Source organism: Christiangramia sp. OXR-203 (genome assembly GCF_034372165.1).
In the GTDB taxonomy this organism is placed as follows: domain Bacteria; phylum Bacteroidota; class Bacteroidia; order Flavobacteriales; family Flavobacteriaceae; genus Christiangramia.
In genome coordinates, this window is sequence record NZ_CP139698.1 from 2,998,187 (window position 1) to 3,055,857 (window position 57,671).

The window sequence follows — 57,671 nt, forward strand, 5'->3', positions numbered from 1 at the left end:
ACGCTATATTTGTAGTGTAATATTTAGAAAAAATGTTTTTAAAGGTCGGTGTAAAAGTTTTATTTGTAATGGTCGAGTTATTTCTCGGGTTTTACAGTCTTGTAATCAGTGAAAGTTTACTGGTTAAATTTATATTTTTTGTAGTAACTGCTGCGATCGTCGCCTTTGGAATTTTGAAAACGATTAACAAAGTCTTACCAGCTAATGGAGAAATGCTCCAGTTAGGATCGGAAGATGAAGAATAATAATTGAGAAAGAAGAATTAAATCCGTTGATTTGCATCAACGGATTTTTTTTGTCTAAAACTCAACCAATTTAATTAGCATGAGGCTCGTTTGTCTTGCAGACACTCATAATCTACATCACCATTTACCCATTCCCGATGGTGATGTGCTTATACATGCCGGGGATTGTACAGATGGTGGCACCCGGAACGAAACCAATAATTTTCTGAAATGGATGGATGAACAACCTCATCCTTACAAGATCCTTATACCCGGGAATCATGATTTCTATTTTGAAAAGAAGGAATTATTGAAAACAATTCCTGGAGGTATTGAAGTACTCCTTGACCAGGAATTGATCATTAAGGGAAAGAAATTCTGGGGATCTCCGGTAACTCCCGGAATGGAGAACTGGGCATTTAATAGAGAAAGAGGTTTGGCGATGCAAAGGCACTGGGATAAAATCCCGGAAGATACAGATGTTCTAATCACCCACACCCCTCCATACGGGATCATGGATCAAATTGCTTCGGGTGAAAGGCTGGGTTGCGAAGCATTGTTGAAAACATTAGACTTCGTGGAGCCTGAAATCCATTTGTTTGGACATATTCATTACTCTTCAGGCTACCTAAAAAGAAGCAAAACTTCATTTTACAATCTCTCGATTCTCGATGAAGCTGGTAGTATCATGCGTTCTCCAATGGTGTTAGATATTTAATCTAAAATTTTTGTAAACAAATTTACAGTTAGGTTAAAAATTTATTAATAAGCTAAGTATTAGATTTTTATTAACAGCTTTTAGCCTGTCTAGTAGTAATTTAGCCATTGTAAATCATACAACAATACACCTAACACCAATTTATAATGAACAATTTTACTACCCCGGAGTTAATTGACGAGGTTAAAAATCTCATTTCTTACAGTATTTCCAACAAAAATCTGGAGTCCTCGAATTTTCAGTTAATGCATAGAGCCATCGTAAAGAAGTATTTTGAAGCTAAGAATGTGCAGATTAACTATGACGAGCAAACTATCGAATTACAATTACCTGTTGGTCAGAAGAAATACACGAACATCACATTTGAATGTATGGACCTGGAAAGATTTTTACAATCCTGTCTTAAGAAGGATGAGAAGAGCATTTTCTTTTATGAAACTATTCTTTCTCACTATAATATTACTTCAGCAGCTTAGTTAACAATCTTCAAGCATTATAAAGTTTCGGTCCCTACACCGAACTTTTTTATTTTATCTCCCTCCTATTTCTTTTAGCTTGTCTACATTCAAAGGTTTCGATAGAAAACCTGCCAATCCAGGAAAATTATCAAATCGTTCTTTATCTGAAAATGCGATAGACGAGGTCACGATGTAAATTTTTGTATGATCGTAAACTTCTGGATATTTAGATTGCAACGCCTCCAGAAATTGCCAGCCATCCATTAATGGCATATTTATATCCAGCAACATCACTGAAGGTAAATTCTCTTTATTGTCACTATAATACTTCAGCGCCTCTTTAGGAAACTGGTAAAATTCCGCCAGTTTGAACATCCCAGATTTTTCTATATATCGGCTAATAATCATTTGATAGGCCTCATCATCGTCTATCACTGCTATCTTATCTATCATTTAAAAAAAACTTTAAAAGTTGTCCCTTCTCCCGGAGTACTTTCCACATCAACTGAACCTCCCATAGCCTCTACCTGGTTTTTTGTAATAAAGAGACCTACACCACGACCGTCTTTTCTACTGGAAAATGTTTTATAGAGTCCGAAAATCTTCTCACCGTAAGCCTCCATATCAATCCCAATACCGTTATCCTGAACTTCAAGTACCCACCGTTCATTTTGCTGATAGCCAGTAATAATAATTTCAGGAGTTCTGGATTTTTCAGTGTAACGAAGTGCGTTGGTTAGAAAATTTAATAGTACACTTTCCATATAGGCCGCGTTAAAAGAAACCACCATCTCAGCTGGAACTTTATTTCGAATCCTAGCCTCCTTCCTGTTGATCTGCGGAATAAGGATCTCCAAAGTACTTTCCAGTGTTTTCCTAACATTAATGCTTTGAACGCCAATATCCATATTGGTACTAATGGAGACCACTTCGTTCAAATCATGCAGAGACTGGTCGAGATTCCCGGATACCTTCTGAAGCAATTCTATATACTGATCCTTTTCCTCTACTGAATCCTCTTCGGTATACAATTCCAGAATAGATTGCATATTGCTGGCATGAGATCGCAAATTGTGTGAAACTATATAGGCAAAGTTCAGCAGACGTTTATTCTGCTCCATCACCAATTCATAAGATTTCACAAGGTTGAGCTCCGCCTCACGCTTTTCTGTAATATCCCGAAGGTTCACCACGAATCCATTCACATTTTGAACATCCAGCATATTGGTTAGCGTCGCATTTACCCAGAACCAGTGGTCTTCCGCATTTTTTACCCGAAGGATGATATCTGCAATTGGCAGGTTTGGCTTCGTATAGGAGTACTCGATCTTTTGTCTTAATAAGTCATGATCATCTGGATGAATATAATGCAATACTCCATAAGCGGTAAAATCGATCTCTTCATATTTGGAGACCTTAGCCAGTGAAGGAGAATAATAACGAACGCTATTTTCTGTATCCACGATAAGTATGATCTCATCGCTATTTTCCACGAGGGCCCGGAAGCGGTTTTCATTATCGATCAATAACTGCTTTGCTTCCATCCTGGCAGAAATATCTTCGATAAGGGCAATCTGTGAAGTTGCCTGCTCACCTTCAGCCCATAACGGGGAAACACTTAAATTTATCCATATGATTTCCCCATCGCTTCTAATGAGTCGTTTCTGCAGACTGTATTGATTGATCTCATTATTCCTGAGTTTTTCAATGAGTTCAATATTCCTTTGGTTATCATCGGGATGGGTGATATCAATATGAGATTTACCAACAAGGTAGTCTTCAGGATAACCTAGTAATTGCTGAAATTTCTTATTAGTCTCCAGGATGAGCCCGGTGTTAGTATCAAGTCGGGCCATCCCGATCGCTGCCTGATTAAAAATGGTTCTAAAACGCTGCTCACTTTCAGCCAGTTCTCCTGCCTGCGACTTCATACGCTGCTGCATGATAACAGGACGTTCCAAAACCTGGTAGAGAATATAAGCTATCGCTCCTCCCAGGAAGAGGATTAGTAAGGCAACCGGGATAAGTCTTAGAAATGGCTGGTGTAATGACTGCGGAATAATATATAGACGCCATTCTCCATCTGGCAGAGTAATCACTTCAGAATAGCTTTCGTGAAGATCTGGTCTTGACTGCAGGAAAAATTCTTCCTTTTCTGAAACCGGGTTTAACTTCGAAAACTGAAACTGATAATCATCACCTGATAATTCGTGTATTCCCGATTGGTGCATCAAATTATCGAACTTTATGATCACCGCAACGAAGCCCCAGAAGTCATTTTTTATAAAAACAGGTAATCGTCCAACTACAGCAAGACCACCCTGTTTCAGTTCGAACGGACCAGCGAAAAACATACGTTTACGTTCGATCGCTTCAAGGGCTTCCTGATTACGGGTAGGATCCTCAAGAATATTATAATTGATCGCATCCTTGTTCTCCTCAAATGGATATACTTTGGTGATGACACCATCGGGTACGATCTGGATTGCATCAATATTTGGATTGTTATCTACCAACTGAGATGCAATGAGCTCAAAATTATCAATTTCACCCTTTTCGTCGATCTGCAAGGCTAATGAAAGGGCTGCGGAATAACTCTATTTTAGAGATTGGTCAATATTCTGACCTACTACATCGATTATATGAGACATTTCAGTCTGCCTATCGTCTAACAGCATCTGGTAACGCTGCCAAAGCATAAAAAATCCCAGGATCACAAGCAACAGCGCACTCGCCAGGGAGATCAGCAAAAGTTTCAGGTTCAAACCTGGTGAATTAGGGTGTTGGTTATTTTTTGACATTCACTGGATTCAGGCCTGTTGAACGAGACTTTGAAATGTTAAGATTCAAATATAGCTAAATATGTATAACTTATTCAGGAAAGAAAAAGAGGTAGTAGTGATATTAAAAAACCCGGCGAATAGCCGGGTTTGTATTAGGTGATCTATAAGCTTACCAGAACATAGCCTTACCTCTTAACTTATTCCAGAAGCTTTTTTCCTCCTGACCGTAGACGTAGCCATATTTGTTCCCATAACCAAAGTTTGATAATTCTACATCGTTCAGCACAAAGCCAACATCATGTAATTTTCCATCACGTTTCGCGTCCAGTGCAAATTCCTGTAATTTTTTCTCGGTGTATCCAGCTCTTACCATGTATAAAGTGAGGTCCGCATATTTATTGATCAGGAACGTATCTGCCACCAGCATAGAAGGTGCTGTATCCACGATTACATAATCGAATCCTGTTTCCAGCTCTGCAAACATCTGTGCAGATTTGTCCAGTCTCCATAGTTCAGCCGGGTTCGGAGGAATACTTCCTGAAGAAAGAAGACTTAAATTAGAGTGTAAAGCAGACTGCTTAATAAGATTCTCCAGACTATGCGAGTTGTTGATCAGGTAATCACTAACTCCAAGCATACTTTTGGTCTCAGCTTCATATCGCTGTAGCTGAGGGTTTCTAAGATCGGCTCCTACAATTACTACTTTTTTACCAGTGTTCGCTAGGGTCACCGCCAGATTGAATGCAGCAAACGTCTTACCTTCACCTTTTACAGTAGAAGTAATAAAGATCTTTATACCTGTTTTCTTATCACCTTTATTAGCAAGAAGATATTGCAAATTGGTATGAAGTATTCTAAAGGCTTCTGCAAGAATAGACCTGTCGATTTTACTATCTACAAGGTCTTTATCTCCACGTTTCACTTTAGGTATCTCTCCCACAACAGGAATCTCCTTTGCAACTTTGTCCAGATCTGCGCGATTCTGAATTTTATTGTTTAGCAGTTGACTTATATATATGATCAGGAAAGGAATCAACATTCCCAGGATCAATGCCGCGAGCAATATGATCTTTGGTTTTGGGGATACCGGCTGATCTGAGCTATAGGCACTATCAACGATCTTTGCTTTCGGTGCTGTTACCGCAAGACTTAAAGAGTTTTCTTCTCTCTTCTGAAGTAGAAAAAGATAAAGAGATTCCTTTATGTTTTGTTGTCTCTCTATGCCTCTGTATAATCTTTCTTTACCAGGAACTGCTGAAATTTTTGAACCTATCACTGCACTTTGCCGGTTAAGATCTTCCTGTGCAATTTTCATATTGTCACGCATACGCTGCAAACTCTGCAGAACATTGGCTTTGATCTGGTCGATCTGGTTATTAAGACTAATCACAATCGGGTTTTTTGCGGTAGATCCACTAAGTATACGATTACGCTCCAGCACAAGATCATTATACTCCTGGATACGCTGATTAACAGATTGCTCAGAAATCCCAAGATTAGCAGGTAAAAGATCACCTTCAGAACCGTTACGCAGATACTCGATCATGGCATTGGCCAGTTCTACCTGAGTACCCATTTCCTGTTGCCGCTTATTAAATTCGCTGGCATTTTCTATAAACAAACTGGACTCCGCCTGAATATCGGTCAGGTTATTATCCTGTTTAAATTCTTCTTTTCCGGTTTCCACACTATCAAGCTCTTCATTGATGATGGATAAACGCTCATCGATGAACTTCGCAGTATTACGGGCAACCAGATTTTTATCTTCGATCGCCTCACGGTTATATTCCAGGATCAATTGATTAAGAATATCCCTTGCTTTAGCTTTAACGGGGTCTTCAAGTGAGAGTTCGATAAGACTCGAATTCTTATCGGTTAGATTCACCATCACTTTACTACGATAAACTGAAGCTACTCCTTCAATAGTACTAAACTGGATCTTAAGATCTGAAACTTCAGAAGCTCCTTCATCCTGAGGATTCAGTACAATAGTTGCGAAACCAACATCTACCGGTACACCTGGTTTGGCCTTTAAGGTTTTTCCACTTCCAGAATTTGTAAGTAGAAATTCATTAGCACTCCTGCTAACATGAAATTGGCTATATTCAGATTCCGGAAGATCTTTTAATTTTTGCTCGTCCAGTTTAAGGATTTGAACAAGGACAGGAGAATTCAGATATACTTCCTTCGCCGGGATTCCAGACTCATCTATGTACTGAACATTTAATTGTAATGCCTTGACAACTTCCGTCATCATACGGCGTGACTTCAGGATCCCGATCTCATTTTCGATGCTGTTGGTACCCATTCCAGAGAGAAGTCCAAGATCTACGAAAGCCGACATTTCCGAAGATGCTCCTTTGCTGTCTTCATCTTTAATGATGATACTGGCAGTCGTATTATAACTGGCAGTCGTAAATTTAAGGTAGGTAAAAGCGAGGGCAACGCACACGATCACTGCCAGAAGAAACCATGGCCAGTATTTTAAATACTTTTCCAGTTCTTCTCTTAAATTGATCTCTTCCTCCTGAGGTCTGGGCGTATATTGGGGTGTTTGTGACATTTTCTAATTTGTTATTAATACCACGAGTGAAATAAGGACAGACGCGATGGAAATATAAACTCCTGCATTACGATTATAACTGGCACTTTGCAGCTGTGCACCATTTGGTTCCACATAAACCACATCATTTTGCTGAAGTGTATAAAATGGAGAATCCACTACTTCTGGATTGGTAAGATCCAGGTATTCATAGGTCTTTTTACCACCATCTTCACGCATGACCAGTACATTCTTTCTTTTTCCATAGATATTTAGATCTCCGGCCAGTCCAAGTGCTTTTGGAAGCGTAAGATATTCATCCCGAACATCAAAAGTTCCCGGACGGTTCACTTCTCCCAGCACGCTAACCTGGAAGTTTACCAATCTGATATTTACGATAGGACTCTGTACATATTCGCTAATAGAATCTTTTAATTTATTCTGAAGCTCCTGCCTGGTAAGACCAGCTACGTTGACAGTTCCAAGTACTGGAAATTCTATATTCCCATCTCCATCTACCAGATACGTTTGTAACTGTTGTCTTCCTATAACCATCAATCCATTGGTAGCACCCTGCTCTGGCATCCCCATTACCGGGAGATTAAAAGGCATCGCTGCAGCCTGCTCCGGAGCAGATACAACAACGGTCAAAAGATCGTTAGATTTTAATTTGAGACTTTTATCTATATTTTCTTCCAGTCGCTCTCCGGCCTGTTCCAGTCCCTGGAAATAAACTATTTCCTTTCTGGAAACACAGGATGAAAGCAATAGAAGGCAGGTGAAAATCTGAATGAATTTAAAGATCTGGGGATACTTCATAGGTTCAAAACTTTGGCGCGAATATACTATTCTTTAATTTTTCTTTCACAATTATTTAACATCAGACTAGGTGTTCGCTTATCTTAACTCTCCAAGGAAACGAACCCAGTCCTGGTGATAATTTCTCAGGACATTAGACAACCTGGGCATTCCAATTCTGTAAGAAGCCGCAACCGGTTGTTCATTGTTATAGGTATACTCATACCTATATTCTTCAGTAGTTCTAAGCTCCATCTTCTTCCCGCGAAGAATAGAGCCGGGAAATAAGCTAAATGCAAACTGAAAACCTCCGGTAGTTCCTATATCTGTTCTGGAGGCATACAATCCTACCTCAGCCTGCGCAAATTGTTTGATGAGATCCAGCCGAACTCCTTTATCCTCATACAGGAACTGTCCCGCACTTAATTTCAAGCTGGTATTCTGAATTCCTGTTCGCCACTCGGTATCGGCTACCAGGTAGAGTTCATTCATAGAAGTACTATATTTCTCAAAACCATTGAGCCAGTAGAATCCGGTTAATCCTGCACCAAGACCAAAACTCCAGTTAGATCTTAGATCAGCATAACGATATTCGAGATCCAGACCATACCGGTCATTGTAAAAACCACCAACACTGGCTGCTATAAAATGATCATTCCACGGCTGGTTGAAATAGTGCAGCATCGTAGGAGCAGCTCGTAACTTCATCCCCTGGTTATCATAATTATTGTTTACCGGAATGCTCAGTCCAGTTTGAAGACTAAGACCTCTGGCGAAATAAATCCTTGTATCTAAAATGATATTGAACTTCGTCTGGAAAGGATCTGTATAAAAACCAAAGCGATTAGCCAGCCTGGGTTGAATACGAAACTGCCAGCGATAGTTTTTAAATGGCTTATTAGCCTCTTGATAAAAACTACGCAACTCTTGCTCGACCTCCAGAATTTGAAAGTCTTCTGAATAACCAGCCACAAGATTATTGTGATGAAGTGGAAAATATTCATATTTTTCTTCTGAAGCTTTAGGATTCATGGCTTGGATCAAACTGAAGCCAGGATTTCTATAAATGCGATTTTCAAAGATCACTTGCTCACCTTCTACGGAAGGATACAGCAAAACATTTTCAAAACCAGACTGTCGCAGACTATCCTTAAGTTGTTGAGAGGAGGCTTCCGCAGCAAAAACTAACAGCACGATAAAAGCCAGTATCCTATTCATCAGTTCTAAGCTTTTGCGGTAACAAATCCAGTTTAAAATTCACAGAAGCCGAATAGCTGAATTCTTTAAGTTCATAACTGGTTAATTGCAGGCTCAACCAATTTAAAGGAGTTACAAATAAACCTGCATTTATAGTATTAGAGTCGTGCTCGAGCATAAGTCCGCTCCAGGCAACCGGCTTGTATATAATAGATCCAAAAAATCCTGATAAGTAATTAGTATCCAGAAAATCTGATTTCTTTTCCACAAAAACATCGAAGTAGCTGTCGGAGTCTTTTTCTCTACGGAATACGTAGGGAGAACCATATCCAGCTGATACTTGGAGATCTCCCAAAGAGTGTTCGAAGTTTTTAGTTAATACAATATAATCATGGGAGAGATAGGGAGCAGCAGAACCTGGTGGTGAGATACCAAAAACGATAGCTGGTACCCATCTTTTTTCATTCAGTAACTTAATTCGAAGATCAAACTGGCGATCGCCAATTCCTAGCCTGTTTTGCTCAGCTATTTCTCTTCTATAGGCAATGCTCAGGTTAGCGGCCAGGAAAGTAGTAAAATTAACCCGGGCGTTGTAGAAGTAAACCTCATCCCCTATTTCTCGTGTAAACATGCTGTATTCCCCTGGCAATCTTGCTACGGAGAGACCCAAAGGTTGTTCCTCCAGCCACAATGCTGTAGGAGTATTTACAGTACCAGGCTTTCCCATGATGTTCACCTGGGAAAATACTGAAGTAGATAACAATAAAAATATATACCTTAAGCTTAGCAATTTATAGATATAAAAACTGCCCTAATCATCAATAATCATTGTGAAAGGGCAGTTATAGATTGATCATTAAATATTAGTTACCACCACCCTGGTTATGACAGGTATTCAAGGCTGTATTTAATACGGTTAAAGCTCTGGTTCTTATCTGTTCAAAATTACCATTTGCAGTATTTTCAAGACTTAAGATCTGGGCAGTGATTCTCGCCAGGTTCTCGGTCAATCTTTGTGCTACTAAAGCGTTGGCTGCAGAATTCCATTTAGAAACATCAGATTTTCCTTTGATCAGGTAAAGTACCGCATACTTTCTAAGTGCAGCAGCACGAGCATCATCATCGGTCGCCTGTGCATAAGCCAATAGTGCTTTGGAAGCAGTCGCAATCTCAGCAAGGTAAGTTTGAGTTCCAGCAGTAATATTAGTCTCAGCAGATTCCTTTATAGTATTAGCATTGGAAACCTTATCATTTTCATAATTGGTGATTTCTTCCAATTGTGAAGCAAGTGTTGCTGTAGGCTCTTCAAGGGCAGCATCAAATGCCTCATTCGCAGCATCATAACAAGGTCCTTCCTGAAAAGTTTCACTAAATTCATTTTTTGAATCCAGGTCAAGTCCGTTTCTGGATAGTGCAGAAGCTGTATCAAAATCTGCACTAAAATTGATCGTTGGCAATAATGCCAGAACATCTGCCGGAGCATTCTCCAGTGCTGTTGCTGCTTCAGCAAGATCACCATCCAATGAACTCATAGCAAGGATCTCATCTATACGAGCATCGGTTAAATTTGCTGCCTCATCCTGAACTCCGGCGGGTAAGGTAGCCGCAAAATTATCTGCTGTATTTAAATTCGCCTGGGTTTCTGCGCTAAGATCTCCACCGGCTTCCAAGTCACTAAGTACATTTGCTGTAGCTTCTGATTGTTCTACTCCTCCAAGATCTACTTCTTCTAAAGTGATCTCTTCGATATCAAGTTCAGGCATTTCACCTATATCTTCGAATTGTTCTTCGAATTCAAATTCTTCCGGAGTGTTGTCATCGTCGTTGCTACAGTTAGTTAGCATAAGACCTGCAAATGCAAGACTTACATAAAGCGCAGGACGCGCAAGTACATTGGTAAAGCTATGTTTCATAAAATTGGTTTTAAAAAAAGATTAATTGAAATTGAAGTTGAGTATAGTTAGAATTAGTAGTTAAGATTTAATAGATCGACGCTGCACGCAATACTTTTCGAAGTTTAATTCGTACCCCATTTGGCCGCAGTGTAATATGTTCTTTGTAGTATTCAGCTCTTTTTTTAAGGGTTTCAAAAACCAGAGCCATAAAAACAAAACCGACAAGCATTAGTCCCGATAATAACATACTATTAAGGTATGGTCCCGCTAGTATATAAACGCCCACTACCCCAAGATTTATAAAACCAAGACTCATGCTTGCCTGCACATGGCTCATTTTATTATCTAGCATGACATGATGTAAATGATTACGATCTGCTTCAAAAGGACTTTTCCCATTTCTAAGCCTGATGATCATCACCCTAAGAGTATCAAACACTGGTAAAAAGAGAACAGATAATAAAAAAAGAGGTCTGTTTTCAGGCATAAATCCTTCCGCCATCATTTCAGGAGAATGTTTCATTACCAGGATCTTTAAACTAAGAAAGGCAATAATAAACCCTATGATAAGCGATCCACCATCTCCCATAAAGATCTTTCTACGGGAATTTGAAAAATTAAAGCGTAGGAAGGCCGCCAGAATTCCCACAACGCTTATACTTATCAAAACATAGTAAGGCTCTTTTACCGTAAAAAATACGAAAGAAAAAACACTGCATATGACGATCCCTGCAATACTTGCCAGACCATCGATACCGTCAATAAGATTGTAAGCATTGATGAGAGCAACAACTATAAAGAGTTTTAAAATATAGCCTGCTATAAGTGGCAAGTTACCAATCCCTAGAAATCCATTAAGACTTTCCAGATGCAACTCGGGTGAGAATATGATAAATCCTGCAGCAAAGACCTGGCTAACCAGCTTCAGTTTTGCGGTAGATATTACCAGATCGTCTTTAAGTCCAGCCATAAAGAGTAAAGTAAGCCCAATGATCAAATGATTCCCGGTAAAGGAAGTTCTTAAGCTTTGGAGCAAACAAATGATGAGAATCAAGACTACAAAGAAAGCCACCCCTCCAAAAGCGGGAACTTTAAGTGTATGTGAACTACGATGATTGATCTCGGTTACCAGTCTTTTTTCCTGGCTAACCCATAAAACCTTCGGTATAAAATACCAGGTAAGGATAAAGGCTAACAGGAAGGTAGAAGCAGTAAAGAAACCGAAATTGCTATGGAAAAGATCCAGAAGCACCTGATGGTCTAAAATATTCATTCTAAATAGATTATAGGGTTAAATACAATTTAACCTGCATCTTGTAGGGAGATATGGTTTTTGGTCGATTAATTTGAATACAAAGTTAAAAATTTTAACGTAGATAAAACTGCTTTACCTTCGTTAAATTTTTAGAAATCAATATTCTATAAGGATTACCAATCTTGTTTGCAGAAATCGCAGAAAAGTCTTCTTTTGATTTCATAATTATGTTTTTTATACTACGATTGCTTGCCCCACCTACTCTCATTTTTGTAATTACTTTAGGTAAGTATTTAAATTTTAAATTGGAATCAGAAAATATACGCAACATTAGATCATAATCTGCAGCAATGTTGTAATTTAAATTGAAGTTGCCATGTTTCTCATATACTTCTTTTCTAAGAAATAAAGTAGGGTGCGCCGGCATCCAACCTTTTTTCAATAAATCTGAAGCAAATTGCTTACTTTTCCAATATCGAATTATCTTAGAAGTGTCCTCTTTATTCACATACTGAAGATCTCCATACACTCCGTCTACACCATTTTCCTGAAAAGCAAGTGCCACTTCTGAAATGATATTTGAAGTAGCTAAAAAATCATCGGAATGTACCAAGCCAATAATTTCGCCTGTAGCCAAGTTGACACCTTTATTTAGAGCATCATAGATACCATTATCCTTTTCAGATATGATATTTTTTTGACCCTGATATCTTTCTACCTTTAATAAGGTATCATCTTTAGATTTTCCATCTATAACCAGCCACTCAATGTTTGGATAATCTTGTTCTTCAAGGCTTGAGATAACCGAAGCAATATTTGCGGCACTATTAAAAGTTGCTGTTATAATTGAGATTTTCATTATTTAGAATAATTTTCGGAAAGCTCCTTTAATTTTAGATCTATCATCCATTCATAAGTTTTTCTAAGCTTACAAAAAGTATATCCTGCCTTACCATTCAGAAAACCGCCCCTAAACACATATAGTCCTATAAATACTATCCATGGTTTAAAGGGCAATTTATATATAAGTCTCTTCTGTGTTTTTCTTCTAAGAACAGGATCTTTAGAAAGCAGATCCCTTATTTCAACCTCTTCATTTAATTCTTCCTTTAGCTTTTCAGCTTCCATAAGAGAATAACGGTTGTGTTTATCGAACCACCAGCTCAAACCCTTATTAAATGGAAAGTGAATCAAATGTTCCATTAGCTTTCCTTCTTTACCTTCTGTGAAATATTCCTCATTGATTTCACGTTCAACCCTTACCTCTCCATTCTTAAATAATCTTGGAAACCAAGTAGGATATCCGCTACTTTGTTTAATCCATTTGCCCTGAAACATATCCTTTCTACGTACTCTATATAAGAATGCAGGATTGGATTCAGAAATAGTACTTAAAATTTCAGTTTTCAGTTCCTGAGGAACAATTTCGTCCGCATCAACCATTAATACCCAATCTGATTTTGGGCTTATTTCTTTTAAAGCGGCATTTCTCTGATTTGCATAATTATCAAACTTTCTTTGAATTACAGTCGCTCCAAAATCACGAGCTATATCCAAAGTCTTATCGGTGCTGAAAGAATCAAACACAATTATTTCATCGACAAAATTTAATGCTGATAAACATTTTGCAAGAATATTTTCTTCATTGTAAGTAAGAATAATAGCTGACATGAAACTATCTCCCATCCAAAACGATTTTATACACATCCAAAGTCTCGTTAGCACATTTTTCCCAGCTAAACATTTGAGCACGAAACTTTCCTTCTTCTATTAATTTATCTCTTTCTTTGACATCCAATATTTTACTGAATTTTTTCTCAGCGTCTTTCCAGTTATGCGGATTAAAATAATTATAGTTAGGCCCCAGTATCTCCGGAATAGAAGAACTGTTGGAAGCCCAGACAGGACACCCAGCCTTTGCCGCTTCTAGAGCCGGAATTCCAAATCCTTCATAGAAGGATGGAAAAAGAAGTGCAAGAGCATTATTGTACAGTATATTTAAATCCTGATTATTAATCTTTTCTAATTTGATAATATTCCCACATTTAAGATTAGAAACTTCAAACTTCCTTAGTTCATCTTTTGACAAATCTCCTCCACCAACTAATACTAATTTAAACCCTTTATCTATAAATCGTTTACTTTTAAACAAGGAAACTACAAAATCGAAATTCTTACAATAGCCTCTGTTTCCGACATATAAAAGAAATTTTTTTGATTCTATGCTCGTCCCTTTCACCTCAATTTTAGTTATCTCTTCAATTGATCTAAATTCTTCATCAACTCCATTAGAGACTATAAATATTCGTTTCTTTTTGAGCTCTGGATAATATTGTAATAAATCCATTTTTGTATTATTGGAAATACAAATAATTGCATCTGCCTGATAAAGTGCGCGCTTCATTAAAAAAATATGAAGTTTCCTTTTCACCCAATTTATTTCATATTTATCATAAATAAAGTCGTGCACGGTTACAACCACTTTAGTTTTAGTATTATTCTTTCTGGAAAGTGGCCTATAATAACTCGAATGATAAATATCTACTTCATTTTTTAGATATACGGGCAGAAATTTTTTTATTGAATTAGGTATTCGATTAGATTTTTTGCTAGGCAGATCAGCAAAATCTAGGGTAGAACTAAAAATATTGTTTCTATAATTATTTTCAACGAAATAAAAAGACAGATCCTCTTTATTCAAAAATATCTCCAAGATTTTTGTCCAAACTTTACTAATGCCACCTGATTTCTGCAGACTATAAATAATATTATCCAATGCTATTTTCATACTTCGAAATCAGTAATTAAAAATTCTGCTAAATTGAAGTTAGTGCCTAAATAAAAAGACAAACCCAATAAAAATTCTGGAAAGGAAAACAATTCACTATCAATAAATTGACTATAAAATTTGCAAAGACTTCCAGGTGATTTTTTTAAATTTTTATCCCTAATAATTGAATGATGATGATTACCCAATTGTATACCCAAATAATCAGTAATTTTTGGGGCATGAGTATGAGACTTCTCCCAATCAATTATTCGCAATTCTCCATCAACATCAATTAAATTATCTGAACCCAAATCGCCATGGGCAAACATTACATAAAACTTGTCTTCGTCGGAAACTACTTGCATAAAATAATCCTGAAAATTTTTATGCCTGGTTGAATGAAATGAAAGCCACCAATCAAATTCATTAAAATCCTTAATAGAAACTTGATGCAATAAGCCTCTATCCAGATTATTCTCTAAAAAATCAGAATAAAGAGACAACGGTCTTTGATTAAGAATTTTGGATGTCTTAGGAAGTAAATCATAAAGTAAAACTATATTTTCATCAGAACGAAATACCTGCTTTGGTAAATGAGATTTTTCCAATAAAGCTCGCCCAAAATATTTTTCCACTTCTAATTCCTTAATTGCAAATTCCTTTTCAGCACCCCAAATAACTTTTGTAAAAAAAGCTTTATTCTCATAATCAATACCAATTGCATAAAGCCTTTTCCTTAAAGTAACGTCTTGACTAAAGACAAAATATTGTTTTGCTAAAATGTCAATTTTTCTAAGCTTGCTTTTTATTTGATTATTTTGAAAGGTCGGAAAGATTTTATATAACCTTGTAAAGAACAAAGTTTGCAAATAAAAATATATTATTCTTTTTTTCAAAGAGTTTATCGGATAGTAATTCACTAAGTCTTTTAAAACTGTAGTTTCAAACTTTCCACAAATTAAATTAAAATAATTACCTAAAAAAGGGGTGAGATTTTTCACGCTACTCTAGCCTTTTTGATTAAATATATAATTAAATAAAGAAAAACGAAGGAATAAATCCAGCCAGGGCTTAGATCCCTCAATGATTGGCATAAGAATGCTAGAAAACTGAAATGTAGGATAAGTGAATAGGCATTCTCAGATTTATTAATTTTATTTTCTAATACCCTTAAAATCCAACCTGTTACCAAGGATAGATAAATGATACCAACAAAACCATATAATAAATAAAATCTACCAAATATGGTCGGTGTTATATTAAATGTTTCATCCAGCCCTGTATACCCTATCCTCTTCATATTAAAAACCGCAAAACTAGGATCTAAATATTTATCTGGATAAATAATTCTGGGAATTGGATTAGTAATAAATTTAAAAACTTGCTCTGGAATAGGTAATAGAATTGTTTCGAAAAGTGAGCGACCGTTGACCGGATCTTGAAAATTATCTACTATATATACAAATTCGTTGTTAAGGTCTAATCCGTCAAACTTAGGCTGAGAAATTTCTGAGGTAGTTAGTGTATCAAATCCAACATTACGAAACTCCACCATTAGCGATAGTAACACTATTCCTGCTATACAGAAGAACAGAATCTTTCTGTTTGAAATATCTATAATTAAATTTTTCTTCAAAAATAAAATGTAGGATATTAAAGGTACTAATAGAAGAATTACCCTAGTTCTTGTTCCACTACTACCAATAATTAAAAGCGATATCGCAAAAATTGTCCATAATATGTATTTATGAATTCTCCCTTTTAGACTATGAATTAAATAAAATGCGCTTAGCGTACCTACACTAATTAGAATAGTACTTAGATGTATCAAAAGGTTTGAGTTACCAATCCCGGTGTTTTCAAATTGGCTATTTCCATTAGCCCTAGAACTAAGAATCAGATTTAAAAAACCCTGCAACCCATCTTTTAAGTACGGGATTAGACCAAGAATAAAAAGAAAAAAGAAGAAAAAAAATAATTTTGAACTAACCTTAGGTGGCGGAATTACTGTTAGTGAATTTTTTTCATTAGAAAGTTTTAAATTAAATATGAGTATGCTTAATAAAAACAGCGAATGTGAAATTCCAACTATTATAAAGGAATCGTTATTATAATATCCAAACTTGTGCTCATAACTGATATCACCTGATGAAATAATTGAATATAAAGGTTCCGCAATAACTAAGATTAAATAGAATGTAAGGAAAATTAATAATGTTAAATTTCCTTTATTAAAGTAAAATAATCGCACAAATTCTTTCGTAATAATTGAAAAAATTATAAATCCTAAAGCTACCCACGTTTCTAAAAATATTGGAATATCGAAGAGTAAACAACTAAAAAATGAAACAAACACTAGAAAGGTTCCAATTAAGAAATAAATGTAGTCTCTCAAAATAATTTTGTGATTGTTTCTTTAATCTTCTTCTTGGAAACAGACAAACCACCATTGCAATTAAGAAATATCGGTTTCGTAAAAACGTTTTTCATAACGTAAAAACATTTTTCGTTTTGAATCAAATGCTCTTCAATAGTTAACTCCTTTTTTCTTTCAACCACTTGATATGGATTAGCATATAAGAAAATTCCAACATTCGGCTTAGGAAGAAACCAATAGAAAAATTTATATATCCAATTGGGTAAGGAAGAGTAATGATTTTGAATGAAGAAATCGTAATAATACCGGTCAAATATTATAAACTCGTTTCTCAACTTTGCCTTTATTACTATTACCCAACCTAGGAAAAAGTCTAAACTGTAATATGTTAGATAAATTAAATTTTTCCAAACTGGGTGTGCCTTACCGATTGTCTTACTTTCATCAATTACTTTATTTTCATTCTCATTGTTAATATTTAGAATACTATTTAAAGCTGGAAGAATTTCATATCGATGGTGATATACTGTAGATTTTGAAAAAAGATTGGCGCCGGTGACAGTATTGGACAAAGCATTGGACATTGTACTTTTACCAACACCATCAGGCCCTATCAAACAAACAACAGGGTTTACCCCCAATAAATTAATAATTTTTCCTTTTACAAAATTACAACTGTATTGAAATACATTTAGAAAAGACTCTTTTCCTTTTAGTGATAGATTTATTGAATCGGGACTATTATCTTTTTGAAAATCTATCAAATATTCAATTAATATTTGGACTTCTGCATCACTTAAAATTTTAATTGCAAGATGTCTGATCTTTTCAAAATCTATATCTATTTCCTGAAAGCGCCCTTTGTATTTATCACGGATGTAGCCATAGGTTAGTATTTCCTTTAAAGCAATTGAAAATATTTCGTGTAGGGGATCTATTACGTAAAAACCATTGAACTTCATTCTGTTTTCTAAAACTAAAGAAGAATCAATATATTTCCTCCATCTTTTTTGAAGGCTAGAAAATAAATCAATTAATATAACCTCTGAAACGTTTAAGTCAAAAAAATACAAGCCTTTATAACCAAATCGGGATACACTTTTTAAAAAATGTAAATTATTCAATTTTGCCTTAGCCTTAAATACTTCTTCTATCTGTTTCAGATTCTGAGGCTCTATAAGAATATCCACATCATTCCCAGCAAATTCAGGTAATCCTTCATAGTTTCGAAGGACGCAATAATTATAGGTCTGGTTTAACTCTTCAAAAGATTCCTGTAAAAAATTTTTAAGCATTACGTTTAAAATCGAAAATAAAAATGGATAACTGAAATAGAGCGCTTAGTATCATGGTCAATATACCTCCCAAAGCACCAAAATAATGCATCAACGGATAGGTTAAAAGCATTGTAAAAATCAATATATATAAAGATGATATAAATAAAAATTTCGTTCGCTCAAAAACACGAATAACAATTAAAAAAGGACGAGAGAATGAATATAAAAGACCAACCACTATAAAACCCCAAAGAAAATTTTCACCTTGAGCATATTTTGCCCCAAACAATATTTGAATTATAAAGTCTTGTATGGTTATTAAAAATATGCAACCAATAACTAGAATTATATAAAATATTTTGATATCTCTAAAAATTTTAAAAACTTCATGCGAGATATCTCTCTTATTTCCATTAATTCTTTCTGCAATTTTCGGTGTATAAAAGTTATCCATACTTAATAGGAAAATAGAGCTAACCCCTAATATGATTTTTGGAGCATTTAGTCTGGCAATTGAATCAGTTGAAAGCAAAAAAACACTTATGTATAAAAATAAATTAGCACTAATGTTTTGTACAACATTTGACAAGAAAATAAACTTTCCAAATTGAAAGGACTCCTTATATATTTTAGCAAAAGCCAATTTCTCAAAATTAAATTCATGCTTTTTGGAGAAACATACTGGTATTAATAAACTAGTTATAAGAACTAAAACTAAAGTGATTAAAAAAAAATTTAAAGTGAACATATTCATATAATTCAATATTATTAACCCAACAAGTAATAGTGTCACCCGGGATAGTTCAGTAATATTGAGCAATAAAATATTCGATATGGTTAAATTCACTTTTCTCTGAAAATCATAAATCTGATAAAGAAAAAAATAAGTGAAAATTAAAGGAAGATATTCCTTGAGAGTATTAGTAAGAATAAGAATCCCAATGAGAAACAAAGAGATAATGAAGATTAAAACCGTAGCTATTATTAAATTTCCAGTATAAAATTCATTCTTCTTTTTTCCCCATTTCGAATAAAAATTCATAAAAGGAAAATGAATAAAAGATAGGGGCACTATACCCAATAATGGAAATAAAGATATTGCATAAGAAAATTCACCGAATAGACCTACAGTTAATAACCTTGCTGCAATAAAGGACACTCCAAATGAGAATGCACTATATAGTATTTGATTAATTAGGTGTCCAAATTTGGTAGAAATTAGGAAACCTTTATTAATATTGGAAAGAGCAGCCTTCACCTTCAATTATAATTTGACTTCTTTAAATTTATCCTGGTTACTTAAAAACCATTCATAAGTTCTTTGAATGCCCTGTTCCAGGTTTACCGAGTATTTCCATCCGGCACCCTTCAATTTGTCTACATTCATCAATTTACGTGGCGTACCATCTGGCTTGGAACTATCCCAAACTATTTCCCCGGTATGACCTACAATTTTCTGAATGGTTTCTGCCAGTTCCTTTATGGTTAGGTCCTTTCCAGTCCCAATGTTATAAAGATTCTCTGGAAGTTTATTTTCTAAAGCGAAACAAACTGCATCAGCAAGATCATCTACAAATAAGAATTCTCGCATGGGAGATCCGCTACCCCATAGTTCGACAGGCTCACTGTCGCCAGTCTCTTCCATTTTCAGCTTAGCTTCATGGAACTTCCGGATCATGGCCGGTAACACATGAGAGGTTTGCAGATCAAAATTATCATGGGTACCGTAGAGATTCGTTGGCATCAGGCTTACGTAATCCTTTCCAAACTGTTTCCTGATCGCCTCACAGGCTTTTACACCGGCAATTTTAGCAATCGCATACCATTCATTAGTCGGCTCCAGGCTATCTGTGAGTAAATATTCTTCCTTAAGTGGTTGCGGAGCATGTTTTGGGTAAATACAGGAACTACCTAAAAAGATAAATTTCTTAACATCAGTCTTATGAGAGAAATCGATCAAGTTATTCTGGATCTGCATGTTCTCCATCAAAAACTGGTAGGGATAATCATTGTTTGCTAAAATACCTCCAACTCTCGCCGCAGCATCAATGACTACTTCCGGTTTTTCAGTTTCGAAGAAATCCTTAACGGCCTGCTGGTTGCGGAGATCTAGCTCGCTACTGGTTTTGCCAATTAGATTGGTGTAGCCCTCTTTCTCGAGCTTTCGACATATAGCAGAACCAACCATTCCTCTATGCCCGGCGATGTATATTTTGGTATTCTTGTTCATTCTAATTCTTTCTTACGGTGTGTTAGGTGTTCTGACCGCTGTATTGTTTTCTCAGTTGATTGCGCAGATTATGGCAGATTGCGCGGATTCCTTCTAAGAATTTTCCGTATTAACGAAGCGTTTCCATTTTAGACTCTTTTCTCCAAAGTTGATTAGTAAACCAACCTCCTTGTTTGTGGCTTTCAAATAGTTGATCACCTGGCTCTCTAGACTCTTGTTTAAAAAAGCTACTGATTTTAATTCAATTATAATTTTGTTGTAGCAAAGAAAGTCAGCTTTGAAATATTTCTCCAGTTTTTCACCTTCGTAATATAGATTGAGCTTTTTTTGTTCTTCGAAAGGAATTGAAAACTTATTAAACTCCTTACTTAACACTTCCTGATATACTGATTCAAGAAAACCGTGACCGAGGCCTTTATGAACTTTCATACAAGCACCTATGATCTTATAAGTTTCATTCTCAAACAGTAGTGCTGACAAATCCGTGAAATCTTATTATTAATCCGTGCGATCTAGTTATTCGAAATAATTAAGAATCTGATACCCTCCATCTTTTAGGTATTGATCTTTCTGCATGAGTTTAACGTCACTTTGCATCATGTCCTTTACCAAGTCTTGAAGATCATATTCCGGAGTCCAGCCCAGCTTGGTATTTGCTTTGGTAGCATCTCCTATTAATAGATCAACTTCAGTTGGTCTGAAATACTTTGGATCTACCGCCAGCACCTCTTTTCCTTCAGCAATTTGAAAATCGGGATTGGAACAGGATACTACATACGCTTTTTCGTCTACACCTTCTCCTTTAAATTCGAGTTCTATACCAACTTCAGCAAAAGCCATACGTACAAAATCTCTTACCGGAGTTGTTTTACCTGTAGCAATCACCCAGTCTTCCGCCTCTTCTGCCTGAAGGATCATCCACATCATACGTACATAATCCTTGGCATGTCCCCAGTCTCTTTGCGCATCCAGGTTCCCCAGGTAAAATTTATCCTGAAGACCCAAAGCGATCCTTGAAGCTGCCCTGGTAATCTTACGGGTAACAAATGTTTCCCCTCTTAGCGGAGATTCGTGATTGAACAGAATTCCGTTACATGCATACATGCCATAAGCCTCACGATAATTCACCGTGATCCAGAAAGCATACATTTTTGCGACAGCATATGGAGAACGTGGATAGAATGGCGTAGTTTCAGACTGTGGCACTTCCTGCACTTTTCCATAAAGCTCTGAAGTAGATGCCTGGTAAATTCTTGTCTTCTTTTCCAGACCTAATAGTCTTACAGCATCCAGGATCCGTAAAGTTCCCAAACCATCTGCATTACCAGTATATTCCGGAGTTTCAAATGAAACTGCTACATGAGACATAGCGGCAAGGTTATAGATCTCGTCTGGCTGTATCTCCTGGATCAACCTGATAAGATTCGTGGAATCTGTCATATCCCCATAATGCAGGATATACTTCAGGTTATCTTCATGAGGATCCTGGTATAAGTGATCAATACGATCTGTATTAAACAGTGAAGATCTTCTTTTAAGACCGTGTACTGTATAACCTTTCTTTAAAAGGAACTCACTTAAATAGGCTCCATCCTGTCCGGTGACCCCGGTTATAAATGCTACTTTACTCATTCTTTATATGAACTACTATCGATTATCTAGTTTATTAATTCCGGCCTGGAACTTTCCAGATCTGTAAATACCTGCTTTACATCCTGCGAACATTCCTTTTGCAACAAGAGATTCGCATCCTCTGTACAGACCATGATCGTATCTCTAAGCCCCACAAAGGCGGTAAATTTATCACTGCCTATCACCATGTTTCCATTGTCGTCAATCTTATGACCATTGCTGATAAGGTGATCATAGATCGCTTGAAAACTTCCCATGTCACTCCAGCTAAAACTAGCCGGGATGACCTTGATCTTATCACTCCTTTCCATTACTGCATAATCCACACTTATGGAAGGGATCTGCATGGACTCTTCTAATTTGAGCATGCCGTCATCTGAACTTTCCCATGCACTCAGTGCTTTATAGTAAACTTCAGGCTCGAATTTTTTTAGTTCCTGAAGAAAAGTAGCAGCTTTAAAACAAAACATCCCACTGTTCCAGAGGAATGTGCCTTGTTGTAAAAAGCCCTCGGCAGTTTTAGCATCTGGTTTTTCCCGGAATCCAATCACATCATTCCCGGAAAATTCGATATATCCATAGCCGGTTTCCGGTCTGTCTGGTTGAACTCCAAAAGTTACTAGGTTATTTTCTTTTGCCAGGTTGATCGCTTCCTCAATCGCCTTCTGGTATGCCTTATCATTTTCGATAATATGATCGGCCGGGGTAACCACCAGTATATCTTCTGCACTCGCCGCAAAAGCAGCAAATGCGATCGCAGCTGCTGTATTCCTGGGCGCTGCCTCTACTATATTCCTGGTTTTGGAATCACTGATCCCAAGTTTGGACAAGGAGTGAAGTGAGTGATCATGATTATCACAATTTCCCACGACTATTAATTGATCGCATAAAGATTGATTTCTTAAAACTGCCAGTTCAAAAAGGGAGTATCCCCCGAACAGGTCTATATATTGCTTAGGTCTTGACTTCCTGGAAAGTGGCCATAGTCGGCTACCAACTCCACCGGTCAACAAAACATGAATAATTTTAGTCATAATGAAAACAGGGCTTCGCCGTCGTGAGTCACATAAAGTAACTCCCGTAATAATATTTTAGTAAAACCTGAAGGAAAATCCTTGGTCGGGATCGACCAAGAACACATAAGTAGGGTTAAGCAGATCAGGTTGATTAGATGCAGCAAAATTAGGCTGGATAATCGGCCTGTAAAAATTAAATTTGTTAAAATTTTAACGGTTGAGAAGGGGATTATTCCCCTTTAATTTGTGAAATAAGAATAATCTTAGAAAATACTCAGAAACATGGAATCAATATTAACTATTTGATATTAATTAAACCTTAAAATTTCGGACTAAGCAAAAATTAGAATGATATTATTTTAGATAAAATTTTATTGTTTCCATCAACGCATCTTCAAATTTTGATTCAGCTTTCCAGTTCAATTGAGACCTGATCTTACTGGCATCTATAGCGTACCGCTGGTCATGCCCGGCTCTATCCTTAACAAAGGTGATCTGTTCACTATAACTTCCGGAATCCTTCGGTTTAAGTTCATCCAGCAATTTACAGATCTTTTGAGCAAGCTCTATATTCTGCATTTCTGCGTCACCTCCAATATTATATACGTCGCCTGCTTTAGCTTCCGTATAAACCAAACTGATCGCTTTTACATGATCCAGCACATATAACCAGTCACGCACATTCTTTCCGTTGCCATAGATAGGAATATCCTCCCTGCTTATAGCCTTACGAATGATCGTTGGGATCAGCTTTTCTTTATGCTGCTTGGGACCGTAATTATTAGAGCAATTTGTAATGACCGTATTCATTCCATAAGTATGATGGTAACTACGCACGACCATATCTGAAGCTGCCTTGCTTGCCGAATAAGGAGAGTTTGGAGCATATGGGGTTTTTTCAGTAAAATATCCGGTATCACCAAGACTTCCGTAAACCTCATCGGTCGATATATGATGAAATCTACAATCTCTAAATTCTTCCCTGTATTCAAAAGGCGCTTTCATCCAAGTCTTAAACGCAGCATCCAGAAGATTAAAAGTTCCGTTCACGTTGGTTTCGATAAAAACACCTGGGTTACTAATAGAATTATCTACATGAGATTCCGCAGCAAAATGAACAACTCCGTGGATATTATGATCCTGAAAGATCTTTTCCAGCAGCTCACGATTGCGGATGTCTCCTTTTATAAATTGATAGCGAGGGTTGGATTCCACTTCGCTTAGATTCTCCAGATCACCGGCATAGGTAAGTGCATCCAGATTAATAATATGCTGTTCCGGATTTTGCTCCAGGTAATAGGGTATAAAATTAGATCCTATAAAACCAGCACCACCGGTTACCAGGATCGTTTTGTTTAGATCGTTCATTGTCCTGCTCTCTTTAATAAATATTCACCATAGGATGATTTCCCCAGTTTTCCTGCAAGTTGCGCCAGATCCTGCTTGTTTATATAGCCTTTTTCATAAGCGATCTCTTCCAGGCAGGCTACTTTAAGTCCCTGTCTTTTTTCCAGGGTATGAATAAAATTGCCTGCTTCCAGCATAGATTCATGAGTTCCCGTATCCAGCCAGGCGTAACCCCTGTGCATGATCTCCATTTTCAAATTTTGATCCTCCAGATATGACTGGATCACCGAAGTGATCTCCAGTTCACCTCTTTTGCTGGGCTTTACATTTTTAGCAACTTCCACAACCGAATTTGGGAAAAAGTACAGCCCTACGATCGCATAATTGGATTTTGGTATTTCCGGCTTTTCTTCTACGCTTAGAACGTTCCCTTCAGCATCAAATTCTGCCACCCCGTACCTGGATGGCTCATTTACGTAGTATCCAAAAACTCCGGCTTTCTTCTCCTGTTCCACAGTAGCGACCGACTTCCGAAGCAAACTTGTAAATCCATGTCCGTAGAAAATATTATCCCCGAGAATCAGAGCAACGTCATCTCCATCTATAAATTCTTCCCCGATGATAAAAGCCTGCGCAAGACCATCTGGTGATTCCTGTACAGCATATTGAAAGTTCATACCAAGATCACTTCCATCACCTAGTAGTTTTTCAAAGTTACTTCTGTCCTGTGGTGTTGTAATAATTAGAATCTCCCTGATCCCGGCAAGCATTAATACTGAAAGCGGATAATAGATCATTGGCTTATCATACACATTCAGCAACTGCTTGGACACTCCTTTAGTAATAGGATATAATCGGGTACCTGAACCTCCGGCAAGAATAATTCCTTTCATTTTCTAAAATTTATATGGCATTGCTACAAATCTAGCTATTTAACCAGAAACCAGTTATTCAGCAGGTTTTCGCGATTATACAACCTTTCTTCACCTGTATTATGATCATACACAGTCTTACCAGCAAAAGTACAGATCGCCTGTCCCGCTGCCGTATCCCACTCCATGGTTGGAGCAAAACGCGGATACTCATCTGCCTTACCTTCAGCTACCATACAAAGCTTTAAAGAACTTCCCTTAGAAATGCTATCTACTTCTCCGTGCTTTTCTTCAAGCTGACTGATATAATCTTTAGTTTCTTCGGAAAGATGGGATTTACTCGCTACTACGGTGAATTTTTTATTCAGATTTTTCTTCGGAAGTTTTACTGCGGAAGATTCTAAATTTTCCATTCCGTCGAAATCTACGATATCATCTACCTTAAAAGAACCCATATTTTCAGCAGCGTAATACAGTTCCTTAAGCGCCGGAACATAGATCACTCCCATCACGGGTTTTTGATCCCTAACCAGGGCAATATTTACTGTAAACTCCCCATTTTTCTTAATAAATTCCTTCGTACCATCGATAGGATCCACGATCCATAAGCTAGACCAGTGCTTTCGCTCTTCATAAGAAAGATCCCTACCCTCTTCTGAAAGTACCGGAATATCTGTAGCAGAAAGATGTTGCATGATGATTTCATGTGATGCCAGATCTGCTTTGGTAAGTGGAGAGTCATCATTCTTTAATACTACTTCAAAGTCTTCATGCTCATAAATTTCCATGATCCGCTTTCCCGCTTCCAATGATGCTTTGATCGCAATCTCTAAATTCTTGTCCATATGATAAAAGTCTTCTCGTAATTTGTGATTATTTATAATATCGCTGAAACCATTCAAGATATCTTTTGATTCCTTCTTTTATATCTACCTTCGGCTTATAGCCATAGCGTTCCATAAGCGGCCGGGAGTCTGCCCAGGTTCTATTCACATCTCCCTGCTGCATGGGCATCAGATTCTTTTTAGCCTTAATCCCCAGCTGTGTTTCAATTTGCTCAATAAAATCCAGCAATTTTACCGGCTGGCTATTTCCAATATTAAATATGCGGTGTAGTGCATTTTTATCTGTTTCCGAATCATTGATCACCGCATTCACTCCATTAATGATGTCATCTACAAAGGTAAAGTCTCTTTCCAGATTCCCTTCGTTAAACACCCGGATAGGTTCTCCATTTTTGATAGCATTTACAAATAGAAACATCGCCATATCTGGTCTTCCCCAGGGTCCGTATACTGTAAAAAATCTCAAACCTGTACAGCGAATTCCGTAGAGATGACTGTAGGTATACGCCATTAGTTCATTGCTGCGCTTCGTTGCCGCATATAAACTAACAGGCTCATCTACTCTATCTTCTTCGGAAAATGGAACTTTTTTATTCTGTCCATATACACTGGAAGAACTGGCATAAACAAAATCTTTAATGTTGTAAAGTCGGCAGCATTCCAGAATATTAGCAAACCCCACAAGATTACTATCAATATAAGCCTGAGGATTTTCGATGCTATATCGTACTCCTGCCTGCGCAGCCAGATTGCACACCAGATCAAACTTATAAGTTTTAAAAAGTCCAGGTAAGTTTTCGCGATCCTGAAGATCCATCTTGTAGAATATGAAATCGGTATATTGCTGACTCTTCACCGGCTGATTATATGCGGAATCTGCCGCTGTAATAATTCCTAATTCGGCAAGACGTGCAATTTTAAGGGAAGGGCAATAATAATCATTGAGATTATCCAGACCAATTACGGTATGACCTTCCTGCAAAAGTTTTTTGCACAGGTGAAATCCAATAAATCCGGCTGCCCCGGTAACTAATATCTTCATAAAGATTATAAGCTCAAACGATCAAAAACTGCAGAAAACAATCCGTGTCCTGTCAGTTCGCTGCTAAAATATTGGATTAAACCGATAAAATATAATTTTAAGGAGCTAAGTGTTCCTAAACCACGTCGTGCACGCTGGCTGTAAGTATCCATCCAAGTTCTTCGAGGATCAGTTTCAGCTTTTTATCACCAACCTCTTTGATCACTGCTGTTTGATTGGCCATTTTACCGGATTTTAGTTTTACCTGATCTCCGGGTTTAAACTGGGTAACTTCCAGATCTGAGATCTTATCATTATTAAGCCAGGAGCGTATAGCTTCGATCTCAGCATCCTTCGCGATTGCAGGTTTATTGAGCCATTGTAAAAAATTAACCACACCGGGAGCATCAAAAACCTTTGACCTTTCGCTTTCAACGATATTTACAAAGATATAGGATCTGAATAATGGAACGGTGACTTTCTTCTTACGATCACTCCATTGACGGACTTCCACTATTGTAGGGCAGAATATATCTATTCCTAATTTGGATAGATATTCTGAAGTTTTGATCTCGTGTTGTGATTTGGTTCTTACTACGTACCAGGGCATACTGCGACGGGTTTAATGAGTATTCGGTTTCACAGTAGGGTGCATAAACTATTCTGATGTAAAGTTCGGAAATTTCAGGCAGGGAACAATTTTTTACAAGCTTCAAATTCAACACCTGATACTTTTCTGGAAGTTGTGGAGCTGAGGTTAATTAAATGGTCGTTATCATCCCGGAAGACAGGCGATAGTAAAATTTCGACGAGTTTATAATGTTAAGGTTCGCTTTTGATTTAGTGCGGTCGACTTTATTTAATCAGATTCAGGGTTGTAATAACATTGTTAGAGAGTACTTACCATAAGAATTTTCAGGAAGATATTCTATTTGCTTTTACCTGAATTTTCTCGGCAGGATTGCTTCCAGAAGCTCCCTTCGACAGGCTTCCTTCGACAGGCTCAGGATGACAACATTATCTCTTGTAACATCTATTTCGACCGGCTCCCTCCGACAGACTTCCTTCGACAGGCTCAGGATGGCAACTAAGCTATTATAAGATTACACACTATAAGATTTACTGATATGAAATTTCATTTCATAAACAACTTCAAGAGTATCCTTAGGCAAGCACCTTTCTTCAAGCTTCCCCCGACAGGCTCGGGACACGCTCCATGCCCTGATAATTTGTAAAACAAAAAAACCCAAACTTTTCAGTTTGGGTTTTTAACATTTTTGTTGGCCTACTAGGGCTCGAACCTAGACTCTTCTGGACCAAAACCAGACGTGTTGCCAGTTACACCATAGGCCAATGCTTAAATGCGGATGCAAATTTAAGACAAAGTTTCTATCGCGCAAACTTTTTCAAAAAGATTTTCATTAAAATTTCATTTTTTTTCTGAAAGTATATATTTTCTATTCATTTCCAGACACTTCCAAAATATTCGCTTTTCCATTCCGTTTGTAAAGCATTCAGCATATTATTATTAAATTCGCCACTTCAGTAGAATTACACGAGTATTTATGACAGATTTCAACTTCAGTAAGTGGAATAAAATCCTGGGATGGCTGGTTTTTCTTATTGCCCTCACCACCTATACACTTACTCTGGAACCAACGGCAAGTTTCTGGGATGCCGGTGAATATATTGCTACCTCTGCCAACCTGGAAGTTGGTCACCCACCGGGAGCTCCTTTCTATCAAATGATGGGCGCATTTTTTGCCACTTTTGCGGCAGACAATACCCAGGTCGCCCTCATGATCAATTTTATGTCTGGTTTTGCCAGTGCTGTAGCCATCATGTTTATGTTCTGGTCTATAAGCTTACTGGTTCTAAAGATCGCCGGACCTCGTGAAACTCTAACCGATGCTAAGAAAATAGCCGTTCTGGGAAGTGCCCTTGTTGGCTCACTTGCATTTACTTTTACCGACAGCTTCTGGTTCAATGCCGTGGAAGCCGAAGTATACGCCATGGCCGCCTGCTTTATGTCGGTCATGTTTTATTTGGGACTACTCTGGGAACGGGATATGTTCACTCCGCGTGGAAATCGCTGGATCATTCTTATCTCCCTGGTAATAGGTCTCTCTTTTGGGGTTCACTTTATGGGTCTGTTGACCCTTCCGGCAATCGGATTCCTTTATTTCTTTAAAAACTATAAGAAGGTTACCGTCAAGAACTTCATCATCGCCAACGTGGTCGTGGTCGCTGTTCTTATGTTTATCTTCAAACTGCTACTACCTTATACGCTTACTTTCTTTTCTGCTTCAGAATTGTTCTTTACCAATTCCCTGGGAATGCCGTTTAATACGGGAACGGTTATCGCTCTACTTGCGATCATCGCCGTATTCTATTTCCTGATCAATCTAACACGCAAGCGTAACCTGTATCAGTACAACACACTACTCCTTTGTGTACTATTTGTTCTAATTGGTTTCTCCAGCTGGGTAATGCTACCGGTACGTAGTAATGCGCCAACCGTGATCAATGAAAATAGTCCCGACAATGCACGTGAGCTACTCGCCTATTATAATCGTGAACAATATGGGGAAACTCATTTATTTTATGGCCCTCAGTGGTCTGAGATGTATTCCGGACTTGATGAGGATAATCCTTATCGTGATGGAAAACCTCAATATGAAAAAGACGAGGAACTTGGAAAGTATGTGATCGTTAATGAATATAAGAACGCACGCCAGAACCTGGACGATGATCATAAGGCTGTTCTGCCAAGAATGTGGAGTACCGAGCATGCTACCAATTACATGGAATTTACCGGTCCTCTGGAATTCACGATCAAACCAGAATTTCAAAATGAAGAAAGGCTTATAAGTGCTATTAATGAATTCCGCTCTCAGTTTTCCCGTGGTGAGAGAGATATGGAAGACTACCATAATTTCTTAAGACAGTTTAGCGATTATATCAATGTAGAAAAACCTTCATTCTCGTCTAACATCAGCTACTTCCTGGAGTATCAGGTTGGCTATATGTACTGGCGTTATTTTATGTGGAACTTCACCGGAAGACAGGATGATATCCAGGGAAAATTTGGAGATCTGCATGGAAACTGGATCAGCGGAATCGATTTTATTGATGAATGGCATATTGGTTCGCAAGAGAATTTACCTTCAGATGTAAAAAATAATAAAGCTCGAAATACCTATTATTTCCTACCGCTTCTACTCGGACTAATCGGACTCATTTTTCAGATGAAAAGAGATCAGAAGAATTTCTGGGTGCTTATGGTGTTCTTTCTTTTTACAGGAATTGCGCTTAAAGTTTATCTGAATGAAAGGCCTTTTGAACCCAGAGAACGAGACTATGCACTTGTTGGATCCTTCTATGTTTTTGCTATCTGGATAGGCTTTGGAGTCTATGCCATCTTCGATAAACTTAAAGGAAAGATTGGTCCTAAAATTCTGGCTCCGGTAGTGGTGATCGCAAGTTTACTTGCTGTACCAACGCTGCTTGCTTCGGAAAACTGGGATGATCATGATCGCTCCGGCAGAGACACGGCGCTTACCATGGCCCGGATGTACCTGGATTCCATCGACGAGAACGCCATTATATTTACCATTGGTGATAATGATACTTTTGCGCTATGGTATGTTCAGCAAATTGAAAAATACCGTACCGATGTTCGCGTAATCAATACAAGTTTACTGGCAACCGACTGGTATATTGACCAGATGAAGCGAAAAGCTTTTGATAGTGATGCGATCCCGTCGCAATTACCACAGGACTGGTATAATGGAAAGAACGATGCTATCTTCCTGCGTGAAGTAACTCAGGATACTATTGGTATCAAAACCTGGATGAATTATATTCAGAATGAAGACCCAAGAACCATGGCCGAATTACAAAGCGGATCCATGATCAACACCTTCCCTTCTAAATATGTCCGAATCCCAGTGGATAAACAGAATGTACTGGACAATAATATCGTAGACCGTTCTGAAGCAGATGAGATCGTTGATCATATCGATATTGAGATTGGTGACCAGGTGCTTTACAAAAACAGGTTGTTGATGCTCGACATTATTGCTAATAACGACTGGAAACGCCCTATATATTTTACCGGCGGAAGTTTTGGAGATGATGATTATCTATGGATGAAAGATTATCTTCAACTAGAAGGAGTCACCTATAAACTGGTTCCTATTCAAACTCCTCTTGATCCCCGAAATCCATTCGATATGGGTCGTGTGAATACCGAGAAGATGTACAATATCGTGAAGAACTGGAATTGGGGAAATATGGGATCTTCAGAAATTTATCATGATCCTGAAACCCGCAAAAACTCTATTACCTATAGAAGCAACCTGGCAAGACTGACAGAAAACCTCCTTAATGAAGGCGATACTATACATGCTGAAGAGATCCTTGACCTGGGAATGGAACATATGCCGGTAGAGCATTATGAATATTACACGTTACTAGAACCATTTATTACCGGTTATTACGAAGTTAATAAACCTCAGAAAGCCCGTGAGATCTGGGAAAAAGTGACTAAGAAATATCAGGAGAACCTGGAATTCTATAGTAACTGGGAAGTAGAACGTCAATACAGATATGCAGATGAGATCATTACAGATATGGAACGTTACCGCGGTCTGGTTGACATTATGATGGTTTATGAGGATCGCGAGACAGCCAGAGAAAAAGCCGAAGAATTCAATACCTATCTAAAAAAGTTCAGGCATTTCTACCGTGAGGATGAAGAAATAGATGCTGAAGCAAAATCTCCGCAACAGGAGATACTGGAAGCGCTGGATGGCGCAACTCCCATAGAGCAACCGGACGATTCGGTTTCGCTGCAAAGTGATCAGCAATAAAATTAAACCCGGCCAATTGCGCCGGGTTTTTTATTTTTGAATATCGATGAGTTTATTCCTACCTAAATATCCTTCAGCCCTGAAACTTCTTTATCCTAAACGTATTTCCAGAATACAGGATGAAAATGTTATCTATCTGACATTCGATGACGGCCCAATCCCAAAGATCACTCCATGGGTTCTGGATTTGCTCGAAGACTATTCAGCAAAAGCTACTTTCTTCTGTATTGGAGAGAATGTTGAAAAGCACCCGGAAATCTTCCGAAGTATTTTAGAAAAAGAACACGCAGTGGGAAATCACACGTATAATCATCTTAATGGCTGGAAAACTGGCAAAGCTGCTTATATCGAGAATACCCAGAAAACTCAGCAAGTATTTACTACTAACAAATTTTTTCCAGAGACAAAATTTTTCAGACCGCCTTATGGTAAAATCATGAATGCTCAGGCGCGAGAACTTGTGGAACAAGATTATAAAATTGTGATGTGGGATGTAATAAGTGGTGATTATGACCACAGTATTTCAGCAGAAAAGTGCTACTGGAATGTCATAAATAATGCTGCCGCTGGAAGTACGATCGTCTTCCATGATTCAGAAAAGGCATTTAAAAATCTCAGGGAAGTATTACCCAGAGTGTTGAGATACTATGCTGAAAAAGGCTTTACTTTCAAAAGGCTTACTGATGCTCCTTTAAAAGACCAATAAGCGTATTTGCATTCTGCTCACCGCTTTGGCGCCATTTCATTTCACCATCCCTGTAGATCATAAGCGTTGGCAAACCCTTTACTCTCAAGGCTTCAGCAAGCTGCGAATTCTTATCCACATCGATCTTGATGACCTTGGCTTTATCACCTAAAGCGGCCGCGACATCACGTAATACCGGATGCATGGCTTCGGAAGCTTCGCTCCATTCAGCATAAAAATCCAGAAGTACCGGAATGTTCAGATCTACTAGTTCACCAAATTTTGACATAATTCAGTATTTATTTTTTCGGTTATTTACCGTGTTCGCCAGCTATAATCAAATATAGGAAATTCTTTGTATTAAGCTGGTTTAGGTCCTTTTTTCAGTTCGATGACGCTAATTTCAGGCCATATTCCTATTCTACCAGGATATGCCAGAAATCCGAAGCCTCTATTTACATTAATATAGCGTCCTGCTTCTTCATAAATTCCAGCCCAGTGCTTGTAACGATATTGCACCGGACTCCATTTTAACCAACCCGGGATCTCGATCCCAAATTGCATCCCGTGAGTATGGCCGCTAAGCGTTAAATGATAATGTTTTTCGTCCTTCTTAACCTCTTCTTCCCAGTGAGAAGGATCGTGGCTAAGTAATACTTTAAAATCTTTACTGGAGAGTCCGTTTCCGGCTTTTTGAAGATCACCGGCTTTTTTGAATCCGCCAATTCCCCAATTCTCTACTCCAACCAGCGCTATCTTTTCTCCGTTTCTCTCAATAAGACTGTGTTCATTCAGCATTAACTTCCAGCCCATTTCTGCATGCGTATCCTTCAGGCGTTGTAAATTCTTCTTTTTTGCTTCCGGACTTTCCCACTGCGTATAATCTCCATAATCATGATTTCCGAGGATAGAATATACACCGTCCCTGGCATTTACCTGCGAGAATACATCTTTCCAGTTCTCCATTTCCGAAGCTTTATTATTCACAAGGTCTCCGGTAAAAACCACCAGATCACTTTCCTGCTCTTTTAAGAGATCAACACCATACTGGATCTTTTCTTTATTATCAAAACTTCCGCTATGCACATCACTAATCTGGCTAATGGTATAACCATCAAAAGACTCGGGAAGATCATCAAAATACAGTGTATATCGCAACACCCTAAAGTTGTACCGCCCCTTTACCATTCCATACAACAAACCAGCAAAAGGAATTGCCGCAAGACCCAAGGCAACGGTACTTATAAATTTTCTTCTTGATGGAATGGAAAAACTTTCCGAAGAGCCGAATAATTTTTGAAAACCTGCAAATGGAAGTCTTAGAAAATCCTCCCCTAGCAGAACTAAGGCTAGTACAATTTTCGCTACAAAGAATGCAAGAAAAACACCTATCGCGTAGCCTCTACCTCCTCCAAAACCATCATTAGGATTGGGCTGGTTAAATTGATAGAAAAGATTAGCAATTACTATGATCGAAATCAGGAAATAGAACGAGGTTACCCAAACATTCTTTGAAAATACCCGTAAAGCCTGAAAAGCGTAAAGATCTACGATGATGTAGATAACGGCAAGAATCAACCAGCGCATTAAGTAGTTTTTTGCGAAGATAATTGTAATTGCAGCGAACCCCTGCATATTAACGATTCTTTAAGCTCCTAATTCATCAAAGCATTCTATTATTCTTTATTTTAAAACCATGTTTTGAAATATTACCTTTAGCAAGAGATTAATATCATGAAACGTCGGCAATTTCTTCAGAAAACCGGGATCAGCTTAGGAGCACTTAGTGTTAGTTCCAGCCTGTTTCCTCAAAATATATTAGAACCTATGAACACCAAACCAAAACCTGTTGCGGTCGCAACCTGGAATTTTCAAAATGCAACTAAAAAAGCTGGGGCAATGCTGGAAAATGGATCCAGCGCATTAGATGCTGTGGAGCAGGGAGTGATGGTAGAAGAAGCCAATTTAAAGAATACTACCGTTGGTAACGGCGGCGCGCCAGACCGGGACGGCAATGTTACTTTAGACGCCTGCATCATGTCACCAGACGGAGACGCCGGCGCAGTGGTTTACCTGAAGGAGATCGCACATCCGGTGCAGGTTGCCAGAAAAGTGATGGAAGAAACTCCGCATGTCATGCTTGCCGGTGAAGGTGCCTTGCAATTTGCCATTCAGCAGGGTTTCAAAAAGAAGAACCTACTTACCGAAAGCTCTGAAAAAGCCTGGAAAGAATGGCTGGAACACAAGGAGTACAAACCTATTATAAATATTGAAAATCATGATACCATCGGGATGCTATGTATGGACGACAAGGGTGATATCGCCGGAGCCTGTACAACTTCCGGGCTTTCCTATAAGGTGAATGGCCGTGTTGGTGATTCTCCTATTATTGGTGCAGGTCTTTTCCTGGATAACGAAATTGGTGGAGCTGTGGGTACCGGAATGGGCGAAGCAATTATGAAAAGTGTAGGGAGTTTCCTGATCGTGGAATTAATGCGACAGGGAATGTCTCCGCAGGATGCCTGTAAGGAAGCGGTCATGAGAACTGTTCGCAAAGCACCAAATCACAAAGATTTCCAGATCGCTTATGTAGCACTCAACAAAGCCGGGGAAATTGGATCATACTGTATCCATAAAGGCTTCAGTTATGCTAAGTTTCATGAAGGAATTAGCAGCAACAACCTGAGCCCTTCTTATTTGGATTCTTAGTTTTATATCTTTCTGCGGAACGATATAATCTTTGTAATTTTGAGCTAATCACGAATTTTATTAAACATTTCTAATGGCCGATCAAAAACGCCTTTTTTTACTGGACGCATACGCATTAATTTTCCGAGGATATTATGCTTTTATCAAAAACCCTCGAATCAATTCCAAAGGTTTCAACACTTCGGCGATCATGGGATTCACAAATTCTCTTTTCGATGTTATAAGAAGAGAAAAACCAGATCATTTAGCGGTTTGTTTCGATAAGGATGGTAGTGAAGCCAGAACTGAAATGTTTTCAGACTATAAAGCGAACCGGGATGAAACTCCTGAACCTATACGTGAATCCATCCCTGTGATCCAGGAAATTCTTCGCGCCATGCATATCCCAGTGGTGGAATGTGCCGGAATGGAAGCAGATGATATCATTGGAACTCTTGCCAAGCAGGCAGAAAAGGAAAACTATAAAGTATATATGGTGACGCCAGACAAAGATTTCGCTCAGCTGGTTTCAGAAAATATTTTCATGTATCGTCCTGCCAGAATGGGTAATGGGATAGAGATCTGGGGAATACCTGAAGTTCAGAAGAAATTTGAGGTGGAACGCCCGGAGCAGGTGATCGATTTCCTCGGAATGATGGGCGACTCTGTAGATAATATTCCGGGACTTCCAGGAGTTGGTGAAAAGACCGCCAAGAAGTTTCTGAAGAAATACGGAAGCATGGAAGGTTTACTGGCAAATACCGATGACCTTAAAGGAAAGATGAAGGAGAAGGTCATCGAGAACGCTGAATTAGGGCGATTATCCAAAAAACTGGCTACCATATTTGTTGACTGTGATGTAAAATTTCATGCTGAAGATTACGAACTTTCCATGCCCGATGGTGAAAAGGTACAGGAGATCTTTGAAGACCTTGAATTCAGAAGATTGAAAGATCAGTTTCTGAAATTATTTTCAGGAGAGGAAGAGACCACCCCTACACAGGTGAGTAATTCGCCTTCAGCAAACCAAAATGCGCAAACTGCCGGGGCTGGACAGTTTTCATTATTTGGTGGCGATAGTGAAGAAATCGAACGAACATCATCAAGAACAAATCTGGCTGATACTCCGCATTTTTACCAGTTACTTGAAACAGAAATGGCACAGAAGCTATTTTTCGAACGACTGCTTATGCAGACAAGTGTTTGTTTCGACACTGAAACCACTGGATTGAATCCACTGGATGCAGAATTAGTAGGAATCGCTTTTTCCTGGGAAGCCGGGAAAGGTTATTACCTTCCGTTTCCGGAGGAACGCGAGAAAGCACAGGAATTGATAGAAAAAATACGTCCTTTCTTTGAAAATGAGTCTATAGAAAAGATAGGTCAGAATCTTAAATACGATATCAAGGTTCTGGACAAATATAATATCGAGGTGAAATCTCCGATCTTTGATACTATGATCGCGCATTATCTTATCAATCCAGATATGCGTCATAATATGGATGTTCTGGCGGAAACTTATCTTAATTATACTCCGCAGCCGATTACTGAACTTATTGGAAAGAAAGGTAAGAATCAAAAAAGCATGCGTGATGTGGATCTGAAATCTCAAACTGAATACGGAGTAGAAGACGCCGATATCACTTTTCAGCTAAAAACACTTTTTGAGAAAGAACTGGAAGATGCAAACACGAGAAAATTATTCAATGAAATTGAAATTCCGCTGGTAGAAGTACTGGCAGATATGGAACTGGAAGGAATCAAACTGGACGAAAATTACCTGCAATCCCTTTCCGAAGCATTAACCAATGATATTAAAGATCTGGAAACGAAGATCTACGAGGAAGCAGGAGAAGAATTCCTTATAAGTTCACCAAAACAACTGGGAATCATTCTTTTTGAAAAACTGGAACTTTCCAAGAAACCTAGGAAAACAAAAACGGGTCAGTACAGCACCAGTGAAGACGTACTTTCTGTTTTAGCTGAAGAGAACCCAATCGTTCAACATGTACTGGATTACCGCGGACTCGTAAAACTACAGAACACCTACGTGGATGCGCTACCAAATCAGGTAGAAAAAACGACCGGACGTGTTCATACCGAATATGTACAAACTATTGCGGCTACCGGAAGATTAAGTTCCAATAACCCGAATTTACAGAACATCCCTATAAGAACAGAACGGGGCAGACAGGTTAGAAAAGCATTCGTTCCCAGAGATGAAAACTTCGTACTGCTGGCCGCCGATTACTCTCAGATCGAATTGCGTATTATCGCCGCTTTAAGTGATGAAGAGAATATGATCAAAGCGTTTAAAGAAGGTGAAGATATTCACGCTTCCACAGCTGCAAAGGTTTTCAATGTGCCATTGGAAGAAGTTACCCGTGAACAACGAAGCAACGCCAAAACGGTGAATTTTGGGATCATTTATGGTGTTTCAGCTTTTGGGTTGAGTAATCAAACTTCTCTCTCCCGTAGTGAAGCAAAAGATTTGATCGACACCTATTATAAAACCTATCCTAAACTGAGTAGTTATATTGCAGACCAGGTAGAATTTGCAAGACAGAATGGGTATGTAAGTACAGTACTAGGCCGCCGACGCTATCTAAAAGATATCAATTCAAGAAACCAGGTGGTACGTGGTGCTGCAGAAAGAAACGCGGTGAATGCACCAATCCAGGGTAGTGCAGCAGATATCATAAAACTAGCCATGATCAATATTCATAACAAACTGAAGGTTGGAAACTATAAAACACGCATGCTGTTACAGGTTCATGATGAACTGGTATTCGACGCTCACAAGGAAGAACTGGAAGAGATGAAAACCATGATTCGAACAGAAATGGAGAATGCCTACAAACTGCAGGTGCCGTTAGATGTAGAAATTGGAATTGGACAGAACTGGTTGGAGGCTCACTAGAAAACAATAAACATTCTTAACTAAAAAACCTCCTTAGTAATACTAACGAGGTTTTTTGACTAACACTATAAACTACTTCTTACTATTAAATCACTTTGGTATACTCCAGCATCAAAATTCTGATTTCAGAAGCTCTCGTATTACCGGGATCATTTACATATTGATCTGATTCAATTTTGCTAACATCAAAAGCGAAAGTTCCAGATCCAAGATCGATCGCTTTTTCATGTGTATAATCAGATCCATTGATACTAATGTTCAGTATCAGTTTATTATCCACAACATTCCAGGTTCCAGAATCCATTCTATCTGTTAAACAGGAGAAGTCATCTCCATCTCCAGATTCAAAACTCATGCTGGCATTGTTACTTACAAACGTACCATTAGCATCAAATGTTATACTCATTGTGTTAAAACAATCAGTTTCATCCAGAAGATTTTTGCTCCCACCCGGAGTAGAGTCGAGATCAACTTCCACATCTGCCATCATTTTCGTTAGATCCCAGCTTCCAACCATATCTGCGGTAGTAACCGTGGTTGCGTTACTAATCTTTAACTGAGATTCCTGAGAAATATCTTCTTTACTACAACTTTGAGATAAAAGTCCAGCGAGTAGGAGCCAGCAAAACACTCTAACATTCATTATTCGTTTCATGATATATATTTAGGGATTACAAACATACAGCAGAATGTTAAAAATTAAGGAATCCTTAACATCAAAAATTGACTTTAAACGCACAAAAAAGTACTTTATCGATCTAAAACGCATCCAAAACTCATTATTGAAGTCCGTTACTTACGTTTTGAGGTATCCTTTGAAAGAATCAAGCCTTAAAATTCTTAGAATTTATCATACTGAAAACCAGCTGATTTAAGTCAGATTAAATTTTAATAGTGCTGTTTGCTATATGAATTTATAATTGTACATTTGCACCCCTGTTTTCCCGATTGAGATTCGGGTAAACGGGATTGGAATGTTTAATAATTAGTAAAATCAATTGGTGTGGACACATTAAGTTACAAAACAGTATCGGCTAACAAAGCCACCAGAACCAAAGAATGGGTTGTGGTAGATGCTGACGGACAAAATTTAGGTCGTCTTGCTTCAAGAGTAGCATATCTACTTAGAGGAAAGCACAAGCCTAACTTCACCCCACATGTTGATTGCGGAGACAATGTAATTGTATTGAATGCGCAGGGAATCAACTTAACTGGAAAGAAATGGGACGCGAAAGAGTACATCCGTCACACAGGTTATCCAGGTGGTCAAAAGAGTCTGACAGCTTCAGAACTTTTCGAAAAAAGTCCTGAGAGACTAGTAGAAAAGTCAATTAAAGGGATGCTTCCTAAGAACAAACTTGGAGCAGAACTATTCAGAAATTTAAAGGTTTATGTAGGATCTGAACATGATCACGAAGCTCAAAAACCTAAAACTATTAACTTAAACGACGTTAAGTAATGGAGGTAATTCACAAAATTGGCCGTAGAAAAACTGCTGTGGCCCGTGTATATGTTTCAGAAGGACAGGGAAACATTACCGTAAACAAGAAAGACCTTAAAGATTACTTCACAACTGGACCACTTCTTTATAAAGTGAACCAGCCAATGATGCTTACCGAAAATGAAGGAAACTTCGACGTTAAAATTAACGTTTACGGTGGAGGTATCACTGGACAGGCTGAAGCAATCCGTCTGGCACTATCCAGAGCTATGGTGGCGCTAGACCAGGAAAATCATGGCGCACTTAAGCCAGAAGGTCTTCTTACTAGAGATCCACGTATGGTAGAACGTAAGAAATACGGACAGAAGAAAGCCCGTAAGAAATTCCAGTTCTCTAAACGTTAATATTATTACCGGGATATTTTCCGGGGAGTTCATAAAAAAATTAATTTTTTGTTGTTATTCTGTTCATGCCGGGCAGAAGTTAGTTTAGCATCTAAACAGTCAGGGCCATACTTTTAAGTAGCCACCTGGTTGTTGCTATCTCAACAGAACGTAAACTATTACAAAAATGGCAAACAAAGTAGAAGTAAAAGAATTACTTGATGCTGGTGTTCATTTTGGACACTTAACCAGACGTTGGAATCCAAATATGGCTCCATATATCTATATGGAACGTAACGGGATCCACATCATCAACCTATATAAAAGTGCTGCTAAAATGCAGGAAGCAGGTGATGCTCTTGCAAAGATCGCAGCAAGCGGAAGAAAGATCCTTTTCGTAGCTACAAAGAAACAAGCGAAAGAGATTGTTGCTGAGCAGGCGGAAAAGGCTAACATGCCTTATATCACTGAGCGTTGGCCTGGTGGTATGCTTACAAACTTCGTTACTATTCGTAAAGCTGTAAAGAAAATGGCTTCTATCGATAGAATGAAGAAAGACGGAACCTTTAACTCTCTTTCTAAAAAAGAACGTTTACAGGTAGATCGTCTTAGAGCTAAGCTAGAAAAGAACTTAGGTTCAATCTCAGACATGTCAAGACTTCCAGCTGCGCTTTTCGTTGTAGATACTACACGTGAGCACATTGCGATCAAAGAAGCACAAAAACTAAACATTCCAATTTTTGCGATGGTTGATACCAACTCAGATCCACGTGAGGTTGATTATCTAATTCCATCTAATGACGATGCTTCCAAATCCATTAGCAAAGTTGTTTCTTACGTTGCAGACGCTATCGTAAAAGGTCTTTCAGAAAGAAAATCTGAGAAACCAGCTAAGAAAAAAGAGGATTCTAATGCTTCAGAAGAGAAAAAAGCAAAACCTGCTGCTCCAAAAGCAGAGAAAGCTGAAGTTCCTTCTAAAGATGCCGAAGACAAAAAGGCAATGAAAGAGGCTAAGAATGATGTGAAGCTTGAATCTAAAAGTGAAACTTTAGACAAAGCCAAATCATCTAACGAAGAAGAATAAAATAACGTTTACATAAAATCTAAAAGTCGTTTAGCTTCTTTCTTTATAGTGAGTTTCTAAACGACTTTTTTCAATAAAAAAACAATATTATGGCTAAGATATCCGCCGCTGAAGTAAATAAATTAAGAAAAGCTACTGGTGCAGGAATGATGGACTGCAAGAAAGCATTAGTGGAAGCTGATGGTGATTTTGACGCTGCAATCGAATTGCTTCGTAAAAAAGGTCAGAAAGTAGCTGCAAAGAGAGCCGACAGAGATTCTTCTGAAGGTGCTGCAATTGCTCAGGTGAATACTGAAAATACCAGAGGTGTTATCATTTCCCTGAACTGTGAGACCGATTTCGTTGCTAAGAATGATGATTTCATCAAAATGGCTAACGATTTCGCTGCAATCGCTCTTAACTATTCTTCTAAAGAGGAATTTCTTAAAGCTGATTACAAAGGGATCACTGTAGAGGAAAAACTTACTGAACAAACTGGTGTAATTGGTGAGAAGATCGAAATTGGTGCTTTCAAAACTCTTGAAGCTCCTTTCGTAGGATCTTACATCCACGCTGGAAATAAGATTGCTGTTCTTACAGGTCTTTCTAAAAGCGTTGATGGAGCTGATGAAGCTGCGAAGAACGTTTCTATGCAAGCTGCTGCTATGAACCCGGTTGCTCTTAATGAAACTGGAGTTGATCAGGAAACTATCGATAAAGAGATCGAGATCGCTAAAGATACTTTGAGACAGGAAGGAAAGCCAGAAAATATGCTTGACAAGATCGCTCAGGGAAAACTTCAGCGTTTCTTTAAAGATAACACTTTGGTTCACCAGGCTTATATCAAAGAGAACAAGCAGAGCGTTGCTGAGTACGTGAAGTCTGTAGACAGCGAACTTGAAGTAGTTGCTTTCGAAAGAGTTGCTCTAGGATAATTTATTCTGAATACTATATCAAAAGAGGTTTTATGTATTTAAAACCTCTTTTTTTGTACTTATATTTTTGACTGCTCAGCTGAAATGTAACCATAGCTGAAGAATTTCAACTGAATTAAAAATCATCATTCATGACTGCAAGGCCATTTAAATTCAAACATTTTACAATAGAACAGGATCGTTGTGCCATGAAAATTGGAACAGACGGAGTGCTTCTTGGCGCCTGGTCTTCCCTTGCCCATCAACCTGAAAGCATCCTCGATATTGGCACAGGAACCGGACTTATTGCCCTGATGATGGCTCAAAGATCTGGTGCGGAACTTATTGATGCGCTTGAGATCGAAGAAAATGCTTACGAACAGGCTGTTGATAATTTTGAAAACAGTGACTGGGGTGACCGCTTATTCTGTTATCATGCAGCATTTGATGAATTTGTGGAAGAGATACATGATGAAGAGCATTACGATCTAATTCTTTCCAATCCTCCCTTTTATACTGAAGATTATAAAACAGGCGATGATCATCGAGATCAGGCCCGTTTTGCTGAAGCTTTGCCTCTCGCCGAATTATTAGAAGGCGCCTCCCTCCTGCTATCTAAAAACGGACGCTTTGATATGATCATTCCTTTTTCTGAAGAGGACACTGCGATTAAGATTGCCCAGACTCATAGATTATATCCTACAAGAATCACCAGAGTAAAGGGAAATGCCGAAGCACCCGTAAAAAGAAGTCTTATGAGCTTCAGCTTTGAGGAAACTTCAGCCGAAATTGAAGATCTTATCATTGAAATTTCCAGACATAACTATACTCCAGAATACACTAATCTGGTAAAGGATTTCTACCTGAAATTATAATTGCTTCTCAATAAAGACTTGGTTACATTTGTTAGAAACACTACACAATGAAACCAGATCTATTCCAGGCTCCTGATTATTACCAGATTGACGAGTTGCTCTCAAGTGAACATAAAATGGTTCGCGACGCTACCCGTGAATTTGTAAAAAGAGAAGTCTCCCCAATTATAGAGGAAGCAGCACAAACTGCCACATTCCCGAAACAGATTTTAAAAGGCCTTGCTGAAATTGGCGCTTTTGGACCTTACATTCCTGAAGAATACGGCGGTGCAGGACTTGACCAGATCTCCTACGGATTGATCATGCAGGAAATTGAGCGTGGAGACAGCGGAATTAGATCTACAGCTTCAGTACAATCTTCCCTGGTGATGTATCCAATTTTTCAATATGGAACTGAAGAACAACGAAAAAAGTATCTTCCAAAATTAGCTTCCGGAGAAATGGTAGGCTGTTTTGGTCTTACAGAACCGGATCATGGTTCAAATCCTGGAGGAATGACCACGAACTTTAAGGATATGGGGAATCATTATTTATTAAATGGTGCCAAAATGTGGATCTCAAACTCACCATTTGCTGATATTGGCGTAGTCTGGGCTAAAAATGAAGAAGGACGTATACACGGGCTGATCGTAGAGCGTGGAATGGAAGGATTCACCACTCCTGAAACTCATAACAAATGGTCTTTAAGAGCCAGTGCCACTGGAGAATTGATATTAGATAACGTAAAGGTGCCCAAGGAAAATTTATTACCAAATAAATCTGGATTGGGAGCTCCGCTTGGCTGTCTTGATTCGGCCAGATACGGTATCGCCTGGGGTGCTATTGGCGCTGCCATGGATTGTTACGATACTGCATTGCGTTATGCCAAGGAAAGAGAACAGTTTGGAGTGCCTATTGCTGCAAAGCAATTACAACAAAAAAAGCTAGCTGAAATGATCACTGAGATCACCAAAGCACAGTTAATGGCCTGGAGACTCGGAACTCTGAAAAATGAAGGCAAAGCCACCTCAGCCCAAATATCCATGGCAAAAAGGAATAATGTTGAAATGGCGATCAAAATCGCCCGGGAATCCAGACAAATCCTAGGTGGTATGGGTATTACCGGTGAATACAGCATTATGCGACATATGATGAACCTGGAAAGTGTAATTACTTATGAAGGAACTCATGATATTCATCTATTAATTACCGGACTGGATATTACCGGACACGCTGCATTTTAAACTGGCAATATAAACATACAAAGCGCTTTTGCTTTAAAGTATTCTTCTTTGAATTGCTACACTGAGCTTGTCGAAGCGCATTGAAATTGAACTAGCCTTCGACAAGCTCAGTCCGGCTATAAGTGACATTCTATACCGGTAAGCTGAAAAAATAAAATCCTATAACAAATCAACACAAGGGCAGCGTTTGCAACGTTTGCCCTTTTTATATTTCTCGCAGCATTTTGATTTTAGAGGTTTCGGCTTTTTAGCCACCACTCCGTCCACCTGTAAATACTCTACAGATTTTTCGGAATAGAAGATTAGCACTGCATTTAATAGCATATTTCAAAGTACAGATTTAAGTACAGGATTTAGTTAAACAAGCTGTAAAAACTGGCTAATGTTTTTATAATATGTGAGCTAGCTCTTAACTTTGCACGAAAATTACCTTATGATGATTAAAGAGATAAACGAAAGTTTAAAACCTCTAACCAACCAGTTAATTAATCATTCACTTTACCAGAAGATCGACAGTCCTGAACATCTGCAATTGTTTATGGAACATCATGTTTTTGCCGTATGGGACTTCATGTCTTTACTAACTGCTCTTCAGGAAAAACTTACTAAAACCACCAATCCGTGGCTGCCGGTAGGAGATCCGGAGACAAGGTACCTGATCAATGAGATCGTTCTCGCCGAGGAAACCGATATCAACTTGCAGGGAGAACGCCAGAGCCATTTTGAAATGTATCTGGATGCGATGAGCGCTGCGGGTGCAAACAAGTCCAAAATCGAGGATCTTTTAATGCAGGTAACTCATGGCACTGATATTTTCCTGATCATTGCGACTAGCAAATTACCAGTAAGCATCAAACAATTCCTGAAGCATACTTTCGAAGTAGTTTATAGCCAGGAACCACATAAGATCGCTTCTGCTTTCACCTTTGGACGCGAAGGTCTGATTCCAGATATGTTTACCTCAATCATTAGCAAAGTACAGCAAAAGTTCCCTGAAGAAGATCTTAGTCTGTTCAAATACTATTTTGATCGTCATATCGAACTGGATGAAGATGAGCATGGTCCAATGGCCTTTAGAATGGTTGAACAATTGTGCGGGAATGATGATAAAAAGTGGAAGGAGGTAAAAGCTGTTGCTGAAAAGTCTTTAAAAAGCAGACTTGAATTCTGGGACGGTATCAAAGCTGAAATTGAAGAGCGTAAAGTGTTACAAACCATTTAGGTTTAGAATAAATATTAAAAAAAGCCTGAAGTTAAAACTTCAGGCTTTTTTGTTATTCGGTCGTTGGAGCTATTCGAATCTCCAATCCTTCAAGTTCATCTGTTATAGGTATCTGGCAACTCAGCCTACTATTATCTTCCACATGAAATGCCTGATCCAGCATATCTTCCTCCTCGTAACTCATTTCCGGAAGCATATGCTGATAATTGAGCATATAACACTGGCAAGAAGCACACATCGCCATACCACCACATATCCCAATGGTGCCTTCAGGAGCGAGCTCGTAAGAGCGAATAACCTCCATAAGGTTCATATTCATATCTGTTGGGGCATCGATAACATGAGCCTCGCCTTCACGGTCTATTATGGTGATCTTAACGTCAGACATTTAATTGCTTCTAATTTATACTTTTTACGACTTCTCTTTTAGCTTCTTTCTTACTTCCATCGAAACCGCTAACTCCACTTACAGTAGTATATTTCATCACATACTTCTTGTCTGGGTTAATTAGCTGGTAAGCACTCTGGCACATGATCGCAGCTTCATGGAAACCACAAAGAATAAGCTTCAATTTTCCTTTATAGGTATTTACATCACCAATGGCATAAACCCCGGGAATGTTCGTTTGATAATCATAAGTATTATCAACCTTAATAGCATTTTTTTCTATTTCCAGTCCCCAGTCTCCAATTGGACCAAGTTTAGGTGACAGTCCAAAAAGTGGAATAAAATCATCTACTTCTTTGATCTCTTCTCCTCTTGCTTCATCTTTATGCCTAATAACTACAGCATTAAGTTCATCTTTTCCCTGAAGGTCCACAACTTCAGCATCTGTGATCAGATTTATCTTTCCAATTTTCGAAAGCTCTTCAACTTTTTCTACGGAATCTAAAGCTCCCCGGAAATCTTTTCTTCTATGCACCAGAGAAACTTCCGAAGCAACATTTGATAAAAAGATACTCCAGTCCAAAGCTGAATCTCCACCACCGGCGATCACTACCTTGCGATCGCGATATACTTCAGGATCACGAATAATATAAGCAACACCTTTATCTTCAAAATCTTTGATAGAAGGAATTGGTGGTTTTCTAGGCTCAAAACTCCCCAGACCACCAGCGATCACTACTACCGGAGCATGATGTTTTGTACCCTTACTGGTTGTAACGATAAAACTTCCATCTTCCTGTTTGTCTATGATCTCTGCTCTCTCACCTAAAGTAAATCCAGGTTCGAAAGGTTTGATCTGTTCCATAAGATTATCAACCAGGTCTCCTGCAAGTACTTCAGGGAAACCAGGAATATCATAGATTGGTTTTTTCGGGTATATTTCTGAACATTGTCCCCCGGGTTGTGGAAGAGCATCGATCAGGTGACATTTCATCTTCAAGAGTCCGGCTTCAAAAACGGCAAATAATCCTGTTGGACCTGCACCGATAATGAGCATATCAGTTTTAATCATTCTTCAGCAAAATTTTAAAGGGTAGATCGATCAATATTTACCACTTTTTCTATTTGGGGCACATATTTCTTAATCGTCATTTCCACACCACTCTTCAGGGTCATTTGATTAACAGAACAGCCAACGCAAGCTCCTTCAAGCTGTACTTTTACCAAACGGTCATTTTCTTCGATAGATACGAGGGAAATGTTCCCTCCATCGCTTTCAAGAAATGGACGAATTTCGGCAAGTGCCTTTTCAACATTTATTTTAACTTCTTCGCTTGTCATTTATTTTTTCTTAACCGCGCTACATCCAGCCATCGTTGTGATCTTAATAGCTTCTGTAGGTGGTAAATTTTTATTTCTGTTCACCGTTTCCTGCACCATATTACGAGTTATCTCCTCGAATGCGCTTTCCAACGGAGTGGCAGTTTGTAAAGCTGCCGGCCTTCCAATATCTCCGGATTCTCTAAGACTTTGCAGTAACGGAATCTCTCCTAAGAATGGAACTTCCAGATCTGCTGCCAGATTTTTAGCACCTTCTTTTCCGAAGATATAATATTTATTTTCAGGAAGTTCTTCCGGAGTGAAATAGGCCATATTCTCAACAATTCCAAGTACCGGAACATTGATACTTTCCTGCTGGAACATCGCAACTCCTTTCTTAGCATCGGCTAAAGCAACGTTCTGCGGTGTACTTACAATTACAGAACCGGTGATAGGTAAGGATTGCATTATGGATAAATGAATATCTCCAGTTCCAGGCGGAAGATCGATCAACATGAAATCCAGTTCTCCCCATGCTGCATCAAAGATCATTTGATTCAATGCCTTCGCGGCCATAGGTCCTCTCCAGACTACTGCCTGATTAGGTTTGGTAAAAAATCCTATAGACAGGATCTTCACTCCATGATTTTCTACCGGTTTCATTTTGGATTTCCCGTCTACTGTAACAGATAAGGGTCTTTCAGCTTCCACATCAAACATGATTGGGGTAGATGGACCATAGATATCTGCATCCAGAATACCTACCTTGAATCCCATTTTTGCCAGGGTAACTGCAAGATTTGCAGTGACCGTAGATTTACCAACGCCTCCTTTTCCAGAAGCCACGGCAATTATATTTTTTATACCGGGAATTTGTTTCCCTTTGATCTCCGGCTTCTTTTCAGCAGCTTCGATCTTGATATTTACTTTAACTTTTGCCTTTTCATAAACTTTTTCATGAATGGCTTTCATCACATCAACCTCTGCGCGCTTTTTAATATGAAGAGCCGGTGTACTCAATACAAGATCCACTACCACTTCATCGCCAAAGGTCATTACATTTTGAACCGCACCACTCTCAACCATATTAGCGCCTTCGCCGGCTACGGAAATAGTTTCTAATGCGGATAAAATTTCTTTTCTGTTCAATTTCATAGACTGATTTTAATCAGATTTTTTACAGCTTAATTAGACTGATTCTAAACGCAAATATAAAGGTAAAAGCTAAGAATACGAAGAATTTAGGAATATTAGATCGATAGCTGGATAGCAGTAATTTATGGTAATTTGTATTCAGTTAAAGCTCTTTCATAGGATCCCAGAAGAGTTCCTTGAAATTGACTACCTGCAGCTCTTTTACCTCAACACCTTCAGCTTCCAGAAGTTGTTGCATGGCGTTGGTTCCAGAGAAGTGATGTTTCCCGGAAAGCACTCCGTTTCTATTGACTACTCTATGGGCCGGAACATTTTTGTCATGAGAGTTATTCATTGCCCAGCCTACCATTCTTGCACTTCGGGCTGCACCAAGATATTTTGCAATAGCTCCGTAAGAGGTCACCCGCCCTTCAGGAATCTGCCGGCAGACTTCATAAACCCTATCAAAAAAACCGGAATTATCTTTCAAGTTTTAATTATTCAGAATTCTTACCAAGGCAATGACGATAAGCACTGCCATTAATGCTGCCATGAAATAATTGGAATACTTAGCAAATGACTCTGCTTTCTTTTCGATCTTATCAAAGAGTACTACGTAGAGATACAAAGCTGTAAAACTTCCTAAACACGCGGCGATAGAAAAGGATGAATTTAAGGACCAGTCGTATTCCAGACCACCGCTAAGATTCATTGCCCCTGCAATTGCAACAAAATAAGGAATGGGAAAAACGTTTAAGGCAGCGATAAACATTCCTTTATAGATACTATTGGCATTCGCCTTTCGCTTACTTGGGTCAATTCTTTTCTTCTTCTGTGCCTGAATGAAGAAATACACTGCCAGAATACAGAAGACCACTAATCCCGCCCGCAGCAACATCTTTTTCACAAAAGGATGGTCAAAAATATAACCTGCAAGCAGTACCGCAATGAGTGCCTGTATAAATACTACGATACCTGCCCCAACGGCAACGTAAAGTCCGTTTTTTTTACCTTTTTCCACACAGGTCTTTGCCACGGTCATGTTCACCAAACCTGGAGGCACCACACCAATAAAGGCGGCAAAATAGGTAATTAGGAAAATCTTCGTTTCTTCCAATAATGCTTATTTAATCCGGAATTGAATATAGGTAATAGGTTTACCTTTTTCAAGGTACTGTTTTTCGTAGAAAGTTTGAATTCCGGTTACTGCTTTTGGAGAATATTCATTACTATAAATATCGTGATGAGCATAAAGGATCTCCTGACCCTGCCCGTGTAATAAGCCTAGAGTATAACCATGCATGAATTCAGAATCTGTTTTTAAGTGCATGAGTCCGTCGACTTTGAGAATATTCTTGTAGCGAATTAAAAACTCTGCATTAGTCAAACGATGTTTTGTACGCTTATATTTTATTTGTGGATCTGGAAATGTGATCCAGATCTCACTAACTTCTGCGGAAGCAAAAACATATTCTATCAGTTCAATCTGCGTTCTTATAAAAGCGACATTCTCCATTCCTTCTTCGATGGCAGTTTTAGCACCGCGCCAGAAACGTGCTCCTTTTATATCCACCCCTATAAAGTTCTTATCTGGATTCTGCCTGGCCAGCTCTACGGTATATTCCCCTTTTCCACAGCCGAGTTCCAGAACTATTGGATTGTTATTCTTAAAAAAATCCTTGCACCAGTTTCCTTTTAACGCAAATTCATTCTCCGTAAGTTCTTCTCTTGACGGCTGAATTACATTTTCGAACTGCTCGTTCTCTCTGAAACGTTTAAGTTTATTCTTGCTTCCCACTTAAAATTGATATTTTGGCAAAATTAAAGAAATTAGCTTAGGAGCGGCTAAGAATAGTTTTGAATATGTCCAAGAAACGAATATTGGTGGCTGTGATGAATTGGGGATTGGGACATGCCACCCGCAGTACCCCTGTTATTCAAGCGCTTCGAAACGAACATTACGAACCTATTCTGGCTTCAGATGGTGCAGCACTGCAATTACTAAAAAAGGAATTTCCGGACCTAATTCATCTCGAATTACCCGGTTATAACATTCGTTATGCAAAAAAAGGCTGGCTTCTTAACTGGAAGATCATTGCACAAACCAGCCATATTCGAAATACGATCGCTGCGGAAAATGAGCAGACCAGGCAGATTATAAAAGATTATCAAATTGAAGGAATCATTTCCGACAATCGGTTTGGGGTTTATAGCGATGAACTGAAGACAAATGTTTTTATCACTCACCAAATCCATGTTCTAAGTGGCATCACAACCCTCCTGTCTACTTATATAAATAGGCAGCATTTGAAGAATTTCGACCAGATCTGGATTCCGGATTATGATTCCAGTGAAAGGAATTTAAGCGGGAAACTGAGCCATGTAAAAGATCTGCCCGAGCAATGCCAATATATCGGTGCTTTGAGCAGATTTGAAAAGCGTGCATTGGAAACAAAATACAAATACCTGCTGCTGCTTAGCGGTCCGGAACCTCAGCGCAGCTTGCTTGAAGAAAAATTGCTCGAATGCTTCAGTAATACTAATGACAGTATATTGTTGGTACGCGGAGTAATTTCCGAAGAAAAACAGCTTAGTACGAGTAATCCGAACCTACATATTCGTAATTATCTCTTCGGAAGAGAACTGGAAGAAGCTATAAACAGTAGTGAAACCATCGTTGCAAGATCAGGTTACACCACGCTGATGGATCTGGCAAAATTAGAAAAAAGAGCATTTTTTATTCCTACACCTGGACAGGAAGAACAGGAATATCTTGCAAAAAGACTGGAACGGCAGGGCATTGCTCCTTTCTGTACGCAAAATCAATTCAGCTTAGAAAAACTGAAGGAAGTTGAGAATTATACCGGCCTAAGTAATTTCGGTGATGGCCGAGTTCTCCGGAATCTCTTTGCGTTTTTCGAGAGTGAATGAAAATTCACTTCCCACACCAAAGACGCTTTCTACATAGATCTTCTCCTCATGCGCTTCCAGAATGTGCTTTACAATTGAAAGTCCGAGGCCTGAACCTCCTTCTCTTCTTGAACCACTTTTGTCCACACGATAGAACCTTTCAAATAAACGTGGAATATTCTCTTTCGCAATACCTTCCCCGTTATCTGTCACCCTCACGATAACCTTATTTTTGATAAGATTCTCAATACTAATCTCTGTAGTTCCACCATTCTTTCCATACTTGATGGAATTAACGATCAGGTTGGTTAAAACCTGTTGAATTCTTTCTCTGTCTGCTCTCACGAGAATAGGTTCTGAGTAATCCAGATCAAATGTGAGTGTTATATCTTTTTTGGCAGCTTTCATTTCCAATAGATCAAAAGACGCCTGTATTAATTCGATTATATCAAAAGTCTCGTACTTGAGATGTAGATCACCGGTTTCTAGCTTGGTGATCATGTCAAGATCTTTCACGATATAAATAAGTCGCTCTACTCCTTTATTAGCACGGGCAAGATATTTTTTACGAATCACCTTATCCTTATGGGCTCCATCTATTAGAGTTAAGATATAACCCTGAACAGTGAAAAGAGGAGTTTTTAGCTCGTGCGATACATTCCCCATGAATTCCTTACGGTAAGCTTCTCTTACCTTTAAGGTCTCGATCTCCAGCTTTTTGTCCTCGGCGAATTTCTTAACCTCGCGAGTAAGACTGGACATATCTGTGGTGATCTGGTTAGGGCTTAAAGTTTTGGAATCGAGAAGTGAAACATTATCATACACTTTCTTGATACGGCGATAAATAAAACGCTCTACTCTATACTGAATGATTAAAAAAGAGAACAGGTAGCACAAGCCTGCAAAAATAAGAAGGGCGATCCACCAGTTCTGCAAATCCAGAAAGATGAATATCGCCAGTATCGCGGTAAGGAAGAGGCTGATAAATAAAGCAGTCCTTATTGCAAATCTATAAGACCTCTTAAATTGTTGCGCCATTAAACTACAAACTTGTACCCAACACCTTTGATGGTTTTGATCTTATCGTCACCGATCTTTTCACGTAGTTTACGAATATGAACGTCTATAGTTCTTCCTCCCACTACGATATCATTACCCCATACTTTGTCAAGGATATCTTCTCTTTTAAAGACTTTCCCCGGTTTGGATGCTAACAAAGATAACAACTCAAATTCTTTTCTGGGCAGACTGCGTTCTTCACCATTCTGTTCGATCTTATATTCATCACGATTAATAGTGATCCCGGAAAGTTTTACAATATTGGAACCTGCCTCTTCATCTCGGTAGCGTCTTAACAATGCCTTCACCTTACTTACCAGAACTTTTGGCTTAATAGGTTTAGTGATATAATCGTCTGCTCCGGCATCAAAACCTGCCATTTGCGAATAGTCTTCTCCTCTTGCAGTTAGGAATGTAATGATCGTATGCTCAAGATCTGTAATCTTTCTTATTTGCTCACAGGCTTCGATACCATCCATTTCAGGCATCATGACATCCAGAATAATAAGATGCGGTTTATGTTTTTGAGCAAGCTTAACAGCTTTCGCACCATTATCTGCAGTGATCACCTGGTAACCTTCCGAAGAGAGATTATACCCTACTATTTCCAGGATATCCGGCTCATCATCTACTAGTAAAATCTGAATGTCTTTTTTCTTCATGGTGTATAACTATGGTTAACAGTCCATAAAATTAAGGATTAATTTGGATTAGCATTGAGGTTAATCTATTGGTAACATTAAACTAACTCTTTAATGACAAAGGGTTAAATCTGAGGTAACATCGTCGCGGCTTTCTTGCCGTTTATTTGCAGCGAGATTTTATAGCAAGAAAAAAAATGAAAAAATTCTTTTTACTAACACTACTTCTTTTAGTTGGTGTTGTGCAAGCACAGGAAACTACAACTGGCGCCATTGGTGGAAAATTGACCGATAAGGAAATGGGTGGTGAGCCTCTTCCTTTCGCTAATGTTCTCCTTAAAGATTCTTCTAAAGGAACCACTTCAGATTACGACGGGATATATCTTTTAGATAAACTACAACCAGGAACCTATACAGTCGTATTTAGTTTTGTAGGATATGAAACTCTTGAAGTTCCAGATGTGGTTGTAGAAGCTGGAAAAGTGACTGAAGTCAATACAGAACTAGGATCCAGTGCAGCATCTTTGGATGAAGTAGTTATTACTACGGTCTCTCGAAGAGATTCTGAAGTTGCTTTATTAGTAGAGCAAAAGAATTCAGTAGAAATAAAGGAAAGTATAGGGGCACAGGAACTGGCAAAATTAGGGGTATCTGATGCGGCTACTGCTACTACCAAGATTTCTGGTGTAACCACCAGTGAGGCTTCCGGCGATCTTTTTGTACGTGGCCTTGGTGATCGTTATCTATATAGTACCATGAATGGTCTTCCTATACCATCAGATGATGTGGAAAGAAAGAATATCGATCTGGGATTGTTTCCAACTCGAGTGATTCAGAACGTATCGATAAGCAAAGCGTATTCTGCAATTAGTTCTGCAGATCAGGCTTCTGGAAATGTAGATATTTCTTCTCGTGAATTAAGAGGAAAGGATGAATTAGGAATTAGTGTGCAGGGTGGAGTGAATACGAATGCTATTGGAGAATTCAGCAATTTTAAAGTTTCTCCAAATCAGGAAGACACTTATTTCGGCGTTTACGATCAGAGCATTCCAACAGAATTTACTTTAAACAATCAGAGTTGGAATCCACAGACTTCAGTTCCGGTAAATAGAAAAGTAAGTATTACTGCTGGAAAGGAATTTGGACCACTTAGAGCATTTGTTACTGCATCTAATTCGGTTGCTTTCGAATATAACGAAGGTCTTTTCAGGAACTATCGAACGAACGTTCTTGAAGATCAGTTTACAGATGCTGAAAACTTCAAAAAGACAGATAATAATACATTGATGGCAGATCTTGGTTTTAAGATCAATGATGATCATCGCTTGAAAGCAACCAGTTTATTCATCAACAAAGTAACCGATGAGGTTTATGAAGCTGGTAGAAACGGCGAAGGTTTTGTCTTCGAGGAAACAAACAGAGGTGAAAACCTGAACCAGTTTATACGTGATCAAAATATCAAACAAACCAGGCTTTGGGTAAATCAGTTACATGGTTTCCACGATTTTCTTGATGGGAAGAACGAACTGGAATGGTCTGCAGGATTCAACCTGGTAAATGCAGATGAGCCAAACCGTATTCGTAATGAAGTGAATATTGGAGACAATAACTTCGTGCAATTGGCCAGGACTGGAGGTTTTCAGCAAAGAAAGTCAACGCAGGAGATCGATGATACTGAGTTCAATGCCAGAATTGAGAACACCTATAATTTTCTGAGCATGGATAACGAAGATTCTAAGAATGCTTCCCTTATTCTTGGTGGTAACTATAGAAATAAAGAGCGTGATTTCTTTTCCCAATTCTTTGGAGCTGAAGAAACCGACTTCAATACCGTAAACCCTCCATCTATCGATAATCTTGGAGCGAGCTTTACTACAGAAAACTTCAATAACAGGTTATTACAATTCAATCGTCTTACCCCAGATATCTATAATGGAACGCTGGAATCTTACGGTGGTTTTGCAGTTTTCAATATTGGAAACGAACAATGGAATATTAATGCAGGTGCGAGATACCAGAAGGATCAGGTAGATGTGATCTTTGATGTGAACAATTACCCTCAGAATCTTCCGAATTTCACCTTCAAGGAATACGATAACATTTATCCAAGCTTAAACATCAAGTTTTCTCCAAACGAAGATTCGAATATTAGACTTGCAGCCAGCAAAACGATTTCTCTACCTGAATTTAAAGAGATCGCTCCTTTCGAATATGTTTCACAGATTGGACAGATCACTCGCGGTAACCCAAATTTAGAAGCTTCAAATAACTATAATCTGGATCTTAAATATGAAGTTTTCCCAAGCTCAGGTGAGTTACTATCTCTTACAGGTTTTTATAAAAAGATCCTTGACCCGATCAACCGAACTCAGGCACGTGGTGCTTCAGGGGTATTCTCTTATTTCAATGCCAGTGACGAAGCCAACATTTATGGTCTGGAGCTTGAAGCGAGAATGGACGTGATCGAAAATGACAATGACAATGGTCTTGATCTAAGTGTATCTGGAAATATTACTAGAATGTGGCACAGTCAGGATCTTAAAGATGTTTTTGCTGAAGATGGATCTTTTGTAAGAACATTCCGATATAATGGAAACGATGAGATTGGACTTCAGGGAGCATCAGACTGGATCGTGAATGCATCGGCAAACTTTAGTACAGAAACAGAAAATCCATTCCGTGGAACTATCGTAGCAAACTACGCTTCAGATAAGATCTACGCGCTTGGATCACCAGATACTCAAAACCTTGATTTTATTGATATCCAGTATAACGACGAAATCATTGAAAAAGGTTTTGTAACCCTGGATTTGATCCTGTCTAAAGAGTTCGGAAATAATTTTGAACTTGAATTCAAAGGACAGAACCTACTTAACCCTGAAATAGAAAGATATCAGGCAATTAGACCATTATCTGGTAATGCTGCAGAGGCAGAGCAAACCGTTCGTTCTTACACCAGAGGAGCCGTATTAAGCCTTGGCTTGAGCTACAACTTCTAATTTTTTAACCACAAATTATATACACAACCTATTACAATCAAAACTTAAATTATGAAAAAAACAGCAAGACACTTTTTGTTAATGAGCGCGCTTTTTGGCGGTTTGCTTATCACAAGTTGTAGTAGTGATGACAATGATATTGATATCATTAATCCTACAGATGACACTGGGACACCAAATCCAGCACCTTCAGATAACATCCTGAATGGAAGCGTTGATGAAGACATGACTCTTGATGCTAATACTTCGTACCAATTATCCGGAATTCTTTCCGTAGAAAGTGGAGTAACCCTTACAATTCCTGCAGGAACAGAGATCGTTGCAGATCCAGATCTTGATGATAGTGATGCAACTAACGTTTATATCGTAGTTCAAAAAGGTGGAGATATCGAAATTAACGGTACTGCATCTGCTCCTGTGATCATGCGTTCTTCTAATGGACAGTCAGGTAGCTGGGGTGGACTAATCATCGCTGGTAATGCTGCAACTACTGAAGGTACTGATGCAACTGCTGAAGTTGGTGGAATTCTTTACGGTGGTAGTGATGCTGCAGATGATTCTGGTTCTATCAACTACCTTGTACTTTCTGATGCCGGAGCTCAGATCAATTCTGAATCTCAATTTAACGGACTTTCTCTATACGGAGTAGGTTCGGGAACTTCCATTATGAATGTTGCACTAATCAATGGAGCAGATGATGGAGTTGAATTCTTCGGAGGCTCTGTAAATGCTACGAATCTGTATCTTGAAAACAACGAAGATGATGCAGTAGACTGGACTGAAGGATGGAATGGAACAATCGATAATGTCTATGTTCTTCATACTATTGAAAACTTCTCCACAGCGATCGAAGCCGATGGTGAGAATAAGGAACCAAGAATCAACAATTTTACCGCTGTTTCTACAAAAGGTGGAACTGCGCTACAATTCAAGAAAGACTCTGGTGCGATCATCACTGGATTATCTTTGAATGGTTATGATACGTCAGTAGATATCGCAGATGATACCAGAACAGATCTATCAGGAATAAACCTGAATGGATCTGTGGCTGAATTGGATAACTCCTACTCTCTTACTCCAACAGTAATGGAATCTACTTTTGATTGGATCTCTAATCGTGGACAGGTATCTGTACTTCCAAATAACATTGATAGCGATCTTACTTTAGACGGGGATAGTGAATATGTAATTAGTGACGTAGTATCTGTGAATGCTGGTGCCACACTTACTATTCCTGCTGGAACAAAGATCACTGCCAGAAGTGATGCCGATACAGATGCAACAAGCATTTATATCGTAGTACAACAAGGAGCAATGATCGATATTCAGGGAACCGATTCAAATCCTGTGGTAATGTCTTCAACTTCTGGTGAAGCCGGAAGCTGGGGTGGTCTTGTGATCGCCGGAAATGCAGCAACTACTGAAGGTTTAAATGCTACTGCTGAGGTTGGTGGAATCGTTTACGGAGGTTCTGATGCTGAAGATAATTCAGGTTCTATCGCTTATTTGATTTTAAGAGATGCCGGAGCACAGATCAATTCTGAATCTCAGTATAACGGGCTATCCCTTTACGCTGTTGGATCTGGAACTACAATTGACAACATCGCAATTATTAATGGAGCAGATGACGGAGTTGAATTCTTTGGAGGTTCTGTTTCTGTAACAAATGCATATT

The 57,671-nt window shown here is 38.5% G+C and carries 54 protein-coding genes and 1 tRNA gene (1 of these 55 cut by a window edge); 17 read left to right on the forward strand and 38 right to left on the reverse strand.

Annotated features, from left to right (window positions below; all coding sequences use genetic code 11):
- The first annotated feature begins 32 nt into the window (after window positions 1-32).
- From T8I65_RS13790 to T8I65_RS13800, 3 genes are all read left to right on the forward strand, one after another.
- Complete coding sequence (locus tag T8I65_RS13790) at window positions 33-245, forward strand: hypothetical protein (protein ID WP_322301141.1); 213 nt, start codon at window positions 33-35, stop codon at window positions 243-245.
- Between the two features lie 79 nt (window positions 246-324).
- On the forward strand, window positions 325-942 hold the full coding sequence (locus tag T8I65_RS13795) for a metallophosphatase domain-containing protein (protein WP_322301142.1): 618 nt from the start codon (window positions 325-327) through the stop codon (window positions 940-942).
- Window positions 943-1,088: 146 nt separating this feature from the next.
- On the forward strand, window positions 1,089-1,418 hold the full coding sequence (locus T8I65_RS13800) for a hypothetical protein (protein ID WP_322301143.1): 330 nt from the start codon (window positions 1,089-1,091) through the stop codon (window positions 1,416-1,418).
- Window positions 1,419-1,472: 54 nt separating this feature from the next.
- Here T8I65_RS13800 and T8I65_RS13805 read toward each other — a convergent pair whose 3' ends face one another.
- The 26 genes from T8I65_RS13805 to T8I65_RS13930 all read right to left on the reverse strand — a co-directional run bounded on the left by T8I65_RS13805 (window position 1,473) and on the right by T8I65_RS13930 (window position 28,610).
- Window positions 1,473-1,853, reverse strand: coding sequence for a response regulator (locus tag T8I65_RS13805; protein WP_322301144.1), 381 nt, complete (start codon window positions 1,851-1,853; stop codon window positions 1,473-1,475).
- Window positions 1,850-3,970: a PAS domain S-box protein gene (locus T8I65_RS13810; RefSeq protein WP_322301145.1), complete on the reverse strand. Its 2,121-nt coding sequence runs from the start codon at window positions 3,968-3,970 to the stop codon at window positions 1,850-1,852. The genes T8I65_RS13805 and T8I65_RS13810 overlap by 4 nt, the downstream gene beginning before the upstream one ends.
- A 27-nt stretch (window positions 3,971-3,997) precedes the next feature.
- Complete coding sequence (locus tag T8I65_RS13815) at window positions 3,998-4,201, reverse strand: hypothetical protein (protein WP_322301146.1); 204 nt, start codon at window positions 4,199-4,201, stop codon at window positions 3,998-4,000.
- 151 nt (window positions 4,202-4,352) lie between these two features.
- Complete coding sequence (locus tag T8I65_RS13820) at window positions 4,353-6,746, reverse strand: GumC family protein (protein WP_322301147.1); 2,394 nt, start codon at window positions 6,744-6,746, stop codon at window positions 4,353-4,355.
- A 3-nt stretch (window positions 6,747-6,749) separates the two neighbouring features.
- On the reverse strand, window positions 6,750-7,544 hold the full coding sequence (locus T8I65_RS13825) for a polysaccharide biosynthesis/export family protein (RefSeq protein WP_322301148.1): 795 nt from the start codon (window positions 7,542-7,544) through the stop codon (window positions 6,750-6,752).
- A gap of 78 nt (window positions 7,545-7,622) precedes the next feature.
- Window positions 7,623-8,741 carry a YjbH domain-containing protein gene (locus T8I65_RS13830; RefSeq protein WP_322301149.1) on the reverse strand — a complete coding sequence of 373 codons (1,119 nt, stop codon included), beginning with the start codon at window positions 8,739-8,741 and terminating at the stop codon, window positions 7,623-7,625.
- Window positions 8,734-9,483, reverse strand: a complete 750-nt coding sequence (locus T8I65_RS13835; protein WP_322301150.1) for a YjbH domain-containing protein — start codon at window positions 9,481-9,483, stop codon at window positions 8,734-8,736. The genes T8I65_RS13830 and T8I65_RS13835 overlap by 8 nt, the downstream gene beginning before the upstream one ends.
- Window positions 9,484-9,583: 100 nt before the next feature.
- On the reverse strand, window positions 9,584-10,633 hold the full coding sequence (locus T8I65_RS13840) for a hypothetical protein (RefSeq protein WP_322301151.1): 1,050 nt from the start codon (window positions 10,631-10,633) through the stop codon (window positions 9,584-9,586).
- Between the two features lie 67 nt (window positions 10,634-10,700).
- Window positions 10,701-11,888 carry an MraY family glycosyltransferase gene (locus T8I65_RS13845; RefSeq protein ID WP_322301152.1) on the reverse strand — a complete coding sequence of 396 codons (1,188 nt, stop codon included), beginning with the start codon at window positions 11,886-11,888 and terminating at the stop codon, window positions 10,701-10,703.
- A 94-nt stretch (window positions 11,889-11,982) separates the two neighbouring features.
- Entirely contained in the window at window positions 11,983-12,729 is a 747-nt protein-coding gene (locus T8I65_RS13850) for a glycosyltransferase family 2 protein (protein ID WP_322301153.1), read from the reverse strand.
- Window positions 12,729-13,556, reverse strand: coding sequence for a glycosyltransferase family 2 protein (locus tag T8I65_RS13855; RefSeq protein ID WP_322301154.1), 828 nt, complete (start codon window positions 13,554-13,556; stop codon window positions 12,729-12,731). Before T8I65_RS13855 ends, T8I65_RS13850 begins: the two co-directional genes overlap by 1 nt.
- Window positions 13,546-14,658, reverse strand: coding sequence for a glycosyltransferase family 1 protein (locus tag T8I65_RS13860; protein ID WP_322301155.1), 1,113 nt, complete (start codon window positions 14,656-14,658; stop codon window positions 13,546-13,548). The genes T8I65_RS13855 and T8I65_RS13860 overlap by 11 nt, the downstream gene beginning before the upstream one ends.
- Window positions 14,655-15,641 carry a hypothetical protein gene (locus tag T8I65_RS13865; RefSeq protein WP_322301156.1) on the reverse strand — a complete coding sequence of 329 codons (987 nt, stop codon included), beginning with the start codon at window positions 15,639-15,641 and terminating at the stop codon, window positions 14,655-14,657. The genes T8I65_RS13860 and T8I65_RS13865 overlap by 4 nt, the downstream gene beginning before the upstream one ends.
- Window positions 15,638-17,035: an O-antigen polymerase gene (locus tag T8I65_RS13870; RefSeq protein ID WP_322301157.1), complete on the reverse strand. Its 1,398-nt coding sequence runs from the start codon at window positions 17,033-17,035 to the stop codon at window positions 15,638-15,640. The genes T8I65_RS13865 and T8I65_RS13870 overlap by 4 nt, the downstream gene beginning before the upstream one ends.
- Window positions 17,032-18,312 (reverse strand): hypothetical protein, encoded by a 1,281-nt coding sequence (locus T8I65_RS13875; RefSeq protein WP_322301158.1) that lies wholly within the window; start codon window positions 18,310-18,312, stop codon window positions 17,032-17,034. Before T8I65_RS13875 ends, T8I65_RS13870 begins: the two co-directional genes overlap by 4 nt.
- Complete coding sequence (locus T8I65_RS13880; RefSeq protein WP_322301159.1) at window positions 18,305-19,552, reverse strand: hypothetical protein; 1,248 nt, start codon at window positions 19,550-19,552, stop codon at window positions 18,305-18,307. The genes T8I65_RS13875 and T8I65_RS13880 overlap by 8 nt, the downstream gene beginning before the upstream one ends.
- 6 nt (window positions 19,553-19,558) lie before the next feature.
- A complete protein-coding gene (locus tag T8I65_RS13885; protein WP_322301160.1) occupies window positions 19,559-20,524 on the reverse strand; it encodes a GDP-L-fucose synthase in 966 nt (321 codons plus the stop codon).
- Between the two features lie 93 nt (window positions 20,525-20,617).
- A complete protein-coding gene (locus tag T8I65_RS13890) occupies window positions 20,618-21,004 on the reverse strand; it encodes a GxxExxY protein (RefSeq protein WP_322301161.1) in 387 nt (128 codons plus the stop codon).
- 36 nt (window positions 21,005-21,040) lie between these two features.
- Window positions 21,041-22,156 carry a GDP-mannose 4,6-dehydratase gene (gmd, locus tag T8I65_RS13895; protein ID WP_322301162.1) on the reverse strand — a complete coding sequence of 372 codons (1,116 nt, stop codon included), beginning with the start codon at window positions 22,154-22,156 and terminating at the stop codon, window positions 21,041-21,043.
- A 26-nt stretch (window positions 22,157-22,182) separates the two neighbouring features.
- Window positions 22,183-23,190 carry a mannose-1-phosphate guanylyltransferase gene (locus T8I65_RS13900; protein WP_322301163.1) on the reverse strand — a complete coding sequence of 336 codons (1,008 nt, stop codon included), beginning with the start codon at window positions 23,188-23,190 and terminating at the stop codon, window positions 22,183-22,185.
- A 336-nt stretch (window positions 23,191-23,526) separates the two neighbouring features.
- Complete coding sequence (rfbB, locus tag T8I65_RS13905) at window positions 23,527-24,540, reverse strand: dTDP-glucose 4,6-dehydratase (protein ID WP_322301164.1); 1,014 nt, start codon at window positions 24,538-24,540, stop codon at window positions 23,527-23,529.
- A complete protein-coding gene (gene rfbA / locus T8I65_RS13910; RefSeq protein ID WP_322301165.1) occupies window positions 24,537-25,412 on the reverse strand; it encodes a glucose-1-phosphate thymidylyltransferase RfbA in 876 nt (291 codons plus the stop codon). The genes rfbB and rfbA overlap by 4 nt, the downstream gene beginning before the upstream one ends.
- A gap of 35 nt (window positions 25,413-25,447) precedes the next feature.
- Window positions 25,448-26,236 carry a 3'(2'),5'-bisphosphate nucleotidase CysQ gene (gene cysQ / locus T8I65_RS13915; RefSeq protein ID WP_322301166.1) on the reverse strand — a complete coding sequence of 263 codons (789 nt, stop codon included), beginning with the start codon at window positions 26,234-26,236 and terminating at the stop codon, window positions 25,448-25,450.
- 28 nt (window positions 26,237-26,264) lie between these two features.
- Window positions 26,265-27,278, reverse strand: coding sequence for an NAD-dependent epimerase (locus T8I65_RS13920; RefSeq protein WP_322301167.1), 1,014 nt, complete (start codon window positions 27,276-27,278; stop codon window positions 26,265-26,267).
- A 115-nt stretch (window positions 27,279-27,393) separates the two neighbouring features.
- Window positions 27,394-27,867 carry a UpxY family transcription antiterminator gene (locus T8I65_RS13925; RefSeq protein WP_322301168.1) on the reverse strand — a complete coding sequence of 158 codons (474 nt, stop codon included), beginning with the start codon at window positions 27,865-27,867 and terminating at the stop codon, window positions 27,394-27,396.
- 670 nt (window positions 27,868-28,537) lie between these two features.
- A tRNA-Gln gene (locus tag T8I65_RS13930) sits at window positions 28,538-28,610 on the reverse strand.
- Between the two features lie 212 nt (window positions 28,611-28,822).
- Here T8I65_RS13930 and T8I65_RS13935 point away from each other — a divergent pair.
- Together T8I65_RS13935 and T8I65_RS13940 are read left to right on the forward strand one after the other, a co-directional pair.
- The gene (locus T8I65_RS13935) at window positions 28,823-32,131 is read left to right on the forward strand and encodes a DUF2723 domain-containing protein (RefSeq protein WP_322301169.1); all 3,309 of its coding nucleotides are present in this window, start codon (window positions 28,823-28,825) and stop codon (window positions 32,129-32,131) included.
- 46 nt (window positions 32,132-32,177) lie between these two features.
- Window positions 32,178-32,837, forward strand: a complete 660-nt coding sequence (locus tag T8I65_RS13940) for a polysaccharide deacetylase family protein (RefSeq protein WP_322301170.1) — start codon at window positions 32,178-32,180, stop codon at window positions 32,835-32,837.
- Here T8I65_RS13940 and T8I65_RS13945 read toward each other — a convergent pair.
- A complete protein-coding gene (locus T8I65_RS13945; RefSeq protein ID WP_141878856.1) occupies window positions 32,809-33,105 on the reverse strand; it encodes a thioredoxin family protein in 297 nt (98 codons plus the stop codon). The two genes, T8I65_RS13940 and T8I65_RS13945, sit on opposite strands and share 29 nt — an antisense overlap.
- 71 nt (window positions 33,106-33,176) lie before the next feature.
- On the reverse strand, window positions 33,177-34,403 hold the full coding sequence (locus T8I65_RS13950; protein ID WP_322301171.1) for a metallophosphoesterase: 1,227 nt from the start codon (window positions 34,401-34,403) through the stop codon (window positions 33,177-33,179).
- Window positions 34,404-34,550: 147 nt separating this feature from the next.
- Between T8I65_RS13950 and T8I65_RS13955 the strand changes: the two genes are divergently transcribed.
- Window positions 34,551-35,525 carry a N(4)-(beta-N-acetylglucosaminyl)-L-asparaginase gene (locus tag T8I65_RS13955; protein WP_322301172.1) on the forward strand — a complete coding sequence of 325 codons (975 nt, stop codon included), beginning with the start codon at window positions 34,551-34,553 and terminating at the stop codon, window positions 35,523-35,525.
- 73 nt (window positions 35,526-35,598) lie between these two features.
- Window positions 35,599-38,424: a DNA polymerase I gene (gene polA / locus T8I65_RS13960; RefSeq protein ID WP_322301173.1), complete on the forward strand. Its 2,826-nt coding sequence runs from the start codon at window positions 35,599-35,601 to the stop codon at window positions 38,422-38,424.
- 85 nt (window positions 38,425-38,509) lie between these two features.
- Here polA and T8I65_RS13965 read toward each other — a convergent pair whose 3' ends face one another.
- Window positions 38,510-39,079: a lipocalin family protein gene (locus T8I65_RS13965; protein ID WP_322301174.1), complete on the reverse strand. Its 570-nt coding sequence runs from the start codon at window positions 39,077-39,079 to the stop codon at window positions 38,510-38,512.
- Between the two features lie 348 nt (window positions 39,080-39,427).
- Here T8I65_RS13965 and rplM point away from each other — a divergent pair, with 348 nt between their 5' ends.
- From rplM to T8I65_RS14000, 7 genes are all read left to right on the forward strand, one after another.
- Entirely contained in the window at window positions 39,428-39,883 is a 456-nt protein-coding gene (gene rplM / locus T8I65_RS13970) for a 50S ribosomal protein L13 (protein WP_141878868.1), read from the forward strand.
- Window positions 39,883-40,269, forward strand: a complete 387-nt coding sequence (gene rpsI, locus T8I65_RS13975) for a 30S ribosomal protein S9 (protein ID WP_322301175.1) — start codon at window positions 39,883-39,885, stop codon at window positions 40,267-40,269. Before rplM ends, rpsI begins: the two co-directional genes overlap by 1 nt.
- Before the next feature lie 166 nt (window positions 40,270-40,435).
- On the forward strand, window positions 40,436-41,332 hold the full coding sequence (rpsB, locus tag T8I65_RS13980; protein ID WP_322301176.1) for a 30S ribosomal protein S2: 897 nt from the start codon (window positions 40,436-40,438) through the stop codon (window positions 41,330-41,332).
- A gap of 89 nt (window positions 41,333-41,421) precedes the next feature.
- Window positions 41,422-42,246 carry a translation elongation factor Ts gene (gene tsf, locus T8I65_RS13985; RefSeq protein ID WP_322301177.1) on the forward strand — a complete coding sequence of 275 codons (825 nt, stop codon included), beginning with the start codon at window positions 41,422-41,424 and terminating at the stop codon, window positions 42,244-42,246.
- A gap of 131 nt (window positions 42,247-42,377) precedes the next feature.
- Window positions 42,378-43,100, forward strand: a complete 723-nt coding sequence (locus tag T8I65_RS13990; RefSeq protein ID WP_322301178.1) for a tRNA1(Val) (adenine(37)-N6)-methyltransferase — start codon at window positions 42,378-42,380, stop codon at window positions 43,098-43,100.
- A 47-nt stretch (window positions 43,101-43,147) separates the two neighbouring features.
- Complete coding sequence (locus T8I65_RS13995) at window positions 43,148-44,323, forward strand: acyl-CoA dehydrogenase family protein (protein ID WP_322301179.1); 1,176 nt, start codon at window positions 43,148-43,150, stop codon at window positions 44,321-44,323.
- Window positions 44,324-44,759: 436 nt separating this feature from the next.
- On the forward strand, window positions 44,760-45,545 hold the full coding sequence (locus T8I65_RS14000; RefSeq protein ID WP_322302804.1) for a DUF3050 domain-containing protein: 786 nt from the start codon (window positions 44,760-44,762) through the stop codon (window positions 45,543-45,545).
- Between the two features lie 52 nt (window positions 45,546-45,597).
- On the opposite strand, the gene T8I65_RS14005 is transcribed toward T8I65_RS14000, so the two are convergent.
- The 7 genes from T8I65_RS14005 to trmB all read right to left on the reverse strand — a co-directional run bounded on the left by T8I65_RS14005 (window position 45,598) and on the right by trmB (window position 50,185).
- On the reverse strand, window positions 45,598-45,933 hold the full coding sequence (locus T8I65_RS14005; RefSeq protein WP_026914088.1) for a 2Fe-2S iron-sulfur cluster-binding protein: 336 nt from the start codon (window positions 45,931-45,933) through the stop codon (window positions 45,598-45,600).
- A gap of 10 nt (window positions 45,934-45,943) precedes the next feature.
- Window positions 45,944-47,005 carry an NAD(P)/FAD-dependent oxidoreductase gene (locus T8I65_RS14010; RefSeq protein WP_322301180.1) on the reverse strand — a complete coding sequence of 354 codons (1,062 nt, stop codon included), beginning with the start codon at window positions 47,003-47,005 and terminating at the stop codon, window positions 45,944-45,946.
- 14 nt (window positions 47,006-47,019) lie between these two features.
- A complete protein-coding gene (locus T8I65_RS14015; protein WP_141878875.1) occupies window positions 47,020-47,274 on the reverse strand; it encodes a NifU family protein in 255 nt (84 codons plus the stop codon).
- On the reverse strand, window positions 47,275-48,408 hold the full coding sequence (locus T8I65_RS14020; protein WP_322301181.1) for an Mrp/NBP35 family ATP-binding protein: 1,134 nt from the start codon (window positions 48,406-48,408) through the stop codon (window positions 47,275-47,277).
- A gap of 142 nt (window positions 48,409-48,550) precedes the next feature.
- Complete coding sequence (locus T8I65_RS14025; RefSeq protein WP_322301182.1) at window positions 48,551-48,877, reverse strand: MGMT family protein; 327 nt, start codon at window positions 48,875-48,877, stop codon at window positions 48,551-48,553.
- A 3-nt stretch (window positions 48,878-48,880) separates the two neighbouring features.
- On the reverse strand, window positions 48,881-49,504 hold the full coding sequence (locus T8I65_RS14030) for a LysE family translocator (protein WP_322301183.1): 624 nt from the start codon (window positions 49,502-49,504) through the stop codon (window positions 48,881-48,883).
- A gap of 6 nt (window positions 49,505-49,510) precedes the next feature.
- A complete protein-coding gene (gene trmB, locus T8I65_RS14035; protein WP_322301184.1) occupies window positions 49,511-50,185 on the reverse strand; it encodes a tRNA (guanosine(46)-N7)-methyltransferase TrmB in 675 nt (224 codons plus the stop codon).
- Between the two features lie 65 nt (window positions 50,186-50,250).
- Between trmB and T8I65_RS14040 the strand changes: the two genes are divergently transcribed.
- A complete protein-coding gene (locus T8I65_RS14040; protein ID WP_322301185.1) occupies window positions 50,251-51,318 on the forward strand; it encodes a glycosyltransferase family protein in 1,068 nt (355 codons plus the stop codon).
- On the opposite strand, the gene T8I65_RS14045 is transcribed toward T8I65_RS14040, so the two are convergent.
- Window positions 51,256-52,335, reverse strand: a complete 1,080-nt coding sequence (locus tag T8I65_RS14045; RefSeq protein ID WP_322301186.1) for a sensor histidine kinase — start codon at window positions 52,333-52,335, stop codon at window positions 51,256-51,258. The two genes, T8I65_RS14040 and T8I65_RS14045, sit on opposite strands and share 63 nt — an antisense overlap.
- Window positions 52,335-53,018, reverse strand: coding sequence for a response regulator transcription factor (locus tag T8I65_RS14050; RefSeq protein ID WP_141878882.1), 684 nt, complete (start codon window positions 53,016-53,018; stop codon window positions 52,335-52,337). Before T8I65_RS14050 ends, T8I65_RS14045 begins: the two co-directional genes overlap by 1 nt.
- A 176-nt stretch (window positions 53,019-53,194) precedes the next feature.
- On the opposite strand from T8I65_RS14050, the gene T8I65_RS14055 reads away from it, so the two are divergent.
- Both T8I65_RS14055 and T8I65_RS14060 read left to right on the forward strand, forming a co-directional pair.
- Entirely contained in the window at window positions 53,195-55,996 is a 2,802-nt protein-coding gene (locus tag T8I65_RS14055; RefSeq protein ID WP_322301187.1) for a TonB-dependent receptor, read from the forward strand.
- Between the two features lie 51 nt (window positions 55,997-56,047).
- Window positions 56,048-57,671, forward strand: partial view of a hypothetical protein gene (locus T8I65_RS14060; protein ID WP_322301188.1) — the 5' portion only. The gene runs 371 nt beyond the window's last position; the window shows 1,624 of its 1,995 coding nt (coding positions 1-1,624); its start codon is at window positions 56,048-56,050; its stop codon lies off the right edge, out of view.

Coding starts and splice junctions, on each gene's coding strand:
- T8I65_RS13790 (WP_322301141.1), top strand. CDS start 33: ATGTTTTTAAAGGTCGGTGTAAAAGTTTTATTTGTAATGGTCGAGTTA.
- T8I65_RS13795 (WP_322301142.1), top strand. CDS start 325: ATGAGGCTCGTTTGTCTTGCAGACACTCATAATCTACATCACCATTTA.
- T8I65_RS13800 (WP_322301143.1), top strand. CDS start 1,089: ATGAACAATTTTACTACCCCGGAGTTAATTGACGAGGTTAAAAATCTC.
- T8I65_RS13805 (WP_322301144.1), bottom strand. CDS start 1,853: ATGATAGATAAGATAGCAGTGATAGACGATGATGAGGCCTATCAAATG.
- T8I65_RS13815 (WP_322301146.1), bottom strand. CDS start 4,201: ATGTCAAAAAATAACCAACACCCTAATTCACCAGGTTTGAACCTGAAA.
- T8I65_RS13820 (WP_322301147.1), bottom strand. CDS start 6,746: ATGTCACAAACACCCCAATATACGCCCAGACCTCAGGAGGAAGAGATC.
- T8I65_RS13825 (WP_322301148.1), bottom strand. CDS start 7,544: ATGAAGTATCCCCAGATCTTTAAATTCATTCAGATTTTCACCTGCCTT.
- T8I65_RS13830 (WP_322301149.1), bottom strand. CDS start 8,741: ATGAATAGGATACTGGCTTTTATCGTGCTGTTAGTTTTTGCTGCGGAA.
- T8I65_RS13840 (WP_322301151.1), bottom strand. CDS start 10,633: ATGAAACATAGCTTTACCAATGTACTTGCGCGTCCTGCGCTTTATGTA.
- T8I65_RS13845 (WP_322301152.1), bottom strand. CDS start 11,888: ATGAATATTTTAGACCATCAGGTGCTTCTGGATCTTTTCCATAGCAAT.
- T8I65_RS13850 (WP_322301153.1), bottom strand. CDS start 12,729: ATGAAAATCTCAATTATAACAGCAACTTTTAATAGTGCCGCAAATATT.
- T8I65_RS13855 (WP_322301154.1), bottom strand. CDS start 13,556: ATGGGAGATAGTTTCATGTCAGCTATTATTCTTACTTACAATGAAGAA.
- T8I65_RS13860 (WP_322301155.1), bottom strand. CDS start 14,658: ATGAAAATAGCATTGGATAATATTATTTATAGTCTGCAGAAATCAGGT.
- T8I65_RS13875 (WP_322301158.1), bottom strand. CDS start 18,312: ATGCTTAAAAATTTTTTACAGGAATCTTTTGAAGAGTTAAACCAGACC.
- T8I65_RS13885 (WP_322301160.1), bottom strand. CDS start 20,524: ATGAACAAGAATACCAAAATATACATCGCCGGGCATAGAGGAATGGTT.
- gmd (WP_322301162.1), bottom strand. CDS start 22,156: ATGAGTAAAGTAGCATTTATAACCGGGGTCACCGGACAGGATGGAGCC.
- T8I65_RS13900 (WP_322301163.1), bottom strand. CDS start 23,190: ATGACTAAAATTATTCATGTTTTGTTGACCGGTGGAGTTGGTAGCCGA.
- rfbB (WP_322301164.1), bottom strand. CDS start 24,540: ATGAACGATCTAAACAAAACGATCCTGGTAACCGGTGGTGCTGGTTTT.
- rfbA (WP_322301165.1), bottom strand. CDS start 25,412: ATGAAAGGAATTATTCTTGCCGGAGGTTCAGGTACCCGATTATATCCT.
- cysQ (WP_322301166.1), bottom strand. CDS start 26,236: ATGGACAAGAATTTAGAGATTGCGATCAAAGCATCATTGGAAGCGGGA.
- T8I65_RS13920 (WP_322301167.1), bottom strand. CDS start 27,278: ATGAAGATATTAGTTACCGGGGCAGCCGGATTTATTGGATTTCACCTG.
- T8I65_RS13925 (WP_322301168.1), bottom strand. CDS start 27,867: ATGCCCTGGTACGTAGTAAGAACCAAATCACAACACGAGATCAAAACT.
- T8I65_RS13935 (WP_322301169.1), top strand. CDS start 28,823: ATGACAGATTTCAACTTCAGTAAGTGGAATAAAATCCTGGGATGGCTG.
- T8I65_RS13940 (WP_322301170.1), top strand. CDS start 32,178: ATGAGTTTATTCCTACCTAAATATCCTTCAGCCCTGAAACTTCTTTAT.
- T8I65_RS13945 (WP_141878856.1), bottom strand. CDS start 33,105: ATGTCAAAATTTGGTGAACTAGTAGATCTGAACATTCCGGTACTTCTG.
- T8I65_RS13950 (WP_322301171.1), bottom strand. CDS start 34,403: ATGCGCTGGTTGATTCTTGCCGTTATCTACATCATCGTAGATCTTTAC.
- T8I65_RS13955 (WP_322301172.1), top strand. CDS start 34,551: ATGAAACGTCGGCAATTTCTTCAGAAAACCGGGATCAGCTTAGGAGCA.
- polA (WP_322301173.1), top strand. CDS start 35,599: ATGGCCGATCAAAAACGCCTTTTTTTACTGGACGCATACGCATTAATT.
- T8I65_RS13965 (WP_322301174.1), bottom strand. CDS start 39,079: ATGAAACGAATAATGAATGTTAGAGTGTTTTGCTGGCTCCTACTCGCT.
- rpsI (WP_322301175.1), top strand. CDS start 39,883: ATGGAGGTAATTCACAAAATTGGCCGTAGAAAAACTGCTGTGGCCCGT.
- rpsB (WP_322301176.1), top strand. CDS start 40,436: ATGGCAAACAAAGTAGAAGTAAAAGAATTACTTGATGCTGGTGTTCAT.
- tsf (WP_322301177.1), top strand. CDS start 41,422: ATGGCTAAGATATCCGCCGCTGAAGTAAATAAATTAAGAAAAGCTACT.
- T8I65_RS13990 (WP_322301178.1), top strand. CDS start 42,378: ATGACTGCAAGGCCATTTAAATTCAAACATTTTACAATAGAACAGGAT.
- T8I65_RS13995 (WP_322301179.1), top strand. CDS start 43,148: ATGAAACCAGATCTATTCCAGGCTCCTGATTATTACCAGATTGACGAG.
- T8I65_RS14000 (WP_322302804.1), top strand. CDS start 44,760: ATGATTAAAGAGATAAACGAAAGTTTAAAACCTCTAACCAACCAGTTA.
- T8I65_RS14005 (WP_026914088.1), bottom strand. CDS start 45,933: ATGTCTGACGTTAAGATCACCATAATAGACCGTGAAGGCGAGGCTCAT.
- T8I65_RS14010 (WP_322301180.1), bottom strand. CDS start 47,005: ATGATTAAAACTGATATGCTCATTATCGGTGCAGGTCCAACAGGATTA.
- T8I65_RS14015 (WP_141878875.1), bottom strand. CDS start 47,274: ATGACAAGCGAAGAAGTTAAAATAAATGTTGAAAAGGCACTTGCCGAA.
- T8I65_RS14020 (WP_322301181.1), bottom strand. CDS start 48,408: ATGAAATTGAACAGAAAAGAAATTTTATCCGCATTAGAAACTATTTCC.
- T8I65_RS14040 (WP_322301185.1), top strand. CDS start 50,251: ATGTCCAAGAAACGAATATTGGTGGCTGTGATGAATTGGGGATTGGGA.
- T8I65_RS14045 (WP_322301186.1), bottom strand. CDS start 52,335: ATGGCGCAACAATTTAAGAGGTCTTATAGATTTGCAATAAGGACTGCT.
- T8I65_RS14050 (WP_141878882.1), bottom strand. CDS start 53,018: ATGAAGAAAAAAGACATTCAGATTTTACTAGTAGATGATGAGCCGGAT.
- T8I65_RS14055 (WP_322301187.1), top strand. CDS start 53,195: ATGAAAAAATTCTTTTTACTAACACTACTTCTTTTAGTTGGTGTTGTG.